Annotated in this window: 42 protein-coding genes (1 of these 42 running past the window's edge); 9 read left to right on the top strand and 33 right to left on the bottom strand. The window is 46.9% G+C overall.

The window, feature by feature from the left end; all coding sequences use genetic code 11:
- The 3 genes from Q0110_RS08240 to cysK all read left to right on the top strand — a co-directional run.
- On the top strand, positions 1 to 1581 hold the 3' portion of the coding sequence (locus tag Q0110_RS08240; RefSeq protein ID WP_297905584.1) for an efflux RND transporter permease subunit. Its footprint begins 1623 nt before the window's first position; the window shows 1581 of its 3204 coding nt (coding positions 1624-3204); its start codon lies off the left edge, out of view; its stop codon occupies positions 1579 to 1581.
- Between the two features lie 61 nt (positions 1582 to 1642).
- A complete protein-coding gene (locus Q0110_RS08235; RefSeq protein ID WP_297905582.1) occupies positions 1643 to 3007 on the top strand; it encodes a TolC family protein in 1365 nt (454 codons plus the stop codon).
- A gap of 274 nt (positions 3008 to 3281) precedes the next feature.
- Positions 3282 to 4229, top strand: coding sequence for a cysteine synthase A (cysK, locus tag Q0110_RS08230; RefSeq protein WP_297905579.1), 948 nt, complete (start codon positions 3282 to 3284; stop codon positions 4227 to 4229).
- A 123-nt stretch (positions 4230 to 4352) separates the two neighbouring features.
- Here cysK and hisB read toward each other — a convergent pair whose 3' ends face one another.
- The 7 genes from hisB to Q0110_RS08195 form a co-directional block, all read right to left on the bottom strand.
- Positions 4353 to 5489, bottom strand: coding sequence for a bifunctional histidinol-phosphatase/imidazoleglycerol-phosphate dehydratase HisB (gene hisB, locus Q0110_RS08225; protein ID WP_297905576.1), 1137 nt, complete (start codon positions 5487 to 5489; stop codon positions 4353 to 4355).
- On the bottom strand, positions 5486 to 6523 hold the full coding sequence (hisC, locus tag Q0110_RS08220) for a histidinol-phosphate transaminase (RefSeq protein ID WP_297905574.1): 1038 nt from the start codon (positions 6521 to 6523) through the stop codon (positions 5486 to 5488). The genes hisB and hisC overlap by 4 nt, the downstream gene beginning before the upstream one ends.
- The gene (gene hisD / locus Q0110_RS08215; RefSeq protein WP_297905571.1) at positions 6520 to 7800 is read right to left on the bottom strand and encodes a histidinol dehydrogenase; all 1281 of its coding nucleotides are present in this window, start codon (positions 7798 to 7800) and stop codon (positions 6520 to 6522) included. The genes hisC and hisD overlap by 4 nt, the downstream gene beginning before the upstream one ends.
- 89 nt (positions 7801 to 7889) lie before the next feature.
- Positions 7890 to 8741, bottom strand: coding sequence for an ATP phosphoribosyltransferase (gene hisG, locus Q0110_RS08210; protein WP_297905568.1), 852 nt, complete (start codon positions 8739 to 8741; stop codon positions 7890 to 7892).
- 290 nt (positions 8742 to 9031) lie between these two features.
- A complete protein-coding gene (locus tag Q0110_RS08205) occupies positions 9032 to 11563 on the bottom strand; it encodes a M1 family aminopeptidase (RefSeq protein WP_297905565.1) in 2532 nt (843 codons plus the stop codon).
- Positions 11564 to 11575: 12 nt separating this feature from the next.
- Positions 11576 to 12031: a DUF4268 domain-containing protein gene (locus tag Q0110_RS08200; protein ID WP_297905562.1), complete on the bottom strand. Its 456-nt coding sequence runs from the start codon at positions 12029 to 12031 to the stop codon at positions 11576 to 11578.
- On the bottom strand, positions 12031 to 14871 hold the full coding sequence (locus Q0110_RS08195; RefSeq protein WP_297905560.1) for a M16 family metallopeptidase: 2841 nt from the start codon (positions 14869 to 14871) through the stop codon (positions 12031 to 12033). Before Q0110_RS08195 ends, Q0110_RS08200 begins: the two co-directional genes overlap by 1 nt.
- Positions 14872 to 15023: 152 nt before the next feature.
- On the opposite strand from Q0110_RS08195, the gene Q0110_RS08190 reads away from it, so the two are divergent.
- Together Q0110_RS08190 and Q0110_RS08185 are read left to right on the top strand one after the other, a co-directional pair.
- A complete protein-coding gene (locus Q0110_RS08190; protein ID WP_297905557.1) occupies positions 15024 to 16193 on the top strand; it encodes a mechanosensitive ion channel domain-containing protein in 1170 nt (389 codons plus the stop codon).
- A 69-nt stretch (positions 16194 to 16262) separates the two neighbouring features.
- Positions 16263 to 17567, top strand: coding sequence for a mechanosensitive ion channel domain-containing protein (locus Q0110_RS08185; RefSeq protein ID WP_297905555.1), 1305 nt, complete (start codon positions 16263 to 16265; stop codon positions 17565 to 17567).
- 162 nt (positions 17568 to 17729) lie between these two features.
- Here the strand turns inward: Q0110_RS08185 and Q0110_RS08180 are convergent, their stop codons facing one another.
- The 23 genes from Q0110_RS08180 to Q0110_RS08070 all read right to left on the bottom strand — a co-directional run bounded on the left by Q0110_RS08180 (position 17730) and on the right by Q0110_RS08070 (position 44932).
- A complete protein-coding gene (locus Q0110_RS08180; RefSeq protein ID WP_297905552.1) occupies positions 17730 to 19250 on the bottom strand; it encodes an MBOAT family protein in 1521 nt (506 codons plus the stop codon).
- A gap of 9 nt (positions 19251 to 19259) precedes the next feature.
- A complete protein-coding gene (locus tag Q0110_RS08175) occupies positions 19260 to 20591 on the bottom strand; it encodes a GDSL-type esterase/lipase family protein (RefSeq protein WP_297905549.1) in 1332 nt (443 codons plus the stop codon).
- Positions 20563 to 22011 carry a hypothetical protein gene (locus Q0110_RS08170; RefSeq protein ID WP_297905546.1) on the bottom strand — a complete coding sequence of 483 codons (1449 nt, stop codon included), beginning with the start codon at positions 22009 to 22011 and terminating at the stop codon, positions 20563 to 20565. The genes Q0110_RS08175 and Q0110_RS08170 overlap by 29 nt, the downstream gene beginning before the upstream one ends.
- A 120-nt stretch (positions 22012 to 22131) precedes the next feature.
- Positions 22132 to 22737 (bottom strand): rhomboid family intramembrane serine protease, encoded by a 606-nt coding sequence (locus tag Q0110_RS08165; RefSeq protein WP_297905543.1) that lies wholly within the window; start codon positions 22735 to 22737, stop codon positions 22132 to 22134.
- Positions 22738 to 22808: 71 nt separating this feature from the next.
- Positions 22809 to 23657, bottom strand: a complete 849-nt coding sequence (locus tag Q0110_RS08160; protein ID WP_297905540.1) for a hypothetical protein — start codon at positions 23655 to 23657, stop codon at positions 22809 to 22811.
- Positions 23658 to 23691: 34 nt separating this feature from the next.
- Positions 23692 to 24810, bottom strand: a complete 1119-nt coding sequence (locus Q0110_RS08155) for a universal stress protein (RefSeq protein ID WP_297905536.1) — start codon at positions 24808 to 24810, stop codon at positions 23692 to 23694.
- A 114-nt stretch (positions 24811 to 24924) separates the two neighbouring features.
- Complete coding sequence (locus tag Q0110_RS08150; protein WP_297905534.1) at positions 24925 to 25197, bottom strand: DNA-binding protein; 273 nt, start codon at positions 25195 to 25197, stop codon at positions 24925 to 24927.
- A gap of 139 nt (positions 25198 to 25336) precedes the next feature.
- Positions 25337 to 26029: a phosphatase PAP2 family protein gene (locus Q0110_RS08145; RefSeq protein WP_297905532.1), complete on the bottom strand. Its 693-nt coding sequence runs from the start codon at positions 26027 to 26029 to the stop codon at positions 25337 to 25339.
- A gap of 15 nt (positions 26030 to 26044) precedes the next feature.
- On the bottom strand, positions 26045 to 26812 hold the full coding sequence (locus Q0110_RS08140; RefSeq protein WP_297905530.1) for a tetratricopeptide repeat protein: 768 nt from the start codon (positions 26810 to 26812) through the stop codon (positions 26045 to 26047).
- 4 nt (positions 26813 to 26816) lie between these two features.
- Positions 26817 to 28628, bottom strand: coding sequence for a BatD family protein (locus tag Q0110_RS08135; protein WP_297905527.1), 1812 nt, complete (start codon positions 28626 to 28628; stop codon positions 26817 to 26819).
- Positions 28629 to 28660: 32 nt separating this feature from the next.
- Entirely contained in the window at positions 28661 to 29401 is a 741-nt protein-coding gene (locus Q0110_RS08130; RefSeq protein WP_297905524.1) for a tetratricopeptide repeat protein, read from the bottom strand.
- Between the two features lie 12 nt (positions 29402 to 29413).
- The gene (locus tag Q0110_RS08125) at positions 29414 to 30433 is read right to left on the bottom strand and encodes a VWA domain-containing protein (protein WP_297905521.1); all 1020 of its coding nucleotides are present in this window, start codon (positions 30431 to 30433) and stop codon (positions 29414 to 29416) included.
- 13 nt (positions 30434 to 30446) lie between these two features.
- A complete protein-coding gene (locus tag Q0110_RS08120; protein WP_297905518.1) occupies positions 30447 to 31433 on the bottom strand; it encodes a VWA domain-containing protein in 987 nt (328 codons plus the stop codon).
- Between the two features lie 3 nt (positions 31434 to 31436).
- Positions 31437 to 32522 (bottom strand): hypothetical protein, encoded by a 1086-nt coding sequence (locus tag Q0110_RS08115; RefSeq protein ID WP_297905515.1) that lies wholly within the window; start codon positions 32520 to 32522, stop codon positions 31437 to 31439.
- A gap of 9 nt (positions 32523 to 32531) precedes the next feature.
- Positions 32532 to 33401 (bottom strand): DUF58 domain-containing protein, encoded by an 870-nt coding sequence (locus tag Q0110_RS08110; RefSeq protein ID WP_297905512.1) that lies wholly within the window; start codon positions 33399 to 33401, stop codon positions 32532 to 32534.
- Positions 33402 to 33517: 116 nt separating this feature from the next.
- Positions 33518 to 34513, bottom strand: coding sequence for an AAA family ATPase (locus Q0110_RS08105; RefSeq protein ID WP_297905509.1), 996 nt, complete (start codon positions 34511 to 34513; stop codon positions 33518 to 33520).
- Between the two features lie 170 nt (positions 34514 to 34683).
- Complete coding sequence (locus Q0110_RS08100) at positions 34684 to 35763, bottom strand: HU family DNA-binding protein (protein ID WP_297905506.1); 1080 nt, start codon at positions 35761 to 35763, stop codon at positions 34684 to 34686.
- Positions 35756 to 36046, bottom strand: coding sequence for an HU family DNA-binding protein (locus tag Q0110_RS08095; RefSeq protein ID WP_297905503.1), 291 nt, complete (start codon positions 36044 to 36046; stop codon positions 35756 to 35758). Before Q0110_RS08095 ends, Q0110_RS08100 begins: the two co-directional genes overlap by 8 nt.
- A gap of 77 nt (positions 36047 to 36123) precedes the next feature.
- A complete protein-coding gene (gene rimO / locus Q0110_RS08090; RefSeq protein ID WP_297905501.1) occupies positions 36124 to 37422 on the bottom strand; it encodes a 30S ribosomal protein S12 methylthiotransferase RimO in 1299 nt (432 codons plus the stop codon).
- Entirely contained in the window at positions 37419 to 38372 is a 954-nt protein-coding gene (ftsY, locus tag Q0110_RS08085) for a signal recognition particle-docking protein FtsY (protein WP_297905498.1), read from the bottom strand. Before ftsY ends, rimO begins: the two co-directional genes overlap by 4 nt.
- Before the next feature lie 19 nt (positions 38373 to 38391).
- Complete coding sequence (gene nspC / locus Q0110_RS08080) at positions 38392 to 39531, bottom strand: carboxynorspermidine decarboxylase (RefSeq protein WP_297905495.1); 1140 nt, start codon at positions 39529 to 39531, stop codon at positions 38392 to 38394.
- A 319-nt stretch (positions 39532 to 39850) separates the two neighbouring features.
- Positions 39851 to 42190 carry a UvrD-helicase domain-containing protein gene (locus tag Q0110_RS08075; protein WP_297905492.1) on the bottom strand — a complete coding sequence of 780 codons (2340 nt, stop codon included), beginning with the start codon at positions 42188 to 42190 and terminating at the stop codon, positions 39851 to 39853.
- Positions 42191 to 42718: 528 nt separating this feature from the next.
- Positions 42719 to 44932: an outer membrane beta-barrel family protein gene (locus Q0110_RS08070; protein ID WP_366139657.1), complete on the bottom strand. Its 2214-nt coding sequence runs from the start codon at positions 44930 to 44932 to the stop codon at positions 42719 to 42721.
- A gap of 231 nt (positions 44933 to 45163) precedes the next feature.
- On the opposite strand from Q0110_RS08070, the gene Q0110_RS08065 reads away from it, so the two are divergent.
- Positions 45164 to 46090 (top strand): helix-turn-helix domain-containing protein, encoded by a 927-nt coding sequence (locus tag Q0110_RS08065; protein ID WP_297905486.1) that lies wholly within the window; start codon positions 45164 to 45166, stop codon positions 46088 to 46090.
- Between the two features lie 27 nt (positions 46091 to 46117).
- Here the strand turns inward: Q0110_RS08065 and Q0110_RS08060 are convergent, their stop codons facing one another.
- A complete protein-coding gene (locus Q0110_RS08060; protein ID WP_297905482.1) occupies positions 46118 to 46468 on the bottom strand; it encodes an RNA-binding protein in 351 nt (116 codons plus the stop codon).
- 258 nt (positions 46469 to 46726) lie between these two features.
- A complete protein-coding gene (locus tag Q0110_RS08055) occupies positions 46727 to 52264 on the bottom strand; it encodes an MG2 domain-containing protein (RefSeq protein ID WP_297905479.1) in 5538 nt (1845 codons plus the stop codon).
- A 132-nt stretch (positions 52265 to 52396) separates the two neighbouring features.
- On the opposite strand from Q0110_RS08055, the gene Q0110_RS08050 reads away from it, so the two are divergent.
- Complete coding sequence (locus tag Q0110_RS08050; RefSeq protein ID WP_297905476.1) at positions 52397 to 52834, top strand: DUF6078 family protein; 438 nt, start codon at positions 52397 to 52399, stop codon at positions 52832 to 52834.
- Between the two features lie 183 nt (positions 52835 to 53017).
- Complete coding sequence (pbpC, locus tag Q0110_RS08045; protein WP_297905474.1) at positions 53018 to 55399, top strand: penicillin-binding protein 1C; 2382 nt, start codon at positions 53018 to 53020, stop codon at positions 55397 to 55399.
- Between the two features lie 8 nt (positions 55400 to 55407).
- On the opposite strand, the gene Q0110_RS08040 is transcribed toward pbpC, so the two are convergent.
- Complete coding sequence (locus Q0110_RS08040; RefSeq protein ID WP_297905471.1) at positions 55408 to 56856, bottom strand: alpha-amylase; 1449 nt, start codon at positions 56854 to 56856, stop codon at positions 55408 to 55410.
- Between the two features lie 105 nt (positions 56857 to 56961).
- On the opposite strand from Q0110_RS08040, the gene Q0110_RS08035 reads away from it, so the two are divergent.
- Positions 56962 to 57671: alpha-amylase family glycosyl hydrolase (locus Q0110_RS08035; RefSeq protein WP_297905468.1), on the top strand; the 710-nt coding region annotated here is incomplete at its 3' end.

The raw sequence follows: 57671 nt of genomic DNA, 5'->3' as shown, positions 1-57671 counted from the left end.
GCATGGTCTTTATTGGCATGTTCCATAGTGTTACTCATTGTTTTGATGAACACAACGAAATCCAGCTTGGTTCCAGACGAGGACCAAGGTACGGTTTTCGTCAACGTAAGTACGGCTGCCGGAAGTTCTTTGGCTACGACAAACAAGATCATGACTAATATAGAGCAACGGATCAACCAGATTCCACAACTACAATCCTATTCCAAGGTTTCCGGTTATGGCTTGTTGGCCGGGCAAGGCAGCTCTTTCGGTATGTTCATCTTGAAACTGAAACATTGGGACGAACGACCGGACAAGGAAGATAACGTACAAGCCGTGATCGAACAGGTATATGGGCGTACGGCAGATATCAAGGACGCTACGATTTTCGCCATCGCCCCGGCCATGATCCCCGGATATGGTATGGGTAACGCATTAGAAATGCATACGCAAGATAAGGCAGGTGGAGATTTGACGACTTTCTTTAATACAACTCAGCAATATCTCGCCGCTTTGCGTGAACGGCCGGAGATCGCCACGGCCTACTCTACCTTCGATATCAAGTATCCGCAATGGCGCGTGGATGTGGACGCCGCGAAATGTAAACGGGCCGGGATCACTCCCGATGCTGTCTTGTCTACCCTTTCCGGTTATTATGGAGGGCAATACGTATCGAATATCAACCGCTTCTCGAAGGTATATAAGGTGATGATACAATCCGATCCCAAATATCGCTTAGACGAGGCCTCCTTGAATAATACATTCGTACGCATGTCGAATGGGGAGATGGCACCACTTAGTCAGTTCATCACATTGACCAAGGTATATGGAGCGGAGTCATTGACTCGTTTCAATATGTATAACTCAATTGCCGTCAATGCCGTACCAGCCAATGGATATAGTTCTGGAGATGCGATCAAGGCGGTAAAAGAGACAGCGGCTACTTCACTCCCGAAAGGTTATGGCTACGACTTCGGTAGTATCACCCGTGAGGAGAACCAACAAAGTAACACCACCATGATCATCTTCGGTATTTGTATCTTGATGATTTATCTGATCCTTAGTGCCTTGTATGAGAGTTTCCTTGTACCTTTAGCCGTGATTCTTTCCGTGCCGATCGGTCTGATGGGTAGTTTCTTGTTCGCCAAGTTCATGGGATTGGAGAATAATATTTATCTGCAAACAGGTTTGATCATGTTGATCGGATTATTGGCGAAGACCGCTATCTTATTGACGGAATATGCCACCCAGCGCCGCTTGTCCGGCATGAGCCTGACTTCAGCCGCTCTAAGCGCGGCGAAAGTACGTCTGCGCCCAATCTTGATGACCGCTCTTACGATGATATTCGGTTTGCTGCCTTTGATCGTTTCCAGTGGTGTAGGCGCTAATGGAAACCGATCGTTGGGAACCGGCGCTGTCGGTGGTATGTTGATCGGTACGTTGGCTTTGTTATTTATCGTGCCTTGCCTATTCATCACGTTCCAATACCTGCAAGAGAAACTACGTCCGATCCAATTCGAGCGTTCCCTAGACTGGCAGGTACAAGAAGAAGTAAAAGAGGCTGCCGAGGAAAGAAAAGAATACTTAGATAGCAAAAAATAATCTATCTAGTTGTGGATACGGGGCATGCCCGTATCCACGGTAATTAATACAAGATACAGATATGAAGAATAACATCATAATCCTTACCGTAGCGACACTAGCATTGAATAGCTGCGGTATTTACAAGAAATACGAACCTGTCACCACTCTCCCGGAGAATTTATACCGGGAAGAGGTAGCCCCGGCAGATACCTTCTCCATCGGGAATATCAGTTGGCGGGATATGTTCACCGATCCGGCCTTACAATCCTTAATCGAGCGAGGATTAACCAATAATACCGATCTACAGATCGCCCATTTAAAGGTACAAGAGGCCGAGGCCGCACTAATGACCTCTCGCCTCTCCTACCTCCCGTCGCTTTCCCTGGATCCGCAGGGCACGGCAAGTAGCTTCGATAAGGCGAAAACATCGTGGACATACAGCGTCCCGGTATCGGCCAGTTGGGAAATCGATATTTTCGGCCGTCTGACAAATGCCAAGCGACAAGCGAAAGCCGCCTTGTTACAAAGCCAGGAATACAGCCAAGCCGTACGGACACAATTGATTGCCAATATCGCCAATCTATATTATACCTTGTTAATGTTAGACCGCCAATACGAGATCACGACGGAGACTTCCGTAAAATGGAAAGAAAGCCTACGTGCTACTCAGGCATTGATGGCGGCCGGCATGACTACCGAGGCGGCCGTATCACAGACCGAGGCCACTTGCTATTCCATCGAGACCTCGGTGAGGGATCTGGAACAAACCATCCGGGAAACTGAAAATACCCTTGCTGTCTTATTAGGAGAGACACCGCAAGGTATTGAGCGAGGAAGACTGGAAGACCAATCCTTGCCTTCAGACCTAGCCATCGGTATCCCGGTACAAATGCTCTCGAATCGTCCGGATGTGCGTAGCGCCGAGTATTCATTGGCACAAGCGTTCTACGGGACAGCCTCGGCCCGCTCCAATTTCTATCCTTCGTTACGTCTTAGCGGAAACGCGGGATGGACAAACAGCGCAGGAAGTTACATCGTAAATCCGGGTAAGCTGTTACTATCGGCTATCGGTTCTCTCACGCAGCCACTATTTAATAAAGGAGCGAACATCGCCCAATTAAAAATAGCGAAAGCGCAACAAGAGGAGGCCAAGCTCACCTTCCAGCAAACCGTGCTCAACGCCGGAAAAGAGGTGAACGACGCGCTTACCCAAGCCCAGACAGCGAAAGGAAAGATCGGTTTGCGTACGCACCAAATCGAATCACTTGAAGATGCCGTCCGTAGTACCCAATTGCTGATGACGCATGGAAACACCACCTATTTGGAAGTACTCACGGCGCAACAAACCTTACTCAGCGCCCAGCTCTCGCAAGTAACGGATCGTTTCGATGAGCTTCAAGCTACCGTCAACCTTTATCAAGCGTTGGGTGGAGGCAGAAACTAAAGATAGTCCTTTCAGACTTGTATATAATTATGATTGTCCCCTCCTTTTGTGCGCGACGCATAGAAGGAGGGCTAAAAATATCCTGTTTATGGTATATGCCGTAAACAATCCATCCACTATCTTTGTCATATAAACAAAAGAGTCATTTCTCTGGTTGTAGAGACGCAGCACGCTGCGTCTCATCCTCTCTAAATAGTAACTAAGAATACATTTGACGGTAGGAGACGCAGCACGCTGCGTCTCTACAACTAGAAACAACTAAATTCATTCGTATATGGCAAGAATAGCAAAACAATTAACCGATCTAGTCGGTAACACTCCTCTGTTGGAGTTCTCTAATTTCAACGCAAGCAAAGGCCTTAAAGCCCGGGTAATCGGCAAGCTGGAATATTTCAATCCGGCCGGCAGCGTAAAAGACCGCATCGCCTTAGCGATGATCGAGGATGCCGAGACTAAAGGCTTATTGAAACCCGGCGCTACCATCATCGAACCGACCAGTGGCAATACCGGGGTCGGGCTTGCTTTTGTCTCCGCGTCGAAAGGTTATAAATTAATCCTCACCATGCCGGATACCATGAGTGCCGAACGTCGTAACTTGCTAAAAGCGTTAGGAGCCCAACTTGTCCTTACCTCCGGAGCGGAAGGTATGAAAGGAGCTATCGCCAAAGCGGAAGAATTGCGTGACGCGACTCCCGGTTCCATTATCTTACAGCAATTCGAGAATCCCGCAAACCCGGCGATACATATCCGCACGACCGCCGAGGAGATCTGGCGTGATACGGATGGTAAAATCGATTTGTTCGTAGCTGGCGTAGGAACCGGAGGTACGGTCAGCGGTGTAGGCGCAGGATTGAAAGCCCACAACCCGAACGTGCAAATCGTAGCGGTCGAGCCCAGTGATTCCCCGGTACTTTCCGGAGGTAAGCCCGGCCCGCATAAGATACAAGGCATAGGAGCCGGCTTTATTCCTAAGACTTACAATGGAGATGTGGTAGACAAGATCATACAAGTAACGAACGACGACGCCATTCGTACCAGCCGCGAACTGGCGCAAAAAGAAGGGCTATTGGTCGGAATATCTTCCGGTGCCGCCGTATACGCCGCAATGCAATTAGCTAAACTTCCGGAAAATGAGGGGAAAACGATCGTGGCGTTGCTTCCGGACACAGGAGAAAGGTATCTCTCCACGGTTCTATACGCTTTCGAAGAATATCCTCTATAGGCTTTTATCGGTTTACCCTAGAATCCGAGTCGAAAAGACTATAGTGTTAGCGAATAAACACAATAGTATTCAGACTAAAACACTACTGTATTCTCGCGAGAATACAGTAGTGTTTTTTACAGATTACAAGAGTCCTTTCGTACTCGGTAGCTCAAACCGGTAGATATCCCGTCGTATCGCCATCTTGATTGAGCGGGCTAGAGCCTTGAATATACCTTCTATCTTATGATGCTCGTTCGTGCCCTCGGCACGGATATTCAGATTCATTCGAGCGGCATCGCTCAAGCTCTTAAAGAAATGAAGGAACATTTCCGTTGGCATATCTCCTACTCTCTCCCGGTGAAACTCCGCGTCCCAGACCAACCACGGACGGCCTCCGAAATCCAGTGCCACGCTACACAAGCAATCATCCATCGGCAAGCAATAACCATAACGCTCGATCCCCCGTTTATCACCCAACGCTTTCAGCATGGCCTCGCCAAGGGCGATCGCCGTATCCTCTATCGTATGATGTTCATCGACTTCCAAGTCTCCTTTTACTCGTACCGTCAAATCCGTACCCGAATGTTTACCGATCTGTTCCAGCATATGGTCAAAGAAACCAAGCCCGGTAGAGATAGAAGTCTTTCCGGTTCCATCCAAGTTCCAGTCTACATAAATATCCGTCTCCTTCGTAGTACGCCGTACAACCGCACGACGCTCGCCGGCAAACAGATACTCGGTGATTTTATCCCAATCATCCGTGATATAGACGGGAGACAATGGAGTAGCGTAAGCCGCCAACTCACTCTCTGCTCCCTCTTCCGGATGCAACCAGATACCCTTCGCTCCCAGATTACGGGCCAACTCCATATCCGTAAGGCGATCACCAATCACGAAGCTGTTCTCCAGATCATATTCACCAGCCATATACTTCGCAAGCATACCCGTACGGGGTTTGCGATTCGGGGAATTATCCTCCGGGAAGGAAGGATCGATCAAAATATCGTCGAACACGATACCCTCACCTTCCAGCGTTTTTAGCATTAAGTTATGGGCAGGCCAAAAAGTTTCTTCCGGGAAAGAAGGAGTTCCCAATCCGTCTTGGTTGGAGACCATCACAAACTCGAAATCCAACTGTTTGCGAATGAAATAAAGGCTACGCATCACTTTGGGGACAAACTCCAGTTTCTCCAAGCTATCCAACTGATAATCCAAAGGAGGTTCTTTTACAAGAGTACCGTCCCGGTCAATAAACAAGGCCCTTTTCCTCGTGCTCATAGTTTCATGTTTTTCATGGCGTTTAACAATATATCATTCTCTTTCGGGGTACCGATCGTAATACGAAGACATCCCCAGCATTTTTGCACACTGCTACGGTTACGCACTACCACTCCTTTTTTCACAAGCCCATTATACATGGCATCTGCCTTGCCGACATTCACCAATAAGAAATTTGCGTCCGAGGGATATACTTGGTATGAGAAAGGAGGTTCGGATAATGTTTTTTCCAGTCGGTTACGCTCCGTAAGTATCTCGTTCACTTGATGCTTCATTGTCGCCTCATCATTCAGGAACGCCAAGGCTTTCTCCTGTGTAAGCTGGTTAACGTTATATGGATATTTGATCTTATTCAAGACTCCGATGATCTCCGGAGAAGCGAAAGCCATGCCTAAACGGATTCCAGCCGCTCCCCACGCCTTTGACAAGGTTTGAAGAATGATCAAATTAGGGAACCCAGCCAATTCTTTCAGGAAAGAAGGATAAGCGGAGAAGTCGATATAAGCCTCATCGATCACCACGATACCTTCATAACTCTTTAATATCTTATAGATCGAACCGCGATCCAAACTGTTACCGCTCGGGTTATTCGGAGAACAAAGGAAGATCACTTTTGTCCATTCATCCGCCGTTTCTAATACCTGATCAACGTCTAAGTCAAAGTTAGCGTCCAAAGGAACCTTACGGCATTCCACATTATTTACATTTGCCGCGACCTCATACATTCCATACGATGGCGAGATCGTGACCATGCTATCCAAACCCGGCTCACAAAAAGCACGAAGTATCAGATCTATGGCCTCATCGCTACCATTACCCAAGAAGATTGAATTACGGTCTACGCCTTTCAACTCAGCCAAGCGATCCTTCAGTTTCCATTGCAACGGATCGGGGTAACGGTTATAAGGGACATTCCACGGATTCTCATTCGCATCCAGGAAAACGGAAGCATCTCCATGAAACTCATCACGTGCGGACGAATATGGTTGCAAGTTCCAGACATTTGGTCTTACTAAATCTTTCAGGTCTTTCATATCGTGTTCAATCTAATTGTTACTGCGTTACGGTGGGCATCCAAGCACTCGTTGCCCGCCATGGTTTGGATCGTTTTTCCCAAGGTACGGATGCCATCGGAGGTGATCTCTTGGAAAGTAATCTTCTTGATGAAACTATCCAAGTTCACACCACTGTAGGCCTTGGCATAACCATTGGTCGGCAAGGTATGATTCGTACCGGAAGCATAATCACCGGCGCTCTCCGGAGTATATGGCCCCATAAAGACACTACCGGCATTCTCAACCCGCTCTGCGATAGAAGCGTAATCTACCGTTTGGATAATCAAGTGCTCGGGAGCGTATAGATTCGTGAAATCTACGACCTCCCGCATATCTTTCAATACGATGATACGGCTGTGCGCCAACGACTTCTCGGTAATCTCCTTTCGGGGTAAACGATCGAGTTGCTCCTGGATGGCACGAGCTACGGGCTCCACGATAGTTTCCGAAGCGGTTACGAGGATCGCTTGGCTATCCATTCCATGCTCGGCCTGAGAAAGAAAATCGGCGGCGATAAAATCGGGATTCGCCGTCTCGTCAGCGATAACCTCTACCTCAGACGGTCCGGCGGGCATATCGATAGCGACCTCTTTCAGGCTTACTAATTGCTTTGCCGCTGTCACGTATTGATTACCAGGACCAAAGATCTTATAAACCTTGGGTACCGATTCCGTTCCATAGGCCATCGCCGCTATCGCCTGGATTCCTCCGGCCTTGAATATCTTACTTACGCCGGCAACCTCTGCCGCAAATAAGATAGCAGGATGCACTTTCCCTTCCCGGTTCGGCGGCGTACACAATACGATCTCCTTGCATCCGGCTATACGTGCAGGTACTGCCAACATCAATACCGTGGAGAACAAAGGCGCCGTTCCACCCGGAATATATAAACCTACTTTCTCAATAGCTACCGCTTTCTGCCAGCAAGTCACGCCCGGGGTTGTCTCTACCTTCTTACCCACGAAGCGCTGCGAGGCATGAAATTTCTCGATATTCGCTTTTGCCGTACGGATTGCCTGTTTCAAATCCTCGGCGACTAAGGTATCCGCTTCCCGCATCTCCTCTTCCGAAACTTGGAGGGAAGAAAGATGTACTTTATCAAATTTTTCTTCATACGCTTTCACGGCAGCGTCACCTTGCTCACGCACCTCATCCAATACTGTACGAACTGTATCGAACAAGGTAGTTACATCTAACGCAGGACGTTGGGCGAGTGAGCTCCACTCCTCACGTCCGGGATATTTTATAATTTCCATAACTTTTTCAGTTGACAGTTGATAGCCGACAAGTGACAGTTAAAGTTGGCAATCACCGTTTATCGCAACTGCCACTTGTAAACCATCAACTAAATTATCATTTTCTCTATCGGGAGCACTAAGATACCCTCAGCCCCCAGTGATTTCAGTTTACCAATAATTTCCCAGAAATGCTTCTCCGCGATCACGGATTGTACGGAAACCCATTCTCCGTTTGCCAAAGGAGTCACGGTCGGGCTCTTCATTCCGGGAAGTACCTTGATAATCTCATCCAGCTTTTCTTTCGGGGCGTTCAATAACACGTACTTTTTCCCTTCGGCAACTTGAATCGCCTCAAAACGGAACAAAAGCTCATCCAAGATCTCTTGCTTTTCCTCGGACAAATTAGTATTGGCTATCAATAACGCCTCACAAGGAAGAACAACCTCGACCTCTTTCAATTGATTGCTTACCAAAGTACTACCGGAACTTACGATATCAAAAATAGCATCGGCCAACCCAATACCCGGGGCAATCTCCACGGAACCACTGATTACATGAATATCGGCCTTTACGCCCCTCTCCTCCAAGAAAGACCGTAAGATCGCAGGATAGGAAGTAGCGATCGTCTTTCCCTCGAACCACTCGGCACCCTTATATTCCTCCTCTTTTGGGATGGCCAACGATAAACGACATTTACTAAAACCCAGCCGTTTGACCAATCTCGCCTCTTGTCCTTTCTCCACATACTCATTCTCTCCTACAATACCGATATCAGCCACGCCATTAGCCACGGACTGAGGAATATCATCGTCGCGAAGGAATAATACTTCTACCGGAAAACCTTTCGCCGATAATAACAGGATGCGTTTGCCCCTGTTCAACTTAATACCCGCTTCTTCAAGCAGCATCATGGTCTCGTCGTACAGACGGCCTTTCGATTGTACCGCGATTCTCAACATAATTATCTTATTTTGTATTATAAATATCAACAAAAAAGGCTTACCGCAAAACGGTAAGCCTTTATTTTTTTATCATGAGTACATACATACCATTCAGCCCACCGAACTACCGCCCGCTGTAATGATGATGGTGATGTAATGTTGTCGTTATTTTCATTTCTTTTGTTATTTACGTCGCAAAGTTACAATAATAATTGAAAGAACAAATATTTCTAACAAAATATTATAAAGATTCCATACGATTCCACTAAATAAAATATCTCTTCGATTCATTCTTACGAAGTAAATCCTCAATAATACAAATGACTCGCTTGCTGCTTAATCTTATTGGAAAGCATTAAAGGAAAATCCGGATGCGCGGTAAAAAACGCGTCGACTTCTTCCCGAGCTTCCTTGGATGTATGAGCGGAAAGCAAGGAACGAACCCAAGCGGTGGGGAAAAAGATATCGCCAGTCCGCTGTACTTCCGGCATCGCTTCCAAGGCGGGACGGATATAAGCGACCGACTCTTGTTCCCGTAAGCGATGGTTCAGATTAGCGAGAGCGGAAGAAGCCCATGGTTCCACCCTACGGTTCTCGGCTATCAACAAAGAAGCAAAGACACTATCTCGTTCCTCCTTACGGGGAGAGACGGATGGGGAAATAAACCGATACTCTTTCTTCCTGTCCGGATTCTGTATACGGGATAATTGCGTAGCGATAATCTCATCCGCTTTTTCCGGCAAATGTATCGCCAACGTATACGACAAGCCGATATAGTCATTCTCACTTAACGTACAATCTTTCGGAGCCTTTTGCCCTTGCCATAAAGTATACAAACGTCGTACCGCCTCCTCTGAGTCCGCTATCGAGCGATAACTACGAAATGCCTGCAAACGGTGCTGAGGTACAGGGTCTGTCGTCACGATCTTCCACAAAGCCTGTTCCAACGGACGAGAATCCGACGGGAATATTCGCTGGCAATCGCCTAAATACCCCAAAGCCATTGAGAACAATAAAGAATTAGACTCATTAGGCAAATAAGCCAACATCGCATCACGAAATCCTTGCGGGGAAATCGTTTTCCGACGAAGGTTCTCATAAAGGGTGATCAACAAAGATCCTCTCAACACTTCATCTTCCGATGAGCGAAGCACGGACCATAAACCGGCAGATTCCTCTTCTGTTATCTTAAAGAAGCCATAGCCACGCCCATCCGTATTCGGAAGAATGACACAATTTCCATCCGGAAGAAAACTTAATTTCGTCCGGAAAGAATCGGAGTTTCCTCCGAGAGAAACCGGAATTTCTTCCGAATCCGTTCCGCGGATCACCTTATAAGTTAATTCCTGCGGCCAATTCAATCCTCGATCTAGCGGATCACATTGCTCCACGACCAACTCTCCGTCTTTAACCGAGGCCGTAATCTCCGGCATACCTTCCTGATTCACCCAAACCTCGCTCCAAACGATCAGATCCTCCTCCGTATATTTATTCAAGATACGAATCAAGCCGTCCCAAGTGGCGTTTCCATACGCATAAGTAGTCAAGTACTCACGGATTCCTTGTTGGAAAGCATCTTCTCCCAAAACACGCACCAACATCTCCATAATCACGGGAGATTTATCGTAGATGATATTCCCGTATACCAAACCGGCGTTACACAAATTATCCAAATCCTGCTTGATCGGATTCGCTCCGGCCGTACGGTCCTCCGAATAAGAGGCAGGAATATAATCCCGAATAAAATTCAACCTGTGGTTCACGTCCGGATACAAGGGTTCTACGATACGGGATGCGAAATAATTAGCGAAAACCTCCTTTGTCCATACATCATCAAACCACCTCATCGTAACATAATCTCCGAACCACATATGCGAAGTCTCATGAGCGATCAAGGCGCTCCGGCTCAATCGCTCGTTTAAGGTAGGGTGCTCATCAAGAAACATCCTGCGATCGGTATATAAGGTAGCCCCCGTATGCTCCATGCCGCCATATTGGAAACCGGGCAAGATGATCACGTCATATTTAGCGAAAGGATAAGGAATACCGGTAAAATCCTCCTGCCACTCCAACGCATCGAATACCTCATCGGCGATGGCCGGACATTGGGCGATCTTCCTCGGGTCTGTCTCCCGGTGATAAATAGAGATATCCCGTCCGTTCCGGGAATAAACCTCACGGGTCAACTTACCGGCCACAAATGAGAACAGGTAAGTGCTAAGCGGTTCTGTCTCCTTGAAAGAAATGCGATTCCGACCGGAAACACTTGTACTATCCGTTCGCACGATAACGCCATTCGCCACCGCCTGCCACGTAGAAGGCACTTCCAAAGTCAAGGTAAAAAGCGACTTCATATCCGGCTGGTCAAAACAAGGAAATACCGTACGTGCCCGGTCCGGAACTAACAGTGTATACAGAAACTCATCCCGTCGATTCAAGGATTGATCAGCCGGAGTAAAAGCGATCGCTACCCGGTTCTCTCCCGCCACGACCCAATCAGGCGCAATTACAATATGCTCGTTTTTCACCTCATAAGGGATATCTTTCCCGTTCAAGGTAACGGACGTCACTTGTTCCGGTCCTCCCCGGAAATCAATAACAAGCGGTAGTGGCTCGTCTAATCGCAAAGATAACTCAGCCTTTCCCCGAATAGCCTCACCGCGAGACTCCGGGATCGAGAAAAATAAATTATAACGGACATTCGAGAAATGTTCCTTCCGGAATTGAGCCAACTCTAAGCTCACACCGGGTTGCGTCAAACCGGTCTCATCTTGTTTAACGGAGCTACAAGCGACCAGACCGGACAGTACGCAAGCCCCGATAAATACCTTCAGGTTCATATCTAATATCCCTTATTCTCTTAAATATTCAGCTATACTCATAAAATTTCGTTCCAACAGATACATCTGGCTGGCCATAAAAGTAAAAAACTCACCCCAATGTTCCCGCCTATGTAAATCAAGCCCTTCCTTAGCCACATAAACACGGGCTACTTGCTGCCCGTTCTCACGGACAAAACAAATATCCCAGATCAAGCCATCCGGAAAATCTTGTTCCAAGATCTCTTTATACCAAGTCAAACGCTCGAACATTTCCAAGCGCGAATCCTCGTTACGATGGTTCACCTCCAGAATAACGTAAGCGCCTTGGCGGTTAGCGTCGAATTTCAACTCAACGCCCTTTACTTTCGTATTATATAATGTCCAGATTTTCTTACGTCTCCGCAAATAGGGCTGTACCTCACAAAAAGCGGCGAAACTTTCCCAGAACTCCAACTTGAGATTCTTCAGTTCCTCTTTACTATACATTACCTATAAATATCTTTCTTGGTTAATTTAACGATCTGTCCAAAATCGGCGAGTTTCTCCATATCGATCCTCTTTGAATTACCGACAATCGCATATATAATTAAATGATCTTGTATATTCTTTCTGTAAAAACGCAGGATATCCTCCATCGTCATCTGATCTATAACTTCCAGATAATCCTTGTTCGGGTCACTCTCGTACCCCTCACGACGAAAACCGGCGATTTTCAAGGAAAGGGAACGGCTGGTTGGATATTCGTTATTCACCCAGTTACGAACAGCCTGCTTCACCGACTCAACCCGTTCCGGACGTTCCGGCATGTCATGTATCAGATTCTCCAATACCTTCATGGCATCAATCATCTTATCCGTCTGCGTAGCCAGCTTCATAACGAAGCTAGCGGGCTTATCCGCGCGGTTCAGAGGAGGATGCTTCAGCCAAGCGTTCACTTGATAAGCGAACGAACGGAACTCCCGGATCTCTTGGAACATCAACGAAGACATATCCCCGCCAAAATAAGCGTTAAACAACCGGGCAACATGGCGATCCTCCTTCGTCTTTAACGGATCGATGTACATATAGGCATAAATTATACTTTGCGTGACATCTTCCATGTCCATGAAAAAGACAATCGGCTTGTCATACGCCACGAGATCACGAATATAAGGAGAATTAGACGGGCTGCTCACCTCCTCCAATGGCAAATACGACTTGATCTGCCCGACAACCTCCTCCGTAGACAATGTACCGCAATAATGCAGGTTACAGGCAACCGTACGCACCTTATCAAAGGTATCCAGCAACACCTTACCTTTTAAATTCTTGATCTCCGCAAACGACAATTTTGTCAGGTAACGGGATTGCTTCCCGAATTTCATTTTCTCCAACAACATGTCGGCCACGTTCTCGCTGGAATTAAACAAGGATTTCTCCGTTACTTTCTCCTCGTCCACGATCTGGCGTAACTTCTTATCATCCGGTTTGGCATGCCGCAGGAAATCGCCGACCAAGGCCATTGTCTGGGTAAAATTCCCATCGAAACCGTTCACCACTATAAGAAACTCGGAATCCGTGGAATCGAAAGTCAAGGTACTACCCAACTCTTGCAACTTACCCCGAAAAACCTCAAACGACATCGATTCTGTCGCCACGAAAGGTAAGTAAGCAGACAATTTATCCAGATCACGAAGCTCCAGTTGCCCCACTCCATAAGACAAGGTCAACGAAAATATATCATTCACGGAATTACGAGTCCTATACAGCGTGACAAGCGGATGCAAGGATATAACCTCGGCATCCTTCTCAAAATCGAGGAAATGCGGCTTCAATTCCTGTACGGGAATCTTTTCCAAACGTTTCACATAAGCGGAGGAAGCATCGGAATTTTTAGGTATGATCGGTGAATAATCCGGCTTGGGCAAGGTCGTTTTCGGATAGCGTCCGGTCTTTTTCGTGACATACATATAATTTTCCGTAAAATACTTTTTGGCTACCTCAATCACGTCCTCTCTCGACAGAGCGTCGATACGGGCAACCTCATCCAGATAGTCTTGCCAGCTTTTCCCCTGGGAGAAAATACGCATCATCACCTCGGCCCTCGAGTTTATATCTTCCAGTTTGGAAGCATACTCACGTTTCTGCTCCAGCTTCAGGCTCTGGAACATCTCATTGCTAAAATCGCCCTCCTTGATACGGTTAATCTGTTTCCACACCAATTTCTCGGCTGCCGCATAGGTCTGGAAAAAGAATTTCGGGAACACCAATAAACCCAATATCCCGGCCTCATTCATACTTTGGTTAACCGCCATCGCACCCATCACCTTATGATCTACCGTCAGCTTATCCAAAAAACCCGTGCCATTGGAATTATTCAATAAAGACACGGCGATATTGAGCGCTACTTGATCCGGATGATTCGCGGGAACTCCCCGGAATCCCAATGCCATGATTTTCACGAAAGGCATAGGAATGCGCACGCTCACTTTCTCCCGGCCCTTGAATGGAGGCAACGCCACAATATCCCGGTGAGGCGGCTTTCCCTCCCGTATCCGGGAAAAAGTAGATTCAAGGATGGGCAAGACCTCTTCCGTATAAAAATCCCCACTTAAGATCAACCCCATATTGGAAGCGACATAATATTTCTCGAAGAACCGGCGCATCTCTGAAAGACGGGGATTCTTCAGGTTCTCCGCGCTACCGATGATCGGATACGCGTACGGATGCGGATAGAAATAACGCTCCGTCAATTTCTCGATGGCGACACTGGCCATCGTGTCTCCATACATGTTTTTTTCCTCGTAAACCGTCTCCAGCTCGCTTTGGAAAAGACGGAATACCGGATTCACCAAACGCTCGCTATTAATCTCGGCCCATTGCGAGATATATTGAGGCGAGAATGTATTGAAGTACAATGTATAATCGTAAGAAGTCCCTGCGTTCAACTTCGTTCCTCCGAAACGAGAGATCAACCTGTCGAACTCATTCGGTATCACATACTCCGCCGCACGCACACTCAGATCGTTAATGATTTGCTGCAAATGGGCACGCATCTTAGGGTCTTCGGTATCCGCCAACGCGTCGTATTTCTCGGCGATAATATCCAACAATACTTTCTCGGACTCATAATCGATCGTTCCGATCTTATCCGTCCCTTTAAACATCATATGCTCGAAATAATGCGCGATACCGGTATTAGGGGAATCTTTTGCTCCGGCTTTTACGACTACGGCTCCGAATATCTTAGGTTGGCTATGGTCTTCGTTCAACCATACCGTCAAATCATTATTTAATTTATGCTCTCGTACCTGTAGAAAATCTGAGGTTGATAACAGAGATTTCATGGAATCCTTTTAAGTTTATATTATTTTACAAAGATACATTTTTCAATTGGATTAATACTCTTACATTTACAAGCAATCTTAACGAAAGGACAAATTTAACGTAGGATTGAACCTAATTTTTAAGAGTAGTGTTATATCAAAAAACGATTATTATGATAAATTTAGGCAGTTGGATGAATAAAGTCCTCACGGGATGGGGCGTAGACGAAAAAATAGCAAATACATTCGATGAGGCGATCATCGCGATCCTGTTAGTAGCGGTCGCAATCGGATTAGATTACTTATGCCAAGCTATTTTTGTCGGAGGAGTACGCAGTATCGTCAAACATACGCATTATAAATGGGACACGTTATTGATAAAGCGCAAAGTGGTACACCACCTCGTACATACGATCCCCGGTATTTTAGTATATGTCTTGCTTCCGATGGCTTTTATCCGGGGTAAGGAACTGTTGCTTATTTCCCAGAAGATTTGCGCGGTCTATATCATATTCTCCCTGTTGCTAGCGCTCAACGGCCTTCTCTTGATGATGCTGGATTTATTTAACCAGCAAGAGAAAATGAAGAATAGGCCGATGAAAGGCTTTATACAAGTATTGCAAGTGCTTGTCTTCTTCGTAGGCGGCATCGTCATCATAGCGATTCTCGTCAATAAATCTCCGGCTACCCTTTTCGCGGGTTTAGGAGCATCGGCGGCTATCCTTATGTTGGTGTTTAAAGATAGCATACTCGGTTTCGTGGCGGGAATACAGCTTTCGGCGAACGATATGCTGCGCCCCGGCGATTGGATCACGATGCCTTCGGCCAACGCAAACGGTATTGTTCAAGAGATAACCCTAAACACCGTGAAAGTACAAAACTTCGATAATACGATCTCGACAATCCCTCCTTATAACCTGGTGAATAGCTCTTTCCAAAACTGGCGGGGCATGGTTGAGTCCGGAGGCCGCAGGGTCATGAAGTCTATCTACCTCGATCTGAATACGATCAAGTTCTGTACGCCGGAGATGCTGGATACATTCCGCAAAGAAATACCTCTATTAGCGGACTATCAACCGGACAAAGACGTGATCCCCACGAACTCCCAGGTATTCCGCATATACATAGAGCGCTACCTGACAAGTCTTCCTGTCGTAAATCAAGATTTGGATTTAATCATCAGCCAACTTCAATCCACGGAATATGGCGTACCTATCCAGATTTATTTCTTCTCCCGAAACAAAGTATGGAAAGAGTATGAACGAATCCAGTCGGATATATTCGACCATTTCTTCGCCATGGTTCCTAAGTTCGAATTGAAAGTATACCAATATTCAGAGTAAAATAGATGTTCGGATTATTTTTCCTATCTTCGCCCCCGGATTGTCTATTTAAAGTTTAAAACCGTCTTTATGAACAAGATGCAAGAATGGGTATATAATTTATTAGTCCAAATCGGGTTGATAAGCGAGAGTTCCAGCTACTTAGACAATATAGCGATCTTGTTGCTTATTATCGCTTTCACTATCGGGATCGATTATAGTTGCCGGTATATTTTCCTTGGTATGTTCAAGCGATTGGCGAGGAAGACGAAAAACCAGTTGGACGATTTAATCGTGGATCGTAAGATCATCAATAAGATGATGCATATAATCCCGGCTGTGTTGATTTATGTCTTGTTGCCTTTCGCCTTCTCGGCGGAAGAGACACCGAAGATTTTAATAATGCTCCAAAAGCTTTGCCAGATCTATATCATAGCGGTCTCCCTGAGATTTATAAACGCTTCCTTAAACTTGATCCATGAGATATACAATAAAAAAGATTCCTTTAAGAACAAGCCGTTAAAAGGATTCATACAGATCTTGCAAGTCACGTTTTTCTTTATCGGGGCGATATTGATTATCAGTATCCTCATCAATAAATCCCCGGTTTCTTTACTGGCTGGATTAGGTGCTTCGGCCGCTATTTTGATGTTGGTATTCAAGGACACGATCTTAGGATTCGTAGCGGGTATCCAACTGTCTGCCAATGACATGCTCCGTGCCGGAGACTGGATCACGATGAGTAAATACGGAGCGGACGGTACGGTTATCGAAGTGACATTGAACGCCGTGAAAGTAAGAAACTTTGACAACACAATTACGACCATCCCGCCTTATGCCTTGGTAAGCGACGCTTTCCAGAATTGGAGAGGCATGAGCGAATCGCCGGGCCGCCGTATCAAACGTTCCATCAATATCGATATGAACAGCGTACATTTCTGTACCCCGGAAATGCTGGAGAAATTCAGAAAGATCTCCCTGATCTCGGATTATATCGATAAGAAAGAGCAAGAATTAGACGAATATAACAAGGAACACCATATCGATGGCTCCATCCGGGTAAATGGGCGCAGACAGACAAACCTCGGTGTTTTCCGGGCTTATCTCGTTCGTTACCTGAGAAGCCTTCCGGAAGTCAACAAAGAATTAGTCTGTATGGTACGCCATTTACAGCCTACGAACACAGGTATCCCCATCGAGCTTTATTGCTTCTCATCCAATAAGATATGGCCTGAATATGAAAGAATCCAAGCCGATATATTCGACCATGTGCTTGCGGTAATACCGGAGTTCGGGCTAAGCGTGTTCCAAAATGTATCCGGAACGGATTTGAGAAATATCATCATTAAACTTCCTCCATCCTCGCCGGTTCACGACCCCGGAACCGCTTTCTAAAGAAGAAGTAATACACTGATAATCAGCATTAAGAAACATCATAATGTTTCTTTGAAAACACGTACGTGTTTTTGGAAAAAGTCGTACGTGTTTTCAAAAATTCACGTACATGTTTTTCCAAGTCAGTTTATGTCCCACGGGTAGGCCATGAATTTACCACTCTTAAAATTGGAAATAAATAAACGGCTGCACTCCCGCGCTCTTGAACTGTACGACAATAAAGATCGCTATCGCCAATATAGCGGCCTGTACCAACAAAGGGGAACGAGTCACGACTCCCCTTAAGACATCCTCTGAGCGCTTAGGCATAAAATGCAACGCATAACCAATTATCATCAACGTAAATACACCCTTATATCCTGAGACAAATTGCGAAAATACCTCCGGATGGAAGTTCGTGAAGATCTGGCTCAACATCTCTCCCACGGCTTTCATCGAGGTAGCCCGGAACAAGATCCATCCGAAACAAACCACATGGAAAGTAATCAAGACACCCAATACCCGTCGCCAAGGGCTCATCTCACGTCCCAAGGGCTTAAAGCTACTGAAATGCCCCATAATGAACTTATGCACCGCCAACGCTACGCCATGCAACGCACCCCATAAAATAAAACTAATAGAGGCCCCATGCCATAACCCGCCAAGCAACATCGTTATCATCAGATTGATATAGGTACGAATCTTTCCCTTCCGGTTTCCACCTAAAGAGATATACAGATAATCCTTTAACCAAGAGGAAAGGGAGATATGCCAACGGCGCCAGAATTCGGTAATGGTAGCCGATTGGTAAGGAGAGTCGAAGTTAATATTGAAACGGAATCCCAACAGCAAGGCGATACCGATCGCCATATCCGAATATCCGGAGAAGTCGCAGTAAATCTGTAACGCATATCCATAGACACCCAACAAATTCTCCACACCCGTATAGAGCAACGGAGCGTCGAAGATACGATCCACGAAATTCATGCTGATATAATCCGAAATGACCGTTTTCTTGAAAAGACCACATAAGATAAGGAATAATCCCTCGCCAAACTCAGATCGCGTCACCGTAGGACTCTTATACATCTGAGGAATAAAATCCCGGGCACGGACGATCGGTCCGGCAACCAGTTGGGGAAAGAACGAGACATAGAAAACATAATCGATCCAGCGGCCGAGAGGCTCTATCCGTCCCCGGTAAACATCTATCACGTAACTGATACTCTGAAAAGTAAAGAAAGAAATCCCTACCGGAAGGAAAATATCCATCTTAAGCCATTCCCCTCCAGCGGCCATAACAAATAGCTCGCCTAGGAAGTTGAAGTACTTGAAATACCCCAACATGCCCAGGTTTACGCAAAGACTGAGCGTAACGAATGATTTACGCCTTAGCGCCGATGTCGTATGGGAGATACATTGCGCTATCAAGAAATCGGAAGTAGCCGTGAAAACCAACAGACCAAACCATAATCCGCTACTTTTATAGTAAAAATAAAGAGAGAAAAGAGTCACGTAAACGATACGAGCCAGCAGATGCTTCCGCAATGACATATAAACCATCAAGAAACCGATAAACAGGAAGAAAAACAACCCGCTGCTAAACAAGATCGGGGCATTATGATGATAGGTCAGGATTTCTCCCAACTTCTCCCACGTGAATTCATGATCGCTAAACCAGTCTCTAAGTATATTATATTCCATACAAGATTCTTATCGGTTATTATATGATTCCATGAACGCCCTGAATAGAAGCGTTCCTTGTTCTTGATATCCCTCTTTCGTGAAATGGATCCGATCCCGCCCCATCAAACGGGAACTATGCCATTTACGACAGGAGTTCTTCCCACCTGTCGCCGTGAATAAATCCCAACAAGCTATGCCTTCTTTCTTCGCTACATTCCGGATAGCACGGGCGGCACGCTCCGTATTATCATTACGCACATACGTTCGCTGTTTACCAGACCGGACTCTCCTATAACATTCCGGAGGGGTCGTCAGTAAAATTGCCGTATTCGGTAGTTCCTTCTTGACCAACGCCAGGAAAGCCTCTATCTGGCCGGAAAACTCTTCTGTATTAAAACGCCGGCCAAACGTCTCGTTGGTTCCCATAGAGATGATTAACAAGGATGGTTTTAATAAAGCCAACTGACGCACATAGGCCTCGTCCGTATAATTCACATACATCGCCCCATTCACTCCGATGGAATGGTATAAAATCCCCCTGCCTCCATTTTTCAGTACCAGGCCATAATACAAATTCGTAAAGGATGAGGCCGGTCGCAACGTATTCGTACCTTCTTTCCGTCTCGTGCTCTGCAATTGTAAGGTATCAGTTAAACAGGAGATCCGGAAGGTATCGGCCAATACACCGGGGACACATACGGTATCCGCACGAAATGTCCGGACCGAATCTTTCAAAACTCCGGCGGGAAGCATGGGCATAGACTTTTCCCCTCTATACAGGATCGCCTCGTTAAACTCGTATCCGGCACCATTATTCGGGGTTATCACGACATCCAGATTAATCGAAGGGGAAACGGATTTGATCCCGATTCCACCAATTCCTATCGGGGTTTTCCGGGTACGCTGGATACAACGTCCGGCAATCCAATCCTTAGCGACGGATTTGATAAAGTAATCATCCGGCTCATTGGTCTTGCTCAACTTAAAAGGAGCGATCCAGCCTCGACCGGCATTACCGAACGCCTGCTGGAAAAGACGCATGACACGGCCGCTCAAATGTCCGGCTTGGATATGCGAATCCCCCAATTGAACGATCGTGATAACCGTATCTTTACCGGCACGCAACGAATCCAGCTCATTGAAGAAATCATTCCACGCCTTGCTTGAATCGGGTAAGATCAACGTATCTTTTCCCACTTTCATCGAATAAGATAAAGGAGGCAACGCTACAGTGTCCCGAACCGTCAAACTATCAAGAGATACATCTCCGTTTGTTCCGGCTTTAGGCCTCGGAACGGAGAAACCCATGATCACTCCTAAAACAACCAGACTAATTAACCACTTTCTCCGCTTCATCATAAAAATCTTTTTCTGATAATAACGCTTTCAGCAAGGCCTCGGCAATCTCCCGTCCACCTCTGAAACTTAAATGCGTATAATCCTTACTAGCCCAGTTTAATTCTACGAAACGGACCATACTGTTCTCTCCTCCCATGGCTCCGAAAACATTCCAGAAAGGTACTCCGGCCTTTTTAGCGGCTTGCCTTTGCGCATGCAACAGGGCGAGCACGGCAGGCATCGTCTCGAACTCCCCGTCATCCTGACGGCTCCTGTCCGACACCCCCAACATCAATATGTCGGCTTCCGGGAAACAAAGCTGTATATGATTAATGACTTTTACCATCCGGTTGCTATACCATCCATAGTTCATCACGCTGTCGCTCACGACATTCAAACCATACTGCAAGACGATCAAATCATACGGACGAATCTTATTCAATGCTTGACAACGGGAAACGTCCAATCGCTCCAATATCATACCAGAGTTTCCCCGAAGAGAGAAATTATCTACCACGACACCAGAATTGTCCTCCATGGCAACTCCCAACGCCCGGAATTCCTGAGTATTCTTAAACGTGAAATCCGCTTCGGTAAATGTCCCTTCCAACTCGTATTGGGTCACGATCGATGTGGCTGGAAGTATCTCTTGCAGGGTATCGGAAGAAGCGTTGCAGACCAAACGCATCTCCGTATTCTTATTTTGCTCATAAATCAGCTTCAAGGAAGAGAACGCCTGAAGTTCCGGATAGCGCTTGGTAGTCTTCACACGGATAGAGGCATCTTCCTCGTTCGCCTCAAACATCATTCCGGATAAGGTATATCCGTGCTCATGGTCTGTCAGCATAGACCAAGCGGTCCATCCCGTGGCATGTTGCTCTACGGTCGGACGGAACTGAGCCGCTACAGATGTGACCGGCACAAAACCAACCCCCCGGCCCCCGAATTCCTTCTGCATCCCGGAACGGAAATCGGCTACCATAATATCGCCTTCGATAAAAGAATCTCCCAAAAAGGCCACACGTACCGGACGATTCAACTCCTGCCTGTTTTTCAGGGCGGCGAAGAACCGTTTCAAACCAATATGTCCAAGAGAATAATCCTCGATATGAGATCCCAGCGAATCCGCTCCCTGAACAGCATAGACCGCTTTGTATAACGAATCGCGAAGAGCCAAGGCCGCTGAATCTATTCCGGTGGAGCGCACTACAGAATCTCTCAGCGCCACCGAATCTATTTGAAGGGTATCTGCCTGCTCCAATTGCTGCCTTAAAGAATCTAAAGAAAGCTTTTCCTCCTTCACCTTGAAATCCGATAAAAGATCTACCTTTTTGATCTTATACCCGAACAATGTATCGGGAAGGCTATATAAACCAAAGCTCATCAACAAGGTTAGCAACAATAATGCCAACACTCTACCCAAATTATTATCTTTGCTCATCTGACTTTTGCTTATAAGGGAACAAAGATAGATAAGTTTGCTTTCATGGAAATAATCTTCCGGCAAAAATTTAGTTCCTGCGTAAAACGTACTCTACATCGAGCGGATAAAATTATGGGATCATCCCTTAAACATAAGCTGGGATAAAAAGAGATGTAATAATGAAGGTTCCAGCAACATGGGGAAAATCAATCCGTAGATAGCCCCATAGAAGTGAGCATTATGGTTTACATTATCTCCTGCCTGTTTCGCCATATATTGGCAATAAGCAAGATATAACAAGCCGAACACGATCCCGGGAACAGGCAACACGGCGAAAAACAATATCTTCCCCCAAGGGTCTAGAAATATCGAGGTAAATAGAACCGCAGATACCGCGCCGGACGCACCGATGGAGACATAATACGGATCATCGCGCCGTTTTATCAGGTCGTATAACGAAGCCACGATCATTCCCCCGAAATAAAGAGCCAGATAAGCCCCACCGCCAAATCCCATATGCCGGAATACTCGCTCGATATAGAGACCGAACGACCAGTACGTAAACATATTCACTAACAGATGTGTCATATCCGCATGAATAAATCCATGGCTCACGATACGATAATATTCATGATTCCGGACCGTACGATATGGGATAAACGCTAATTTCATAAACAACTCCCTATTACTAAAACAGATAAACGAGAGTACCGCAGTTATTCCAATAATCAAATAAGTAATCATATATTCTATTATTTTTCTGATGAGCTGCAAAGCAAAGCATAATTCCGGTTTATACAAATATCAGGTATATATTATCTAAGCCAAAGGAAAAACAAGAATCCCCAAAGAAAAATAGATAACAGTAAAACCAAAGGTCTCAAAACTTTATCGCAAAAAGAGTTCCTTACTTTCTTTCGATAAGGAATATTTTCCTCTGCGATAACACGATTCACTTTATTCGTCCTATCAAAATAGGAAGAATATAGAATCAATATATAAAAACCGAATATTTGCAAAAGAAATAGGATGGAAACTAATGGCTTTTCATATCTTTTCTGTTTCTCTTCTATTTTGAATTGCTTTAAATCAATATCTTTTATGACCCGAATCAATGTTTTCTTTTCTTCCAATATTAAAGAATCTAGATTCTCTGAAAAAGAAGAATCTAGACTTTTTAAATTCTCATAGTACCGGACCATACTATCAATTCTATTTCTTTCTGTATTCAAAGAACTCAACTTCATACTTTCAGCTGTCATATCTATATATGATATAGAAAAAGGGAAAAGCAAGAAAGCTAAGGACAACACATTACCACCAATAACAACAAATGTTTTATTCAAGCCTCTGTTTAGTTTCTTCCAAAAAATATTTGTCAAAAAGAACACACTAAGCTGTATAATACAAGCAATACATAAAGTACGTATGGTATACCCCACTAATTGCAGCCAATTCTCCATCGCTTCTACATCTACAGTAATACCAAAGAGAGTCACCGCATAAATCAATGTTATAACTATCACTAATCTATGTTCTTTCTTTAATCCAAGTACCAGATCAAACATTCTTTCCCACATACTATCCTTACATTTTTTCGCTAAAGATACAAAAATAGCTTTAAACACATAGTATATAATAAAAAAGTGGATAAGCCTTTTCACATATCCACTTTTTATTTGTTACTTAAAAAAGGAGCTACTTCTTGCTATCGATTACCAATAGCGGAGTGTCGGTGTGGAATAGCATCTTTCTTGCAATTGAAGGATTGAACATCCGGGCCAGGATATTACGGCGATAAGTACTTAAGGCTATGACATCAATTTGTTTGTCACGAACAAATTTCTCGATGGCCAACAACAAATCGCCATCAGCTAGAACTGTATGGGAAATATGCGCATGTGGATATTGCTTCTTGAAATATTCACGAACCCCCGTCAAACGAATCTCATTCCATTCATCTTTGCTGGTAGAGATATTGAACAGATGAATATTAAAATCAAAACCTTTGATGATTTCCATAAACTCGTCAAACGCAACCAAATCTCTCTGGTTAAACGATGTGGCGAAAGCGATATTCTTTGCGTCTCTCAAATCCGTGAAAGGAACATTCTCCGGTATCGCCAATACAGGAACCCGGTTCACCTCGATCACCTCTCCGGTCACGCTACCGATCAGATCCATATCTTTTTGGCTCTTACCTCTCGTTCCCATCACGATCAATGTCGGATGATATTCCCTACTATAAGCGATGATTTCTTCTTCCGGCAACCCCTCACGTAATACATAATCGTATTTTACCTTTGGTAATTCTCCGGAAGACATCTTCCGGTCGATATGCGTACAAATATTCTCCATATCAATACGGACACGTTGCAGGATATGTTGTACGGATTCCTCCTCGTTTACTTGGTAAGCCAATGTATCCCCCATCGGAATGGCAGACGGAAAATACGGGCTAAAGTAAGCGTGCATGATCATTACCTCCGCACCTACCGCATAGGCATAATTGATACCTAATTCACAAGCTTTAGCGGAATAATCAGAGAAATCAATCGGGATCAGAATCTTTTTAACCGCATTAACCTTCGGCTCTTCCTCCTTCGGTTCCTCAAACCATTTATTATCCTCGATAATGCGTAAAGCATGCGGTAAATCACTTTCCTTAATACGCACACGTACTCCCGCCGAAACAACCGGCTGAATCTGGTTCACATTATGTATATAGACCTCTATGCCTTCTGTTTCGAGGATTGTCTTGAGAATCTGGGCTTTCTCGAACGTGTGGATAGCCAATGTTACTAACTTATCTTCCATACTCAATACATTTTTATAGATGAAACAATCGGGATTTATGAATTGTTAAATACAAAAAAATCCCAAAGCGTTCTTTCATTTTGCTATGGGATTTTTTATACGAATGAATTTTTCTTACGCTTTCTGTGCTTCGGCATCCTGGCTCTCAGCCAGTATCTGCAAAGCACGCTCAAAAATAGTCGTGTCATCTAAAACAACCAACCCGCCATCCGGCCCGGGCTCGATATGGAAACCACAACTCCGGCCATCTTGAAAATTATGTCCACCGAAATAGTTACGAACTGTCTCAACCCTTAATCCTAACTCATCGGCGATGCGTTGTATACTTCCGTCTGGTAAAGAGTCTTTAAGTCTTCTCAATTCGTTAAATGTAATCGTCTTTGTCATGGCTTTCTTATTTTGAAGGTTAATACTTTTATTTAATATTATGGCACTAACTTAATCATTTAATATTATTGAAACAAATTATTATTGAGAAAATGAACCGAAAACAAATATGCTTTACGACATACTCACTCAAACACTCTTATCTTAAGCACGATACCAACTGTTCATTAAACAGGGCTATTAAAAGAATAGTCAGCCAAATGGCATAGGTGATCAAATATTTCCGGGTATCCGAGTAAACAGCCTCCGGACGTACCCAAGAATCCTCTGAAATCAAAACCGACCGTATATAGAAATATAACAGATAAACGAGATATCCGAATAGCAATCCTGATAAAGCTCCCGGGATAATATCCGTGATAAAATGTACTCCTAGATAAATACGGGTATATGAGGTCAGGATCGCCCAAAAGAAAATAGTCCATCCAAATAGCTTATTCCGAAAAATCAACGCCATCAAGGTCGCAAAACCGAAAGCGTTCGCCGCATGACTGGAGATAAACCCATACATACCGCCCCGATAGCCAAATACCACCTTTACCTGATCCATAAAATCCGGATGATGGGTCGGGCGAAAACGTGTGAATATGGGTTTACAAATATGCGAAGCGAATTGGTCGCACAACGTGATCGTCAAGACGATGGCCAACAAAATTAAAAGCCACTCCTTCCAATTCTTCTTATAGCATAACACCACCAATATAAAAAAGGCTAACGGTAGCCAAACCGCCTTGCCTGAATAGATCCACATAAAGCGATCTAAAAAAGCGGAGTCGCTACCGTTAAGCATCAAGAACGCATCACGTTCCCAAACCAATAATTGTTCTAGCATAATTTTATTAGCTGACTAGATTTTTTCTATGTCTTTACTAGGCATCCATCCTACGTTCCCGTCCTCAAGCTCGATCTCGCTCCATTCGCCGAGCGTACTCTTCACGGTCACGTTCGTTCCCTCATGCAATACAAAAAGATCCGTACCGCTAGTATCGGGCGAGCTTTTCACCGTAACGGTCGGGGCGAATACGATAGCGTGTTTACGGTTTATCATCTCATCCTTCTGGTTGCTGGCGAATATATTCGTGAAAACAACCATGATGATAAAAAAGACACCCAAATAGAAACCGATCTTCTTCAAACGTACCCAGCGGGCGAAGAAGAACAAGATCAAGCAACCGATAAACAATAGGAAACACACGATACCCGTCTTCGCCCAAGAGTCTGCGGAACCGAGGTTCTCTACGCTCTTAAACCATTTCACCAAGAAGAAATCGCCAACCGGCTCAATCTTATCAATAGTCTTCTGACGAGCCATCTGTAAATTGAAGCGGGCATCGCTGTCACCCGGATCCAGCAGAAGACAACGTTCGTAATTCAAGATAGCCGGGGCTATCTTACCTGCCTTATAATAGGCATTTCCCAAATTATAGTAGACGGCGGCAGACTCTCCATTGCTTTTCAAGATCCCTTCATATAGCTCGATCGCCTTTGCGTAATCTTCTTTCGTGTAAGCAACCTCAGCCTCCTTCAAGGCAGTATCTTGCGCATAAGCAGATCCTATCAGACATAGAGTCAATAAGAAAAACAGTACCTTTCTTAAATTTATAGTCATATTCATCTTCTTACTTTTTAATTGTATTCTCCATTTTACCAATAGCGTCTACCGTCTGCTCATACAGCTTATCCATAGCGTCTGACGCTTGGGACGGAGCGTAACGAGCGAACTCACAAGTATTCAAGATATCCATGAACTCATTCGTCAAGGATTCGTCTACACCGTATTTACCCAATTCTATCTCTACGTTATCCTTGGTCAAATCGGATTGCGGGATGCTCAGCTTATCGCTCAAATAGCCCCACAACGCACGCAATACCTCATCGTAAAACTCTTCCTTCTTATTCTCCTTCATCAACTTGCCGGCGTTTTTCAAACGTCTCACCGCCATCTTATTCGCCTTCTTGGTACGAACCAAGGCAATATCGGCGTTTTCCTTCACCTGCTTACGATAAATAAAGAAGAATACGATAAACAAAATAGCCGGCACGATATAACAAAGATAGTACATGAAGGAACCGAAGAAGATTCCATCATCTCCCTCGATAAAGGAGAAGCCTTTCGTCTTCAAATAACGGATATCCTTGCCTAAGTATTTCACGCTCTCTTTATTGCTGAAATTTGATACAACCGGGGCAGAACCATTACCACCCTTGCCTTGCTCCACATGCAGTTTATAAGGCTCGGACTTGATGGTCTTATAGGAACCGGACTTGATATCGAAATAAGAGAAAGCGATCGCCGGGATCTCAAAATCACCTGCGTAACGAGGTATCGCCATATATTCGATGGTCTTGCTACCGCTGACACCGGCAGTTGTAGTCTTGATGTCCATCTCTACTTTGGGGTCGTAGACATCGAAATCGTTCGGGAAAATCACTTCCGGGTTCTTCACCAGCTTTACGTTTCCGTTACCCGTGATCTTCACCTTTACGGTTACAGCCTCATCTGTCTTGACATTATCAGAACTAATATCTGCCGTCATGGAGAATGTTCCCACCGCACCGGAGAAAGAAGCGGGCTTACCGGCCGGCAATGGTTTAACATCAATAGTAACCGGAGAGGTCGTCAACACTTTGCTTACATCCCGGTACGAGTCGAAGAAACTATCGAAGATGCTACCGCCACCTACTTGTTGCATACGGACACGAACTATGGCATCATACTTTCCACCCTCGATCGTGATCTTACCCGGACGTTGCGGGTATAGGATCACCTGGCGCATTACCGCCATCTGATAGTTACGCCCGTTGTAATTCTCCAAAGTCAACTGTTTCTCTTGCGGCAACTCAACCTCCTGCACTAAGAAACCCTCGAACTCCGGATATTTCAATCCCGTGATTGAGAAGTTTTCCAAAGAGTAGACCTTGAAAGTCACCAAGAAGCCTTCTTGCTCAAACACGTTTCGTTTGGATACGTCCATCTTCACGAACAGCCGATCGTTAGAGATCGCCCCACTCGCCGTTGTTGTCTCCGCTTCTTGTTTTCCCGCCTTATCAGCCGGAAGAACCTTGATGGCCAAGCCATTCGATGTATAATTAGAACCGTTCACCTTGATCGTTGCCGGAGCGATATTAAATGTACCTTCCTTCTTCGGCATCAAGACGTACGTATATGTAACGGTTGTCTCGCTGGTACTCTTCCCGTTCACCCAGCTACTGCTATAGGAGGTGGATTGGGAAGGCCCCATTAATACGTCAAAGTCAGGCATCTCCTGCACTCTCAAGTCCTTGCCTTCAGCATTGACGGTGAAAGTCAAGCGAAACTGCTCCCCCATTACCACCGCTTGAGGTGCCGAGGCCTTGAAGGTCACATCCGCAGCCCTTGTCGCCACCCCTACCGTTAACATCAGGATAAATAAGAAAATCAATTTCCTCATTGTGTATCTCATTTTTTCGTTAATTATCTAGACTACCACTCCTTCTCTGTCTTCCGGCGTTGCTGCTGCTGCATCTGCGCCTTCTTCACTTTCTCTTGAGTGTCTTTCTCGTCTTGCAGGAAGGCATCCAACATTTGCTGGGCGTTGTCCTTGCTCATCTGCTCGTTGGGCTGCTGTTGCTCTTGGGTCTGATCCTGCTTCTGATCGTCTTGCGGCTGCTGCTGTTGCTGTTGCTGCTGATCGTCTTTCTGATCCTTGTTCTCCTGCTGGTCATCGTTCTGCTGGTCTTGATTCTGATCCTGATTCTGCTGATCCGACAGCAACTTTTGGGCCAAGGCCAGATTATAACGTGTCTCATCATCTTTCGGATTCAAGCGAAGCGATTGCTTATACACCTCCACGGCCTTGCCGTAATCCTTGTTCTGCATGAAGATATTCCCCATATTATGATACACCTCCGACAAACGGGCTTTCCCTTCCGGCGTAGCCACCATCTTCTCCCCTTGTCCGGCGATCAATTGATACTGCTCGGCGGCCTCGGGAAACTTTCCTTGCTTATAAAGAGCGTTCCCCAGATTATAAGTTCCTTCCGTAGAGCGAGGATTCACCTCCAAGCTCTTACGATAAGCGATCTCGGACTCGGTGTATTTCTCACTCTCGTAAAGCTTATTCCCCTCACGCACATTCTTGCGTTCCGCTTTCTGGGCAGAGACCGTCCCGGCACTCAGTGCCAAGACCGATACCCATATCATAGATTTATATATACGTCTCATCACTTCGTCGAATTAAGAGAATAATTTTACTTTCCTAAATATACGGTTCTTACGATCCAAGGTCATGAAATCGGCGATCAAAAGGAACAAAGCGATCCAAGCGAAAATCTGGAACTGCTCGTCATACTCGGAATAAACCTTGCTATCCAACTCCGTCTTATTCATCTTCTCAATTTCTTTCTGAAGAGCTTTCAAGGCAGAATTCGTATTGTCCGCACGTACATACATACCATTTCCGGCAGCGGCGATCTCTTGGCCCATCTGCTCGTTCAGTTTCGTAATCACCACGTTGCCGTCTTTATCCTTCATGTAATTATTACTTCCTTGGATGGGGATCGGGGAACCCTTCGGGTCGCCCATTCCCACGATGTTCACGTGGATACCCTTTTCGGCAGCGGCTTTGGCTGCACCGACAGCATCGTCTTCATGATTCTCACCGTCGGTGATCAAGATGATCGCTTTATCGGCCGCCTCATTCGGCGTAAAGGAACGAGCGGCTAAATTAATGGCCGCACCGATCGCCGTACCTTGCGTAGATACCATCGATGGGTTGATAGAGGACAAGAACATCTTGGCGGAGATATAATCCGAGGTGATCGGCAACTGCGTGAAAGCGTCGCCGGCGAACACGATCAGACCTACCTTATCATTCGTAAAGCCGTCCGTCAATCGGGATAGCATCTGTTTGGCCTTATCCAAACGGTTGGGCGACACGTCCTCGGCCAACATGGAATTGGACACGTCCAGACACACCATAATCTCTACTCCCTGACGCTTCACCGTCTCCAGTTTCGAGCCGAATTGAGGCCCCGCTATAATAAAGATAACCATCGTAATGGCTCCGAACAACAGCCAAAACTTCAGATGCTGGCGCTTGGGTGATACCTCGGGCATCAACTCGGCCAACAACGTAGGGTTACCGTATTTCTTTATCGCTTTCTTCTTCACGATCATGGCGTACACATAGAACGCCACCAACACAGGAAGGAGGAAAAGCAAATATAAAAAGTCCGGATGCGCAAATCGAAACATAAGCCTTTTATCTTTATGGTATATTTCTCAACAATGTATTTCTCAATAAGATCTCCACCAGCAACAGGGCGAACACCAGCAAGGCCCAGTTCTTATACTCCTCCTGCTTCTTGCTGTATTCCTGCACGCTGATCTTGGTCTTCTCCATCTGGTCTATCTCGGAATAGATCTCTTTCAGGCTGGCGTTGTCCGTGGCACGGAAATACTGCCCGCCAGTAGTAGAGGCGATCTGTTTCAACGTAGCCTCGTCGATCTCTACCGGGATATTTTGATATTGCACGCCAAAAGCGGTCTGGAACGGATACGGAGCCATCCCTTTCGTCCCGACTCCGATCGTATAGACACGTACCCCGAACGTCTTGGCGATCTCGGCGGCGGTAACCGGAGCAATTTCGCCGGCGTTATTCGAACCATCGGTCAGAAGGATAATCACCTTCGACTTAGCGTGGCTGTCCTTGATGCGGCTCACGGCATTCGCCAAGCCTAATCCGATAGCCGTTCCGTCTTGGATCATACCGCTCTGGATATCCTTGAAGAGATTCAGCAAGACCGTATGATCCGTTGTCAACGGGCATTGCGTAAAACTCTCGGCGGAAAATACCACCAAACCGATATTGTCGTTCGGGCGACCGTTGATGAATGACGCAGCCACATCCTTCGCCGCCTCCAAACGGTTCGGCTTCAGGTCTTGCGCCAACATACTGCCGGATATATCCATCGCCAACATGATATCGATACCTTCCGTGGAAGAATTAGACCAGCTATTCGTGGATTGCGGACGGGCCAAGATCACGATCAGCAGCGCTACCGCTACCATACGTAATACAAAAGGCAAATGACGCAAGTACACGATCCATGATGTCGCTCCCGGCGCCTCGAACGCCTCCGACGAGGAGACCTGCAAGCTGGCCTGGCTCTTGCTCAGCTTGTAGACGTACCATCCGATCATCGGGATGAGCAACAACAATAAATATAAATAATTAGGATTCGCAAATACCATCTCTTAGTCTTTTAATTTAGTTGAATCGTTCATAGACTTGGGTTGATAGCGTGCCGGATCATCTGCCTGAGAGTTATCAACGGTCTTGACAGGAGACTGTGTCAGCTCTTGACTCGAGGTTACCGGCTCGCTGGACTGGGAGTTATCGGCTGGTGCCACCAACTCCTCTACCTTCGTCTGGTTCACGAACAAATACGCATTCATCATACTCAAATCATTCTCATCCGGCAGCGGATGCATCTTGGCGAATTTCACGAAGTCGGCCAATTGCAGAATCTGTTTCAAGTTATCGTACACGCTCTGGGCATCGGAGTTCTTGCGGATCAGATCCAATATCTCGCCGGAAGTCATCTCCATAGCACTGATGCCGAAACGTTCCTCGATATACTTACGCAACGTATCCGTGATCAAGGTGTAATACTCCTTGCTCCGTCCCTGTTGCCAGAGTTTCTGTTGCTTGATCTCGTCCAGCTCCTTGATAGCCTGCTCGTGAGGCGGGAGTTTAGGCTCCTCTTTCTTGAACGGTATCAACGACTTTTTCGCACGCATCCGTTTCACGATATAGGCGATCACGCAAATCAAGAACAGGGCCAGCAAGATCCCGTAAATGATCGGATAATAATCGGCCCATACGAAAGGCGGCTTCCATACGGTCTTGATATCGCTGAACTCCTCCGGCTTATCCACATTTACGGGAATCGTGGAGACTTTCAAGGCGACTTGATTGGAATATACGGTATCCACCCCGTCTATCACCTTCAGCGGAGGTAACAGATAGAGCGACGAGTCAAATGAGGTAATCAATACATCCTGTTTAATGACAAGCCGGTCGTTCTCGATCTCCGTAGAATCTGCCTTGGAGAGATTCAGTACCTCCACACCCGCCATCAAGGTATCGTTCGGGATCACGATCTGTACGGGGCGATCCTTGTCTGCCGTTACCGTAAGGTGCAAGGTAGTCTGTTCTCCGATCAATATAGCGGCCGAGTCGATGGTAACATCGATCAACGGTCTCTGCGCATACACTTTTCCCCCGGCGAGGGAAACGGCGGCGATCAAAAACAGGATACTTTTCTTTATCAATTTCATCTGCTTGCTTTAATTACGTTTGTCAAAAAGAGCAATCAATGCTTTCACATAATCATCCTCGGTACGGATAGAGACGGAGTCTACACGGCATTTCTTGAACGTGTCGCTCATCTTGGCCTGCCGCTTCTCCCACCATTCCTTATACGCCGCACGCACACGGGAAGAGGAACTGTCTATCCATTGCTCCTTCCCGGTCTCCGCATCCTTGATCTTCATCAATCCAACGGCGGGAAGCTCGGTCTCACGACGGTCGTACACCTGAATGGCTACCATGTCGTGTTTGCGGTTGGCCACTGTAAGCGCATCCTTGAACCCTTCCTTGTCGATAAAATCGGAGATCAGGAAAGCCGTGCAACGCTTCTTGATGGCGTTGGTCAAGTACTTCAATACTTGGCTGATATCCGTCCTCGTCTCCTCGGGATGGAAATCAATCAGTTCCCGGATGATGTATAAGATATGTTTTTTGCCTTTCTGAGGCGGGATAAACTTCTCGATCTTGTCCGAGAAGAACACCACGCCGATCTTATCGTTGTTCTGTATTGCCGAGAATGCCAAGGTAGCGGCGATCTCGGTGATCACCTCCTTCTTCATGACGTTGACGGAGCCAAAGTCACGGCTACCAGACACGTCGATCAGAAGCATCACCGTCAACTCACGCTCCTCCTCAAACACTTTGACGTAAGGGCGGACGTAGCGGGCGGTCACGTTCCAGTCGATGTCCCGGATATCGTCGCCATACTGATATTCCCTTACCTCGCTGAACGCCATACCACGGCCCTTGAAAGCCGAATGATACTGGCCGGCGAAGATATTACGGGAAAGACCACGGGTCTTTATCTCGATACGACGAACCTTCTTTAATAATTCACTTGTCTCCACTTGGTAATTGGTAATTGAAAATGGAAAATTTGTTGTTGGTAATTGATGGTTGAGAATTGAAAATAGGTTTGTCTCTTTCGATTAATTTCCAATTTTCAATTCTTAATTTTCAATTATCAAGGTACTTCTACCTTATTCAAGATCTCGCTGATTACCTCCTCGGAAGTCAAGTTGTTCGCCTCGGCCTCGTAACTCAAGCCGATACGATGGCGCATCACATCGTGGCATATCGCACGAATATCCTCTGGGATCACATAGCCCCTGCGCTTGATAAAAGCATACGCACGGGCTGCCAACGCCAAGTTAATAGACGCCCGGGGAGAGGCTCCAAAAGAGATCATGTTCGCCAAGTTAGGCAACCCTGCCTCTGCGGGGAAACGGGTAGCGAAGACAATATCCACGATGTAACGCTCGATTTTCTCATCCAAATAGACCTCACGAACCACGTTACGGGCATCAAGAATCTCGTCTTTTGTCAAAATAGGCTTGATCTCCGCACGCTCTCCGGATATATTCTGACGTATGATTAATTTTTCCTCTTCTTTTTTCGGGTAGTTGATAATCACTTTCAACATGAAACGGTCTACCTGCGCCTCTGGCAGCGGATATGTACCCTCCTGCTCTATCGGGTTCTGGGTAGCCATCACCAAGAAAGGCTTCGGTAATTTGTAGGTATGCTCACTAATCGTGACCTGGCGCTCCTGCATGGCCTCCAACAAGGCACTTTGCACTTTCGCCGGGGCACGGTTAATCTCATCCGCTAATACAAAATTAGCGAAGATAGGACCCTGCTTTACCTGAAATTCTTCGCTTTTCTGACTATAAATCATTGTACCGATCACATCGGCCGGCAGTAAGTCTGGGGTGAACTGGATTCGACTGTATTTAGCGTCTATCAACGATGACAATGTTTTAATGGCAAGTGTCTTAGCCAAACCCGGCACACCTTCCAACAAGATATGTCCGTCCGAAAGCAAACCTATCAATAAAGATTCAACCAAATGCTTTTGTCCGACGATTACTTTGTCCATACCCATTGTAATCATGTTCACAAACGAGCTTTTACTTTCAATTCGCTCATTCAACTCACGAATGTCTACTGTCTGACTCATAAGATTTATTCTATTATGTTGTTACTATATCGTCCCAATTTTACGTTGATTTTTTAGGATGCACAAAATTAGAAATGTTAAATTCGTATCCTTCACTTTTGCAGTTAAATAATACTAACTAACATTCCCTCGTTTTGTTTTATTTTATTTTAAAAAGGGGGGGATTTCTTTTACTCTCCGGAAAGAATCTCCGCTTGTAGGGCGGCGGATTTCTGTCGCGACTCACGGCTCTTGGCATCAATACCATACAATTCCGGAGCGGGTATCTCGATCAAGGTTCCGATCGGAACATTATTCGGATCTTTTATAACAGCTTTATTATGTTGATAAATATACACCCAGAATAATTTATTACCATAATATTTCAAGGCGATTACAGTAAGGCGGTCACCATGCTTGATCTTCACCTGAGCTAATGGCTTAGGATCCGGTTTCACAGAAGGCACAGGTTCTGTATATAAAGGCTCCTTCACTACCGAATCCGGTTCAAGCATCTGTGGTAATTCTTGAATGGTATCCTTGAATTCCGTTATCATTTCCTCTCCGGAAGGTTCTGGTTTCCAATTATTTCTTCCCAGATAAAAGAATACCGAAATTACGATTACCAAAAAGACAATCATCATAAGCACACCTTTCTCCTCCGGTTTCCTCCGGATACGCTCTTCCGGTTTCTTTCGCATGGGAGAAGGCTCCGCAATAGGTTTCAACTCCGGTTCGGGAACTGACTTTAATTCCGGTTCCAGCTTCTGTATCTGTTCAGGTTTTGGCTCTTGTATCTGTTCAGGTTCTGGCTCAACAACCGGATCAGGTTCCTCTTCCGGTACAACTTCCTTCAAAGGGATTTCCTTATCCGGCATCACTTCCTCCACCGACTCATCTTCTGTTTCTTTCTCCTCCACGGATTCATCCAAGTCCGAGAAGTCTACACTCTCGCTGATCTCGGTTGTCTCAAAGATAGAAAAAGGCTTATTCACCTGTTCTCTCAGGTCTTTATCCGGAAGATAAGAGAATTTATAATGCGCAGGAATAAGAAAGCGCTCACCAGTATTCACGTGGATGCTCTCCCGTTTTTCCACAAGGATGATCTTGAAAGTTCCTAGACCTTTCACTTTTACGATCTTATCCGTATAAACCCCTTCCGATACTATCCGGATAAAATCTTTCAGGAAACGCTCAACTTCTCCTCTATCTTTGCCGGTACGCTCCGATAACAAACCGGCTAAATCTTGTATATTTAGCCGATTATTCATTATCACTCAATTCTTTTAAACGATTCTTCACGGTCGCTCCCGGTTTAAATATAGGAACTAATTTAGGAGGAACCAAATATCGCTTCCCGTTCGCCGGATTCACGGAAATACGTTCCGCTTTCTTTTTCACCTCGAACTGGCCGAATCCTTGTAGATAGATCGTATCGTTATCCACTAATCTCGAACTCACGATGGAACTGAACGCAGAAAGCATATCGGAAACTTCCTTGGAAGTCCAACCCATACGATTCGCCAATTCCGTTATAAGTTCCTTATTTTTCATATCTGATTCCATAACAGTTGGTGCTGCTATATTAGTCATTTTTTTGTTAACCGACAAATATATTGACAGTTTTTACATCAATTCAACACTTTGCCATAAAGATCAAACGCTTGTGCGTCAATGACCTTTACTTGGTAAAAATGGCCCGGATGCAGGATAGTTTCCTTAGAAATCAATATTTCCGGATCAACCTCGGGAGAATCGAATTGAGTACGCCCCACATAGAAATCTTCCTCCTCTCGATCTATGATCACTCGAAAGGCCTGCCCGACTTTCGAGGCGTTCACGTCCGCGGAAATACTTTCTTGCACACGCATCAAGTAATCCAGCCGGTCTTGCTTCACCTCTTGCGGAATCTCGTCTTTATAATGCTTATAAGCGTACGTTCCTTCCTCGTGGCTATAGGCAAAAGCTCCCATGCGCTCGAAGCGGATGTCTTTCACGAACCGGATCAACTCCTCGAAATCCTGTTCCGTCTCACCGGGATGCCCTACCATCAAGGTCGTACGCAAATGGATACCGGGAACTTCCCGGCGCATACGTTCCAGCAGCTCATACGTCTCGGCTTTCGTGATATTGCGGCGCATCATCTTCAACATCGGGTCACTGATATGTTGCAAGGCGATGTCCATATACTTGCAAACGTTATCACGTTCACGCATCACCGGCAACAAGTCATAGGGAAAATGAGACGGATACCCGTAATGCAAACGTATCCACTCCACGCCTGGGATATCGGATACCCGTTCCACCAGTTCCGGCAAGGCCATTCGTTTATAGCGGTCGAGGCCATAAAACGTCAGGTCTTGGGCGATCATCTGGAATTCCTTCACGCCCTGCGCTACCAAGCCACGGACCTCGTCCGCGATCTCTTCCATCGGACGGGATTGATAAGCCCCGGTGATGATCGGGATCGAACAATACGAGCAAGTACGGTTACATCCCTCCCCGATCTTCACATAAGCATAATGCCTCGGGGTGGTGAGCACACGCTCCGTAGCCAGCTCTTGATGATACGATTTGCCCAGATCGGAGATCAACTCTTTCCAATTGAATTTCCCGTAAAAACGATCCACCTCGGGAAGTTCCTTCTCCAAATCTTTCAAGAAACGCTCCGACAAGCATCCCATCACGAAAAGTTTCCCGATCCGTCCTTTCTGTTTTTGTTCGCCCAACTCAAGGATCATATTGATAGATTCTTCTTGGGCATCACCAATGAAACCACAGGTGTTTACGACCACGATCTCCCCATTGATCTTATGGGGATCATGTTCCACCGTATAACCATTGGCAACGAATTGGCGCATAAGTTGCTCTGAATCCACCAGGTTTTTCGAACAACCCAGCGTGATTATATCTACTTTGTTTTTTCTCATTCCCCAAATAACGAATTGACAAACTCTCGTTTGCGGAATACCTGTAAATCCTCCATTCCCTCACCGAGTCCGATATATTTCACCGGAATACGGAAATGGTCGGAGATACCGATCACGACACCTCCTTTGGCAGTACCGTCCAGCTTGGTCACGGCCAAGGCATTCACCTCGGTGGCGGCGGTAAATTGTTTCGCCTGCTCAAAAGCATTCTGTCCGGTAGAGCCATCCAAGACCAGCAAAATCTCATGGGGAGCATCCGGAATCACTTTCTTCATCACGTTCTTGATTTTGGTTAGCTCGTTCATCAGGTTGATCTTATTATGCAAACGTCCGGCGGTATCGATAATCACCACATCCGCATCATTCGCCTTAGCGGAACTCAACGTATCGAAGGCCACGGAAGCAGGGTCCGATCCCATATTCTGCTTCACGATAGGCACGCCTACCCGCTCGCTCCAGATCACCAACTGCTCCACGGCGGCGGCACGGAACGTATCGGCGGCCCCCAGATAGACTTTCTTGCCGGCTTTCTTGAATTGGTAGGCCAGCTTACCGATCGTTGTTGTCTTTCCGACTCCGTTCACGCCTACAACCATGATCACATAAGGCTTCTTACCCTCCGGAAGCGTGAATCCCTCGGCATCCTCCGTATTATTCTCTGTCAGCAAACTAGCGATTTCATCACGCAATAAAGTGGTCAGCTCCTGGGTGGTGATATACTTGTCACGGGCAACGCGCTTCTCGATACGATCAATGATCTTCAACGTGGTATCCACGCCGACATCCGAGGTGATCAACACTTCCTCCAAATTGTCCAACACATCGTCGTCCACCTTGCTCTTACCGGCGATCGCCTTGGTAATCTTGGAGAAAACACTCTCTTTCGTCTTCGACAGACCCTTATCCAAGGTTTCCTTTTTTTCTTTACTGAAAAAGCTAAAAATACCCATATCTATTTTGTTTCTGTTTTTAATCCATCCTGTTCTTATAATCCTCATAGCCGAACGTACGGTACATCACCAGCCGGTCGTCCTTGCTCCAAAGAGCCAAGGAAGGATGCGGGATACCGTTGAACATGTTCGTCTTCACGATCGTGTAGTGGATCATATCCTCGAAAATCAGCTTATCACCGATCTCCAAAGGTTTATCGAACGACCAATCTCCCATATAATCACCACTCAAACAACTATTTCCCCCGATCCGGTAGGTAGGTTTCCCCTCCACGGCATCCGTAGCGAAACGGATAACCGGCTTATAAGGCATCTCCAAGCAATCCGGCATATGGCAGGTGAACGATGCATCGATAATCGCCGTTTGGATACCATGGTTTTCTACGATATCCACCACGGTCGTCAGCAAGAACCCGGTCTGCCACGCAAAAGCGCTACCCGGCTCCATGATCAACTCCAAATTCGGATATTTCGCCTTAAAGCCTTTTAATAAAGCGACCAAGTGCTCCACGTCGTAACCCTTACGGGTCATCAGATGACCACCTCCCATATTCAACCACTTGATGTGAGGCAGGAAACGGCCGAAACGCCTCTCCACCTCGACCAATGTCCGCTCCAAATCATAGGAGGTAGACTCACATAACGTATGGAAATGCAACCCCTCGATACCCTCCGGCAATGTATCGCCCAGCAAATCGCTGATCACCCCCATTCGGGAACCCGGGGCACAGGGATTATATAAATCCGTCTCCACGTCCGAGAATTCCGGATTGATCCTCAATCCACAAGACACCCGGCTACCATCTGCTTGCACCATCGGATAAAAACGATGGAACTGAGAGAGCGAGTTGAACGTGACGTGACTGCTATATCTCAAGATCAACGGGAAATCTGCCTCCGTATAAGCCGGGGAATAAGTATGCGCCGGACTTCCCATCTCTTCAAAGGCCAACTGTGCCTCAAATTTAGAACTCGCTGTCGAAAAAGGGATATACTCACGTACGATCGGGAACGCTTTCCATAAAGCGAAAGCCTTAAAAGCCAATATGATATTCACTCCCGCACGTTCTTTTACGCTCTTGATCAAGGACAAGTTATTTCTTAGTAATTTCTCCTCCATCACATAGCAAGGCGAAGGTATCTTGTTGATGTCTATCATTCAGATTTCTATATTTTCAGTGAATAACGTGCAAATATACGCAAAAAGAGTTGCTTTGTCAATAGGTTAACGAAAGAAATGAATAATCACCATTCCTCTAAAAATGCAAAAGATTTTTTCTCCAAGCTCTCACTCACACAAGCGCACAAGACGAGAAGATACCACTAATGCATTCAGAAAAACGGAACAAATCCTGATAATCAACAATTTAAGAATTTCGACACCAAACGTCTCTCTTTTTCGAACAAAAAGGGGAATCCTTTCGGATGAAAAAACAACCCAATCCGAAAGAAAATCAACCCCGATCCGAACAAATTTCTTAACCTAAGACCGTAAGCTTAGCGAACTTCAAAAGCAACTGCTTTTGCCCGAAATGATCGAAAGCGACCGTAGCCTTTGCGTTACCACCCTCTCCTTCTATCGAGACAATCTCCCCTTCCCCAAAACGATCATGGCGCACCTTGGAACCAACGTGTAAACCCGATAAATCCGGAGCCGGAGCAGCCGAAAAAGACGATTCCATCGTATTTTTCAACTTCGTAAGTTGCCCTTGACGCTGAGCCGCTTGCTTCACGGGCGACACGAAATCATCCTCAACCGCCCTTGGTTGCCGGAAAGGTGAGGCAAAAGCCGGGCGCCCGTAGCGTTCCCGTGCCGAGGCAAACGGATCGGAGGCACCGGCATTCGAAGGCATATCCAGATACTTCACGTCTATATCCTTCAAGAAACGGCTAGGCGTACACATATCCGTCTTCCCATTCCGATAGCGGCTCTTGGCATAGCTCAATATACAATTCTGCTCCGCACGAGTAATCGCCACGTAGAACAAACGCCGCTCCTCCTCTACCGCTCTCGGGTTATCTTTCGATAGAGCCGAAGGGAACAGGTCTTCCTCCAAGCCTACCACGAAAACATTCGTGAACTCCAAGCCCTTGGCGGCATGCACGGTCATCATCGTGACCTTATCGGTGTTTTCCTCTTTGTCGTTATCTTGATCGGTGAGTAAGGCTACCTCCGCCAAGAAGTCGGACATAGCGACTTTCTCCATACCCTCCTCACGTCGGATCTCACAAAACTCGGCGATACCCTTCAGCAGCTCCTGCAAGTTCTCTTGCTTGCTCACTCCCTCTACGGAACGGTCTTGAAACAAGTCGGAAACGATACCGCTACGCTTCACCACCAAGGTAGCTAAATCCTCTGCCGAGAGGCTTTTATTCTCTTCAATGAAAGCTTCAATCAAACTACGGAAGTCGCTCAATTTCTTTGCCGTACCACTATTTATCGGCAACGAATATTCTAAGGGGGCTTGAAGCACGGTCCAGAGACTTACCCCGTACTCGGTAGCGGCACCCACGAGCTTACCTACCGTCGTATCCCCGATCCCCCGGGTAGGATAATTAATGATTCGCTTCAGGGCTTCCTCATCGTGCGGATTCACGATCAGGCGAAAATAAGAGATCACGTCCTTGATCTCTTTCCGCTGGTAAAAAGACAAGCCGCCGTAGATCTTATAAGGGATGCCTCGCTTTCGCAACGCCTCTTCCAAGATACGGGACTGGACGTTGGTACGATACAAGATAGCGAAATCAGCGTACGAGAACTTCCCCAATATCCCGTGCATCTCGTTGATCTTGGCGGCTACGGCATAGCCCTCCTCATAATCGGAGTACGAGGTGAAGACACTCACCTTGCTACCCTCCTCTTTCTCGGAATAGACCGTCTTGGGTATCTGGCGTGTATTCTTGTCGATCAAGCTATTGGCGGCGTTCACGATATTCTGGGTAGAGCGGTAATTCCGTTCCAGCTTGAAGATACGGCAACCGGTATAAATATTCTTGAATTGCAGGATGTTATCTATATTAGCGCCCCGGAAGGAATAGATACTCTGGGCGTCGTCGCCTACCACGCAGATATGTCCGTGCCCCTCGCAAAGCCGTTGCACGATCAAGTGTTGGGCGAAGTTCGTATCCTGATACTCGTCCACCAGCACGTACCGAAAGAAGTTCCGATATTTCTCCAAGACGGCTGGATGATCCCGAAACAGGATATTGGTTTGCAGCAACAGGTCGTCGAAATCCATCGCTCCCGCTTGCAGGCAACGGTTCTGATAACGTTTGTAGATTTCCCGAAGCAAGGGGACCTTGGCGTTCATATCGCTTTCCACGAGTTCTTTATTTTGCTCATAGGCCGTATAGGTGATCAAGGAGTTCTTCGCGTTGGAGATCCGGCTCTGCACCATTCCGAGACGGTACACCTTATCATCCAATTGCATTTCCTTGATGATAGATTTCAGTAGGCTCTTGGAATCGGCGGTATCGTAAATCGTGAAATTGGAAGGATAGCCGATATGTTCTGCCTCGTTCCTGAGGATACGGGAGAAGATGGAATGGAATGTTCCCATCCATAGTCGACGGGCCGTTTGCTCACTGGTGATGGCCGCGATACGCTCTTTCATCTCCCGGGCCGCTTTATTGGTAAAGGTCAGTGCCAAAATACTATAGGGAGGCAATCCTAATTGCAATAAATAAGCGATCTTATAGGTTAGTACCCTTGTCTTTCCGGAACCTGCCCCGGCCACGACCAAGGATGGCCCCTCATTATAAACCACCGCTTCCCGCTGGCTCTCATTCAGTTGATTCAAATATTCTTCCACATTCATCCGTTTTAGGGATACAAAATTAGGGAAAATAAGCGATTCCACATAAAAAAGTTGGAAGGGTCGCCAATAATATCTACATTTGCCCGTATACGATTTGTAATATTAACTAAAACAAGAGACTATGGGAGAATGGGAAATTGGGAGAGACAACAGATAGTGAGGAAAGAACGGGACAAGGTCCGAAGGGAGACGTTAGGGAAGTTCTTTTTTGACTTGGCAAAGCTAGTTTTCGCCGCTATCGTATTGGGAGAAATACTCCTTTTGCAAGAGAATGTTTTTGATAAGAGTTGTTGGGCTATGATCATAATCGGTCTTAGTACCACCTATTCATTAGCTTGGTTAGGAAATAAAATTTTAAAATAAGAATAACATGATACTAAATCCATTAAGTGCTCTATTCTTAGTAGTAGGGGTTATTACAGGTTTATTTATCGCTTGGCTTTACACCAAGCCCGGAAAGAAATGGCTGGATGAGCTATGATACCGTAGGTGGTGTGCCATATTGTGGGTCATGGCACACCATATTCCTTATTTAGCGTCCAACAAATCATCATTCCTTATGCTCCTCTCCGCTTTTTTCACGCTCGCTTTTAAATCACCGATCCGGTAGCTGATAGCGATGCCGAAACCACGGCTAAACATACGCTCGGTCTGCCGGATATGAAAGTCCGGATATCGCTCGTTGATCTGTATCGTCTTATGATCTCCCAGAAAATCCTGCGCCCGGAGCGTACAAATCAACTTATCATTCAAGAAGCTCTTTACCACACTCAAGCCGTAAAAATAAAAGCCGTATGAGTCCATCCCCACATTCGGCTCGGAACTCACGTATCCACCCGACAGGACAAAACGCCACCCGTACTTAAACTTCTGCGAGAAATCGACAAAAGCAGAGCCGCAAAAGCCGGAATTACGCACATCCGTATCGTAAACCTCATTCCCCTCCCGCGCCCGCAAGTCCAGATAATGCAACATACCGTTCAGCGAAACGCTTGTCCGGAGCGAAGGATTATAGCTTAGATAAAGGTTTCCTCCCGCTCCTTTCACGTCCACGAGATTATCATACGTACCATTCACCACATTTGCCGAGTCAATGAACAGATACTCATCAATCACCCCTTTTCCCAAGGTACAGAGCACGGAAGCCTGCACATTCAATTTCGTGCCGTAATAGCTGTACGACGCCGAAAGACGATGATGTCTCTCCGATACCAATCCCGGATTTCCATACGAGATAGAGGTCCCTGACACGAACACCGTAGGATTCAAATAGCTGATATTCGGGCGGCGTAAACGTAGGTTGTAAGCCAAGCGAAACAAATTCCGGTCATCCAAGCGAAAAGCGGAGGTCCAAGAAGGCACCCAATCCGTTACACGATAATCAAAATTCTCGCCCTCACCTTGTTTATAAGTCACGTCCTGCCAAGTATGTTCCATACGAATGCCGGGGTTCAAGCTCCATTTTCCATACTTAAATCCATACCCCGCATAAGCGGAGCATATATTTTGCACATGCCGATATTCCACCAAAGGTTGTAAATCTGCGGGTAACCAGACACTCTCATCCAACTCCTTTACCTCCGAGGTAGCGTGGCTCGTACTGTTACGCCGAATCAGCTTCAAACCGCCCTCGATGGAATGCGTACTTGTAAAAGGATTCACATAATCAAGCTGGGCCGTATGCTCATGAGTACGGGCCTTACTGATTTGCCGGGTATAATCGGCCTCCAGTTGAGGTAACGAGACATTCCCCACCTTGTCCTTATCATGAAACACGCTATAGTTATCGTTCGGGATATAATCGTATTGATAGGAAAGTGTTAGCATCTCTTCCTTATTCCGTTTGAATAAGCGTTGATAATCCGCTTTTAAGGAGGCACTACCCCATTCATTCTTCTTACTCATATCCTCGTTATAAGCATAGATTTCTTCCCCCTCTTTATCAAGTCTGCTATAATGGCTATTCCAAACAGAGTTACTGTTCCCGATATTCAAGTTTCCGGACAAGGAGATTAAATTCAGTGTATCGATCTCGAAACTGCCTTCCAGACTTCCATAATGGGCCGGATATTTCACATCCACGTCCGAGAGCACCCGGAGCTTCCCACCGTCTCCCGACTGGGTACGGAGATAATCCGACTCGCTCTCGGATGACTGTTGGCTAAACGTATAATTTCCGGAAAGCGATAACCGGCCGTATTTCAGCGTAGCGAAACCACCGACACTCTTAAACAAGTTCATCACCGTAGTGTTTACACTTGCGTTATATCCCTCGAACTCCGCTCCTTTCGTCACGATATTCAAGATTCCGCTGACGCCCTCCGCATCGTAACGGGCACCGGGATCCGTTATCACCTCCACTTTCTTGATCATACTGGCGGGGATACTACGCAAGACCTCCTTGGGATTATTGGAGAACATATTCGAAGGACGCCCGTTCATATAAATCTTAAAACTGGATTGTCCGTTCACCTTCACGTTATCCTCGCCATCCACGGTCACTAAAGGGACTTTCCGCAACATCTCCAGCAGGGTATAGGTTCGGGAATCCGGGTCCTCGGCGACGCTGTAAGTAGTCTTATCCGCCTCCGCCTTTATCAAGGGTTTCACGGCAACAATGTTTATCTCGGGCAAGTCCTCGTTTAAATACAATGAATCGGGAGAGACAAGCTGGGCGGTCAACATCGAGTTCCAGTTCCCCACAAGACCGATCAAGGCCATCATCATCAGAAATCTTTTCATATCCGTATTCTCTTTGATTTGTTTTCGGGCAAAAGTAGAGGCTACAGACAACGACAACGTAAATAATTGCCGGATAAGTAGCTGACATTTTACTGACATTTCCATGACATCCGGTCATTTAACCGGATTTATGCCTATTTCATCCCGAATCCTATCGAAAAGGGTATTTTCCTCCTATAATATTTAGTACCTTCGAACGTTCTTTTTATGTTAATTCTAATCGAACGAAAGATGAATACACGACTATCGGCCAACCTATCCGTTTTGGGTACCTTCTTAATGCTGATCCTCTCGTTCAGCTTCGGCTTCCATAGTTATACGGAAGCCAAGAAAGCCATCGTAGCAGACTTGAACCAAGCGTTGCAACAAACCATCTTGCAAAATTCCCACCTATGGATGAGCCAAGATTCTATACGTACCTATACGAATCTATCCAAGCTTTTCGGCAATCCGGTATCCATAGAGAGTTATAACAAGGACTTTTCCGAGGCATTGAGCTATACGCCCGACAAGAAGAAAACAGGAATCGTGATCCACGTGCTCAATAAGGATACTCAAACCGAAAACGCCTCCGCTAATGCCAACAAGAAACTCAACGAATATTATATCGCCAGCGATACGATTATCTGGGCATCATCCTTAGCGAACAACCCCAATGCTACCACGGATCATATCGGGATCTCATTCCAAGGGTACGCCAATTGCTCCACCGTTGCGGTTATCGGGCTATCGGACAAATCTTTGCCCGGCCTATTCCTCGGGCTTGCCTTTTTATCCGCTACCCTGCCCCTATTGCTCAAACGCTATAGAAAGGAGTTGATAATGCCTCAATCCATCCATACGGAAAAGACCATCTCTTTCGGTAATTTGAACCTTTCCCGTGAGACCGCCTCCTTCTATAAAGAGAATGAGGAGAAACTAAAACTCACCCCTCAGCAATATGCCTTGATGGAGATGTTTTTCCTGTCGCCTACGCATATCTTGAACCGTTCGGATATCTGCGAGAGCTTATGGCCGGGAAAGATCAACGCCGACGAGACCTTAAACACCTTGATCCGAAGGCTACGGCCTTTAGTGGAGGAAAACAGCAACCTAAGGATCACGACAGAGCGCGGACGAGCCTATGTGCTTGAAATAAAAAAGAGCGACCATCTCTGATCGCTCTTCTATTCTTATCTAGTAGAATTAATATCTTCCACCACCCCTGTTTGAGCCATAACCACCGCCTCTGTTGGAACCGTAGCCGCCACCTCTGTTGTTGTTGGAACGACCACCTCTGTCGCCTCCTCTATCCTCTCTCGGTCTGGCCTCTGTTATATTGATGACCTTGTCATCATAACTTGCTTGGTTTAACTCCTCGATAGCTTTCTTCGCTAGCTCATCATCGCTCAGTTCAACAAAGCCGAAACCTCTTGAACGGCCTGTCTCTCTATCCATAATAACTTTTGCTGAAACAATTTCACCGTAATCAGCAAATAACTGTCTTAAGTCCTCATCAGAGATGTTGTAACTTAGATTTGAAATGTAAAGATTCATCTTGTAAACTTTAATTAAATGGTTAATTGAGCTGAGTGTTTTGACTAAAAACTTTACTTGACAAATCTAATTGTGAGCAAATACTTTCTAATGCAAACTTAAACCAATCTCAAATATGCTGCGAATGTAATGGTTTTATTTGGGCATACAACTATAAATCCGATAAACTTTGAAAAAAAGTTTCCAATATAGGCGATGAGGCCGCCCTCCGGCACATTTTCGCATGTATCCGGATGGGCCAGCCCCATTTTTACGAAGTTAAAACACGGAAACTTCCTGTCCGGCGGTATTCGCACGGATCAAATAATCGTACATCGCCTCGCAATACACCGGAGGCAGGTAGAAGCGGCCCGGGTAGACAGCGCAAAGATTGATCTTCACAGTCACCTGACGGCCTGCCGGCAGACGGTCTATATAGCTATAAACACGATCGTCGCGAATATCCTGATAATTCACTCCGGCGGCCAGGCTATCCGTAGCGGCCTCATTCAAGAAACGGGTATTCAGTATTTCCCATCCGGCCGGGAAAATCTCCGATACTACCAGATTAGTATATCCTCGGGCCGAAGGATTCTTCACCGTAACCACGGCAGAGAAATTCGTTCCTTGCTCCAGTTTGGCGACATCGACCGGACGTCCGTTCAAATCCACATAACTAACCGCCAATGAGACACCGTTCGCATACGCTTTTTCCTCTCCTTGCTCCGGTGTTCCTTCAGTTATGATACGGGCGAAGAGCGTGGATTTACCCGTGTTCCTCAACTCTACCTTCGCCGAGGTTCCCGCCTTATCCGATAAGGTCTCGGACCATATATTCTTATCCGTTCCCACCTGCCCGTTCTTTCCGTCATAAGCATACGTGAAATCCATGGCCTCGTCTACCCGATATCTAGCCAGGTAGTCAGACAAGGCCACTAAAGCGAATGCCGTGGACTGCGTACTCAACCACTCATCCGAAGAAAGCTGTCCGGACAATTCTTTCACCAAAGTAGCGGCCTCCTTGCCCTTATCCAATAAACAAAGCGTCATCAACCGGATGGATTGATCCCGGACATCACTGCCGAATGTCTCGTCATATCCGGAATAACCGGAAGGAAGAGCCGTCGTCCGACTAATCAAGTCTTGAGCGACATCCTCACGACCTACCAAGGCATAGGCAGAAGCCAGAGACCAGCGGCTCATGGAGGTCAAGTCCTTCATCTCTTTCAGGCGATTCATAGCACCCATCTCCGGTACCCCGGCCAAAGCCAATACATACAGGCGATAGGCTTGCGTAGCCTCTTCCGAATCCTTATAATAAGAGGTAACCGGCTTCCAATTGCGAGCTACCCGGCTTAAATTATTCAATGCGCTTTGTTTCATGGCCTCGGGAACCAAGTAACCTTTCTTCGAGGCTTCCAACAAAAAATGAGTAGCGTAAACCGTACCCCAGCCATTGCTGCTCGTTCCACCCGGCCAATAGGCGAAAGCCCCATCCACGGTCTGGTAAGAACGCAGACGGCGGATCACTTCTTTCACGGCCTCCTCCGCGGATTTCGCTTGCCGCGGGGTTAACTCCGTGAACGAGGAGATATAAAGCCGCGGGAATCCTTTCGAGGTGATCTGTTCCAGACAGCCGTGCGGATAATCCGATAAATAGGATAGACGTGAAGATAAATTCACGGGGGCGATATCCGACACTTCCAAGGCCAACCGGTTCGTACCCGCGGCCCCCGGCATCGTAACCGTTTCTTTCCAAGATTCACCGGCCTCTAAAGTAGCGGCGGTAACTTTCACTTGAGGACGGCGTACCGTACGGATCTCCAACTCCGTCTCATAAACGGATTTATCCCCTTTACCCGTAGCGGTTATCGTTACTTTCCCGATACCCGGGTTCTTCTTTACCCGGATACGGAACGAGGCTTGCTGATCCCCTTTCCGTTCGAAGCTCAAGGCCTTCGTCGCCTCACCGATCACTTCCATATTCGGGCTACAAGCGATAGAGACATTCACGGTTCCCACACCGTCCTCGGTAGCGAATACCGTAGCGGGCACTACCATCTCCTCTCCCACGCCAATCACCCGGGGCAAGGTTCCCAGCAACATCACGGGCTTACGTACCATCACGCTCTTATCGGCATGTCCATAAGCCTCCCCGTTTCCGGCTACCACCATGATCTTGACACGCCCGTTGTAATTCGGCATCCGATAGGTATGTCGGGCGGTCTTTCCTTTCTTCAACAAGAACGGGCCGTCAAATTGTACCACAGGCTTGAAACGGTTCACGATCGCTTTCGGGCCTTTGTTCAGCGCATCATCGCCACCGATACTGAACAATTGCTCGATACGACCACCATAAGCGCCAACCACGTAATTATACAAATCCCATGTATTTACACCCAACGCTTCCCGGGCATTAAACGCTTTCCAAGGCTCCGGCGTACGGAAACGGGTCAGGTCTAACAGGCCCTCATCCACGATCGCTAGCGTATAAGCCATCTCTTTCCCATCCTTCTCGGAGACGGATATGGTATAAGACGCTTCCGGCTTCAGCTCGGCGGGAGATTGGATAACCGGGGTCAGATGGCTTTCCGGAGAAGTCACCGTGAAGGGGACAACGCCGTACAAACGGATCGGCAAATCGTTCTTCGTGATGCCATGAGGCTGCAATAAGGTGATATAGACGTAAGCGTTCGGCTGCATATCTTTCGTCACATCCAGCTTCACGGTCGTTTGCTTATCCTCGCACGTGTGTTCCGTCAAGGAGAGGACACGCACGCCGTTCTCTATACTGATAATCGCACGGCTTCCTTTCGTGGAAGGGAAGGTGACTACCATCTTCTCTCCGGGCGTATAACTATCTTTATCGGTCTTGAAGCTAAGCATCGTGGCAGACTCGCTGCCATCAGCGTTACGCCGTCCCTCATTATAAGGCCAGTCGAAATAACTCATCACGCCGGTAGAATGCTTACTTTCCTTATCTTTTACGGAGATGAAATACGTTCCCCACTCTTTATCCGGGAAAGAGAGCTGGAACGTCCCCCGCCCACTCCCATCCGTACGAAGGGTAAATGTCTTTACCGGCTTATTGTAAGAATCCGATACGTAATTAGCCAAGCCGCTACGATTGGAGTCCCACCACCAATACCAGTAGACCTTATATATCTTCACGTCTAACTCCGTATTCGCTTGCGGCTTTCCTAAATAATCAACGGAAGCGACCTCGTAGGTGTAATTAGCCCCGGTGTTTAGTTGCTCCTTATCTTTCTGCGGAGACTTGATACCGGCATACCGGCGATAAGGCGAGTAAAGCACCCGGTCCGCGTCGATACTGAAATCACCGGATTCCTCATAGACCCGAGTCACCAGATTAGCCAGTAACATACCCGGCGCGGTAGAACCCAACTCAAAACGGGCTTGTATCGTGGCGTTACCCTGTGCATCGGTAGTACCGGAGATCAGCTTACTCTCTTCCGTATTAAACACCCGGGAAGGATCGTCGAAATAGAAATCCTTATAGCCATCGAAGGTGGTCGGAGTAGCGATAAAAGTACCTTGTATATCATATTTCAAGTTACGGGCGATGGCTCCTTGCAGCCATTCCACATGCAAGCGGGCATCCATAGGCTCACCGCACGACAAGGTCTTCTCCGGCATGGACAAGGCGATCTTCAAACGGTTCGGCTTGATGGACTCGATGCGTAAACGCTTCGAGAATGAGACACCCCCCACATGTACTTTCACGTTCCACGCACCAGTCGGGGCATCTGCCTCGGTAACGAAATCGAAGGCGTAAAGCCCCAGCTCGCCACGGGTCTGTGTCTTACGGGCATACATTTGCCCCAACGGGTTGTACAGCTCCATCACGACCGGATGGTTCGTCGGCAATTGCTTCGCCCGGTCATTCAGCATAAAGCCCAGATGCAACGTATCACCCGGACGCCATACGCCTCGCTCGCCGTAAATAAAGCCCTTGATCCCTTTCTGCACCACCTCGCCCGATACATCGAACGAACTGAGCGAGAGGGCCGATCCGTTATCCACCCGCAGATAGGAACGTTGGGTTCCCTGTGAGGCGATCAGGTAAAACGGACGTCCCAAGGAGAGATCCAGTCTCACCTGCCCCTTATCATCGGTCGTGCCCGAGGCCAACGATTGGTGCTGGTAATTATAAGCGGTAACCGCAACTCCTCGCTCCGGCTCCGTATCCTGTATGTTATGCACCAAGACGGTCATATCATTATCCTGTCCCATCATGGCGACCAATCCCAAATTAGTAGCCAATACATTCTTTCCCTCTACCTTATTAAAGTAATAGCTATCCGAGCAAGGATCATCCCGTTTCTGCCAATTATAATCAGACCAATCATATTGACGATAATAGTAATACCCACCTTCATCAAAACGGGAGGCCTCCTCCTTGAAACGGATCTCGTCTGAGGCCAAGATTTGTTCCTTCGAGACGGTCACCGTATCATTCCCGCAAGGATAAACGGACAAAGGCCGGTCAAACGAAAGTTCCAGACGATAAATAGCGCCCGGCTCCGGCTCGATCAACTGCTTCAAATCGATAGCGAACGTATTCCACCGCGACAGATCAAGTCCCTCCTCATCCAAGAAGATCGTCTTACGGGTAATCAAGCGTCCGACACGCATCAATTCCCCGGATTCATCCAAGTTGTTCGATTGCAGGAACTGACCGATATTCTGTTCCAATATCTTGATAACGCTCACCGTAACCCCACGCAAATAAATCGCCTGGAAAGGAACGGATAATTGCGTGGATTGCGGGATGATCACTCCTTTCCCGACAAAACGGACGTTGGGTTTCTGCTCGTCGGCTACCACTTGGCGTACGACAGCCTCTTTTAGGTTCAAGCCACTCTTACTGCGGATACCTTGGTTCAGATGGATGTTCATCACGCCCTTCTCCCGTAAGCCCGCGTCCGGATATAGACGCAGTTTGTTCCCATCCACATTCACGGTCTCCGAGGTATTTCCGGCGATAAAAGCCAAACCTCTCATATCTTGGCCCGGGTCCAGCAATTTCGTGAAAGCCACCTCTACGTAACGTTCCGGCTCGGATACATACACTACGTCATATACAGAGAAATCATTTTGATCCGGAATGCTCACCGTCACCACATCGGCTTTTTCTACCCCTAGTTTATTAGCAGAGACAGAAAGCTTGAGCGTCCGTTCCCCCTCTATCCCGGCGGGTACATTGAGCAAGGTCACCTCATGTTTCCTGCCATCCGGGCTATGTTGCCAGGTAGCATCTACTTTCTCGGAGAAATTCACCAATGACTCCACGATCTCCGGAGATTCCTTATCCGGAGTAAAAAGCACGGCAGTCAAATCGTACCCATTCTCGTTTTTCGTATGGATATCCATTGATTCCAAATTCCCCCGAAGGGCTAAAGGAAGCGTGGAAAAACGGAAAGCGAACTGTTTATCCTCTCCTTGTACCTCAAACCATTCGGACAAATCGGCCTTCACCTGATAAGAGGTGTTTCGCTCAAAACCTTTCTCCGGCTTGAACACCAACGTCCGGCTATTCTCGAAAGCCCATTTCCCCGGCACATCGGGCTTGAGGCGCACGAGTTTCCCCAACCGGTCCGCCTTTAATCGATCTGCCGGGATCTCTTGATTAAAGATCAGGTAAACGGGAGAATACCGGGAAATCTTCCCGGTAGTAAACGCCTCTACATTCGGATTATAAGAAGGGAGATCTTGATCCGTGGAAGTTGTCGTATCACAGCTTGTCAAGACAGACAAGAGACAAAGTACGCAGAATAAACCGATAGATCGTATCATACGCATGAATCTTTAAATGGTTAATTTACAAATGTACATAAATAGAAGGATTTCTCTCCTATACTTTCAGACAAACTGATATTTTTCGTATATTTGTTCTAAACATGGATTATTCAAACAACCTTATACATCATGCCCAAGAAACTATACAAGGAAATCCCCATCGACTACGCCGTCTGCCAACAACCAGATTGCCCCCGGGCAGGGAAGTGCCTGCACCAGATCGCCTACCAGCCGCTCATCGAACGGCCGGTTGCCGTATTACGGTTATTGAACCCAACTCTCTGTACCCGGGATAAGGCTTGCCCCTACTTCCGGGATTCCGTTCCCGTAACTTACGCACGGGGGTTCACCGGGATGCAGAGCCGGATGTTCCCGGCGCAATACCAACAATTCATGTCGATACTGATAGCCCATTTCGGGCGTAACCCTTATTTCGAACGGCGAAGAGGCGAGTCTCCACTCTCTCCGGAAGAGCAGAGGATCGTGTTAAAAGCACTGCGTCAAACCGGAGTGACGGAAGACCTAAAGTTCGATAATTACGAAAAAAATATCAACTGGTACGATTGAGACAGTACTTCGTACAAAGTACCGTAGTACTATACGAAAAGTATCACAGTACTTCTCGCAAAGTACTACAATGTCCATACGGAAGTACTAAGACAAGCCTTCAAACCCCATGCCGAATATCACCGAAACCGATATTTAGGTATCAGTAATATAAGAAACCCAGTATCCATAGATGTAACCGATATGGTAAAAGAAAGGAAAACTTTTAGGCGAAAATGGCTCCTCCTCGCATCTACCGTAGGAATCGTCCTAATGGTGTGGTGTATCATGTATGGCATCGTGCCCCGGCAATTATTTCCCGCTCCCTGCTCTACCTTATTATACTCCGCAGAGGGCGAGCTTTTAGGCGCACGTATCGCGCCGGACGGGCAATGGCGTTTCCCGGCGACGGATAGCTTGCCCGATAAATTCGTGGATTGCTTGCTCACGTATGAGGATAAACGTTTCTTTTACCATCCCGGGATAGACCCCGCCGCCATCGTCCGGGCGATCCGCTTGAATGGGAAAGCGGGGCGTGTGGTGAGCGGAGGAAGTACCTTGACCATGCAATTGGCACGCATAGCGAGAGGAAACCAAGAGCGGACCTTCTACGAGAAAACGATCGAGATATGCTGGGCGCTTTTTCTGGAAACCACCCATAGCAAACGGGAGATACTGAACCTCTATGCCTCGAACGCTCCCTTCGGGGGAAACGTGATCGGGCTGGAAACCGCCGCATGGCGTTATTTCGGGCGAAGCGCCTCCGAGCTATCGTGGGCCGAGAGCGCTACGCTGGCAGTACTTCCCAACTCCCCCGCCTTGATCCATCCCGGAAGAAACCGGAAACAACTGAAGGAGAAACGGGATCGCTTATTGGCTTCCCTTCAGAAGAAAGGCGTATTGGACGAGACCGAATACGAGCTGGCCTGTATGGAGCCACTTCCCGAAGCCCCTGTCCCATTACCCAACGATGCCCCGCATCTGTTGGAAAGACTGGCCGCGGAGCAACCGGGACAACGCATCCAAACCACCGTCCGTCAAGCCTTGCAACGGCAGACACAAGCTATCGTAAACCGTTATGCCCGTGAATACAGTTCCAACCATATCCATAATCTGGCGGCGATCGTAGCGGACGTGGAGACCGGAGAGGTATTGGCCTACGCCGGAAACGTAACCTTTCCGGCTGACGAGCGGTGGGGAAACCAAGTGGATATCATCACCTCGCCCCGCAGCACGGGAAGCATTCTCAAGCCCTTCTTGTATGCCGGCATGCTACACGACGGGTTGTTACTCCCATCTATGCTGGTCTCGGACGTGCCCTTGAATATAAACGGCTTCTCCCCCCAAAACTACAACAAGACATTCTACGGGGCGGTACCGGCCCATGTAGCCATAGAACGCTCCTTGAACGTTCCCTTGGTACGTATGCTCTCCCAATATAATACCGGACGTTTTATGTCTTTGCTGAAATCGTGGGGAATGACTACCTTACGCTTCTCCGAGGAACATTACGGGGCCTCCCTGATCTTGGGTGGGGCCGAGGGAACTCTATGGGATCTTTCCGGCATGTATGCCTCCATGTCTCGTGTGCTTACACATTACCGCACTTATAACGGACGTTATCATCCGGCAGACATCCATCCGCTGACGCCCTTTCCGGTGGAGAGGAAAGAACCTATCCGCTCCCTTACCGATAGCCGGCTCACCGATAAGCCACTCCTTTCCTCCGCGGCCCTGTGGTACACGTTCGAGGCGATGTCTGCCCTGAACCGTCCCGAGGAAGAAGCCGACTGGCAACAATTCGAGTCGATGAAGCGGATCGCATGGAAGACCGGAACGAGTTACGGGGGACGAGACGCTTGGGCGATCGGCACGACTCCCCGCTACGTCGTCGGCGTATGGGCCGGTAACGCTTCCGGCGAGGGCCGTCCGGGGCTTACGGGTGTCGGCAACGCCGCCCCGGTCCTTTTCGACATCTTTTCCTTATTGCCCGGTAGCGAATGGTTCGACCAGCCCTATGACGAGATGCGTCTCATGGTGATCTGCCGGAACAGCGGACATAAGGCCTCGCCCTACTGCGAGCAAACGGACACCTTATACATGCCGATGTCCGGCAATAACACGGGGATCTGCCCCTATCACAAGCTCGTGCACCTATCGGCGGACGGACGGTACAGGGTCAATAGTTCCTGCGAGTCTGTCGACCGGATGATCAGCCGCTCGTGGTTCGTGCTTCCTCCCGCACAGGAGTATTACTACCGCAACTATCACATCGATTATATCCCGCTTCCTCCGGTAAAACCCGGCTGCGGGCAAGACTTGAACCGCCAGATCGAGCTGATCTATCCCGAGCATAACGCCATTCTCTACCTTCCTAAAGGCTTCTCCGGGAAATCCGAGAAGTTCATTTTCAAGGCCGCCCATGCCCGCCGTGACGCTACGATTTACTGGCATCTGGACGAAAGCTATCTGGGAGAGACCACCGAGAATCACCAGATCAGTTGCTCCGTGAGCCAAGGAAAACATCTCCTTACTCTCATCGATAACGAAGGGAACCAAAAGAAAATACAATTCGAGGTCAAGTAAAGCGTCCGTTAAGCTTTGACCTTGGCCCAAACAGCCAATTTGCCTCCCTTGACAAGGAAACGGCCTTTCCCTTCCTCATCAATCGTCACGGTATCTTTTACCGAACCTGTGATCTCGTACCATACCTCACCCATCCGATTCTCCCCCACAGACATTGTTTTCTCTCCATCTTCCCCGTTCGAGATCACCACCGCCAAGCCCGAATCAGCATGTTCCGGATCTCCCAAACGGACGAAGCCGATCGTGTTCGGATGATCAAAATAATCCACCTCTTCCCCGAACGCATGCTCTTTCCGGGCACGCAATAGTATATCCAATACCTTACGATGCGGAGATTTCTTTCCTTTTACGCCATAATAATCCCCGTAAAAGATACATGGATACCCTTTCTTCATCAACAAGATCAAACCGTAAGCGGAAGGTTTGAACCAATCCTTCACCTGCGATTCCAAAGAACTGTTTTTTTGCGAATCATGGTTATCCACGAAGGTGACGGCTTGATCCGGACAGATCTCGACCAAGGTCCTTTTTAAGAGATCGCGCAAATCATAGTCACGCCCCTTCTCGGAAGCCTCATTCAAGTTATAATGTAAGGCTACGTCAAATAAATCCATGTTATATTCTACTTGAGACAGGTAAGCCTTCAACGATTCGGTATCGTTTTTCCAATATTCCCCGACAGCGTAGAAATCCTCTCCCCGATCCGCTCTTACCGCCTCCAGAAAACGCTTGATAAACTGGTCGTTTATATGCTTGATCGCATCAAGGCGCATACCATCCAAGTTTAGTTCGTTCGATACCCAGATCCCCCAATCTTGCATCTCACGCACGACCTCGGGGTTATCGAAATCCAGATCGGCGAACATGAGATAGTCGTAATTTCCATTCTCATCATCGACACCCTCACTCCAATGTTTTCCTTCTCCCAGAATCTGGAATATACCTTCCTTCTTGCGGGATACATCGTAATCCGTCCCGGAGAAATGAAACCAATGCCATTTAAAGTTGGAATACATATTGCCACGCCCCGGGAAGTCGAAACCGGTCCAGCCCTCTATCTCATGGGGTTCGCCGGTAGCGTTTTCCCGTTGTCCAGGATCTACCTCTTGCGCCATAAACCATTCGGTATAATCGGCTCCCGCCTTATGGTTCATCACGGCATCCAGATATACGCCTATCCGGTTCCGGTGAAGTTCCCCGATCATTTCTTGAAGTTCCTGTTTAGTTCCATACTTGGTACGTACGGTCCCTTTTTGGTCGAACTCACCCAAATCATATAGATCATAGGTTCCATACCCCTCGTCCGCTTGCTCATGGCCTTTGTAAGCGGGTGGAATCCATACGGCGCTGATCCCGATCTCATGTAAATGCGAGGCGTCATCCTTCAGCCGTTTCCACAGCATTCCATCGTTCGGCAGATTCCATTCGAAATACTGCATCATTACTCCATTTTCCATATGTTTCTTCTATTTATTGATAAAACAACATTTCCCAAGCGTCATAAGTTGCTGAAACTAACCACCACATCCTTTTGTTATAGTAAAAAACCAAAGAATAATAAGATGGATTCAAAACATGTTACAGAGAGTACGTCCGGTCAAGAGGACATTCAAAAGACTTGGTGGAAAGAAGCGGTTATATACCAAATCTACCCCCGCAGTTTTCAAGACAGCGACGGCGACGGAATCGGTGATTTAAACGGTATCGCCTCCCGCCTGGATTATATACAAAGCTTGGGAGTGGATGTCATCTGGTTAAATCCCATCTTTCTCTCGCCCAACGATGATAATGGTTACGACATCAGCGACTATCGGGAAATCATGCGGGAATTCGGCACGATGGAAGATTTCGACCGTCTCCTGAAAGAGATTCATAAACGGGAGATGCGATTGGTGCTGGATTTGGTAGTAAACCATACCAGCGACGAGCATCCTTGGTTCGAGGAAGCCCGTAAATCCAGACATAATCCCTATTACAACTATTACCATTGGTGGCCGGCCGAGAAAGGCGAGTCTCCCTTGCGCCTCAGCTATTTCGACGAGGATGGCAACGCTTGGATGTATAACGAGCCAACCGACTCTTATTACCTGCATTATTTCTCCAGGAAACAACCCGACTTAAATTGGGAGAACCCGGAGGTACGCCAAGAGATTTTCGATATGATGCGCTTCTGGTTCGATAAAGGGATAGACGGTTTTCGCATGGATTCCATCTCTCTTATCGCCAAAGATCCCTCATTCCCTCTCATAGATTCCAAGAAATATCCGGATAT

The organism is uncultured Parabacteroides sp. (assembly GCF_947855115.1).
Taxonomy (GTDB): Bacteria; Bacteroidota; Bacteroidia; order Bacteroidales; family Tannerellaceae; genus Parabacteroides.
The sequence above is the reverse complement of the archived record's forward strand: the minus strand, read 5'-3'. Positions and strand labels throughout refer to the sequence as shown.

Coding starts and splice junctions, on each gene's coding strand:
- Q0110_RS08235 (WP_297905582.1), top strand. CDS start 1,643: ATGAAGAATAACATCATAATCCTTACCGTAGCGACACTAGCATTGAAT.
- cysK (WP_297905579.1), top strand. CDS start 3,282: ATGGCAAGAATAGCAAAACAATTAACCGATCTAGTCGGTAACACTCCT.
- hisB (WP_297905576.1), bottom strand. CDS start 5,489: ATGAGCACGAGGAAAAGGGCCTTGTTTATTGACCGGGACGGTACTCTT.
- hisC (WP_297905574.1), bottom strand. CDS start 6,523: ATGAAAGACCTGAAAGATTTAGTAAGACCAAATGTCTGGAACTTGCAA.
- hisD (WP_297905571.1), bottom strand. CDS start 7,800: ATGGAAATTATAAAATATCCCGGACGTGAGGAGTGGAGCTCACTCGCC.
- hisG (WP_297905568.1), bottom strand. CDS start 8,741: ATGTTGAGAATCGCGGTACAATCGAAAGGCCGTCTGTACGACGAGACC.
- Q0110_RS08205 (WP_297905565.1), bottom strand. CDS start 11,563: ATGAACCTGAAGGTATTTATCGGGGCTTGCGTACTGTCCGGTCTGGTC.
- Q0110_RS08200 (WP_297905562.1), bottom strand. CDS start 12,031: ATGTATAGTAAAGAGGAACTGAAGAATCTCAAGTTGGAGTTCTGGGAA.
- Q0110_RS08195 (WP_297905560.1), bottom strand. CDS start 14,871: ATGAAATCTCTGTTATCAACCTCAGATTTTCTACAGGTACGAGAGCAT.
- Q0110_RS08190 (WP_297905557.1), top strand. CDS start 15,024: ATGATAAATTTAGGCAGTTGGATGAATAAAGTCCTCACGGGATGGGGC.
- Q0110_RS08185 (WP_297905555.1), top strand. CDS start 16,263: ATGAACAAGATGCAAGAATGGGTATATAATTTATTAGTCCAAATCGGG.
- Q0110_RS08180 (WP_297905552.1), bottom strand. CDS start 19,250: ATGGAATATAATATACTTAGAGACTGGTTTAGCGATCATGAATTCACG.
- Q0110_RS08175 (WP_297905549.1), bottom strand. CDS start 20,591: ATGATGAAGCGGAGAAAGTGGTTAATTAGTCTGGTTGTTTTAGGAGTG.
- Q0110_RS08170 (WP_297905546.1), bottom strand. CDS start 22,011: ATGAGCAAAGATAATAATTTGGGTAGAGTGTTGGCATTATTGTTGCTA.
- Q0110_RS08165 (WP_297905543.1), bottom strand. CDS start 22,737: ATGATTACTTATTTGATTATTGGAATAACTGCGGTACTCTCGTTTATC.
- Q0110_RS08155 (WP_297905536.1), bottom strand. CDS start 24,810: ATGGAAGATAAGTTAGTAACATTGGCTATCCACACGTTCGAGAAAGCC.
- Q0110_RS08150 (WP_297905534.1), bottom strand. CDS start 25,197: ATGACAAAGACGATTACATTTAACGAATTGAGAAGACTTAAAGACTCT.
- Q0110_RS08145 (WP_297905532.1), bottom strand. CDS start 26,029: ATGCTAGAACAATTATTGGTTTGGGAACGTGATGCGTTCTTGATGCTT.
- Q0110_RS08140 (WP_297905530.1), bottom strand. CDS start 26,812: ATGAATATGACTATAAATTTAAGAAAGGTACTGTTTTTCTTATTGACT.
- Q0110_RS08135 (WP_297905527.1), bottom strand. CDS start 28,628: ATGAGGAAATTGATTTTCTTATTTATCCTGATGTTAACGGTAGGGGTG.
- Q0110_RS08130 (WP_297905524.1), bottom strand. CDS start 29,401: ATGAGACGTATATATAAATCTATGATATGGGTATCGGTCTTGGCACTG.
- Q0110_RS08125 (WP_297905521.1), bottom strand. CDS start 30,433: ATGTTTCGATTTGCGCATCCGGACTTTTTATATTTGCTTTTCCTCCTT.
- Q0110_RS08120 (WP_297905518.1), bottom strand. CDS start 31,433: ATGGTATTTGCGAATCCTAATTATTTATATTTATTGTTGTTGCTCATC.
- Q0110_RS08115 (WP_297905515.1), bottom strand. CDS start 32,522: ATGAAATTGATAAAGAAAAGTATCCTGTTTTTGATCGCCGCCGTTTCC.
- Q0110_RS08105 (WP_297905509.1), bottom strand. CDS start 34,513: ATGAGTCAGACAGTAGACATTCGTGAGTTGAATGAGCGAATTGAAAGT.
- Q0110_RS08100 (WP_297905506.1), bottom strand. CDS start 35,763: ATGAATAATCGGCTAAATATACAAGATTTAGCCGGTTTGTTATCGGAG.
- Q0110_RS08095 (WP_297905503.1), bottom strand. CDS start 36,046: ATGAAAAATAAGGAACTTATAACGGAATTGGCGAATCGTATGGGTTGG.
- rimO (WP_297905501.1), bottom strand. CDS start 37,422: ATGAGAAAAAACAAAGTAGATATAATCACGCTGGGTTGTTCGAAAAAC.
- ftsY (WP_297905498.1), bottom strand. CDS start 38,372: ATGGGTATTTTTAGCTTTTTCAGTAAAGAAAAAAAGGAAACCTTGGAT.
- nspC (WP_297905495.1), bottom strand. CDS start 39,531: ATGATAGACATCAACAAGATACCTTCGCCTTGCTATGTGATGGAGGAG.
- Q0110_RS08075 (WP_297905492.1), bottom strand. CDS start 42,190: ATGAATGTGGAAGAATATTTGAATCAACTGAATGAGAGCCAGCGGGAA.
- Q0110_RS08070 (WP_366139657.1), bottom strand. CDS start 44,932: ATGAAAAGATTTCTGATGATGATGGCCTTGATCGGTCTTGTGGGGAAC.
- Q0110_RS08065 (WP_297905486.1), top strand. CDS start 45,164: ATGAATACACGACTATCGGCCAACCTATCCGTTTTGGGTACCTTCTTA.
- Q0110_RS08060 (WP_297905482.1), bottom strand. CDS start 46,468: ATGAATCTTTACATTTCAAATCTAAGTTACAACATCTCTGATGAGGAC.
- Q0110_RS08055 (WP_297905479.1), bottom strand. CDS start 52,264: ATGATACGATCTATCGGTTTATTCTGCGTACTTTGTCTCTTGTCTGTC.
- Q0110_RS08050 (WP_297905476.1), top strand. CDS start 52,397: ATGCCCAAGAAACTATACAAGGAAATCCCCATCGACTACGCCGTCTGC.
- pbpC (WP_297905474.1), top strand. CDS start 53,018: ATGGTAAAAGAAAGGAAAACTTTTAGGCGAAAATGGCTCCTCCTCGCA.
- Q0110_RS08040 (WP_297905471.1), bottom strand. CDS start 56,856: ATGGAAAATGGAGTAATGATGCAGTATTTCGAATGGAATCTGCCGAAC.